We start from the raw sequence: 57,252 nt of genomic DNA, 5'->3' as shown, positions 1-57,252 counted from the left end.
CACCGCCTCGACAACGACCGAGAACGCACCAGCCTCAGCAACCGCTCTCGCATCGTCGACAAAGCGCTTCCAGCTTGCCTCCTCACGACCCAGAGCCTTGAAGCTGCCCAGCGTGTTGATGCTTTGCGGCGTCATGCCGATATGCGCCATGACCGGCACGCCGCGCCTGACCATAAACTCGATCGTCGCAGCCATATGCGCGCCGCCCTCGAGCTTGATTGCGCCGCAATGCGTCTCCTTCAAGATGCGGGCGGCGTTGCGGAACGCCTGCTCGTGGCTCTCTTCATAGGAGCCAAACGGCATATCGACGACCACCAGAGACCTTGCGGAGCCGCGCATCACCGCTTGCCCCTGCAAAATCATCATCTCCAGGGTCACCGGCACGGTCGTCTCAAATCCGTGCATCACCATGCCAAGGCTGTCGCCCACCAGGATGATTTCAGCCAGCCCGTCCACCAGGCGGGCGGTCTGCGTATGATAGGCGGTCAAGGCGACGATCGGCGTGCCGCCCTTCATGCTGGCGATATCGACTGATGTGAGGCGCTTTGTGGTAGGCTGGAGCGGCATGTGTTCCTCTCATTTTGCCAGCGACGATGCCCTGTGCAGGTTGAAGCGCCGAAAAAACTGCCAATGGCCAGGCCGAATTTCACTGGCTGGAATACAGCTTGACGCATCAAATGTCCAGTTCGACAACAAGATAACAGATCCAGCCGCCAAATCTGCGAGGCTGGCGGCGGCCATTTCAGGACACTGAGCCATGACGATCACACCCACCCGCACACTGCGCCTTCATGCCGACGATAATCTGCGCGTCGCGGTCGATATTGTCCCGGCAGGAACGATGGTCGAGACAGCGCTGGCGCGCGAGCGCATCGTGCGGGGTCACAAAATCGCCGTTACCGGGATCGCCGATGGACAACCTGTCATCAAATTCGGCCAGATCATCGGCTTTGCCAAACGGACGATTGCGCCGGGCGAATGGATCCACGAGCATAATTGCGCTTTTGACACCTTCGCGCGCGATCCCGAGATCGGGGTTGCGGCACAGCCGCGCGCCATCCTGCCGGACAGCGAGCGCGCGACATTCGAGGGGTTTCGTCGGGCCAATGGCAAGGTTGGCACGCGCAATTATGTGGCCGTGATGACGAGCGTCAATTGCTCGGCAACGGTCGCCAAATACATGGCCGAGGAAATCGCACGCTCCGGCATCCTCAAGGATTATCCCCATGTCGACGGGGTGATCGCGCTCGTCCACAGCACCGGCTGCGGGATTGCCGCCGAAGGCGACAGTTTTGAAGCGCTGAAGCGCACCACTTTCGGTTACGCCTCAAACCCCAACATCGCCGCCAGCCTGCTGGTAGGCCTTGGCTGTGAGGCTTTCCAGATCGGGCGCTACAAGGAGGCCTACGGGCTGAAGGAGGGCGAGACGTTCCGCACCTTCACCATTCAGGACAGCGGCGGCACGCGCAAGACCGTGGCGGCCGGCGTTGAGGCGATCACGGCGATGCTGCCCATCGCCAATCGGGCAAGGCGCGACACGGCACCGGCCAGCGAGCTGATGCTGGCACTGCAATGCGGCGGCTCGGACGGCTATTCCGGCATTACCGCCAATGTGGCGCTGGGATCGGCAGTTGACCAATTGGTGAGGCAGGGCGGGACGGCGATCCTGTCGGAAACACCGGAAATCTACGGCGCGGAACATCTGCTGACCCGGCGCGCCCGCAGCGAGGCGGTCGGGCGCAAACTCCTCGACATCATCGCCTGGTGGGAAGACTACACGGCGCGCGCGCGCATGAGCATGAACAACAACCCCTCGCCCGGCAACAAGGCGGGCGGGCTGACGACCATCCTTGAAAAATCCCTGGGGGCGGCCGCCAAGGGCGGTTCAACGACGCTTGAGGCCGTCTATCGCTATGCCGAGCCGGTGACGGAAAAGGGCCTCGTCTTCATGGACACGCCCGGCTATGACCCGGTTTCCGCCACGGGCCAGATCGCGGGCGGCGCCAATCTTCTGGCGTTTACCACCGGGCGGGGCTCCGCCTATGGCTGCAAGCCGACGCCCTCGCTGAAACTCTCCACCAACAGCGCCATCTACCAGCATATGAGCGAGGATATCGATATCGATTGCGGCGTCGTGCTCGACGGGGTGAGCATCGAGGATAAAGGGCGCGAAATCTTCGATCGCCTCCTCCAGGTGGCGTCCGGCGCGCATACCAAATCCGAGGATCTTGGTTATGGCGAAGCCGAGTTCGTGCCGTGGCAGATCGGCGCGACGATGTGAGGGTGACTACTCAGTTGAAATTACAACCGATAACGATCAAAATAAATCAACAGATGACATGTTGAAATATCTCTTTCCTGTTCAGTATCCATGTTAATATGATATAATAATTCACAATCAAATTATAAATAATCCAAACGATTAGTTATTATTATCGCATTTAAATCGCAACAAGAAAATCTGCTTACAAATTGCGCGAGGTGGATTGATGGCGCATGTCACAGGAACAAGCGAGCTAGCTCATATTGCTGGTTTCGAGAAATTAATCTATTTAAGAGACAGTGCTTATGCAACCGATATGCTTATCGCCGCTATTACCCATCTAAATTTTTTTACTTTGATAGGAAATCACTCATTTACATCTCAAGATGTTTGATCTCACTTTTGTCTTAAATATCGCGCTCTGGATGTAATGTTAACTTTATTTAAATCATGGGATTTATTTATAGAGGGAAATGGCCTATTTAAACTTACGCTCACGCTTCCTATATGGTATGATATTTATCTTTTTTCTCATGTACTTTAAAATTGGGACGCACCTCAAGTTGCATTACTGATAGATAAACGCTTTCAATCGCTTGCATCAGGCGGTCAGCTTGGTATATACGGAGCTCATATTAATTTATCTAAAGATGGACCAATACAAATTGCAGAATATTCCTCGTTAATGATATCATTATATGAAGGAAAATGCTACAGTTTTGATGAAATAAAATATATTATGCAAAAATCTGGATTTATCGATATCACTTATATTAATTCTATTGCGAATAGAAGTTTAATTATAGGCATAAAAAAGTAATAATACGTATTTTCTATATTATGAATATTCATTTAGGGACACGTGCGCTATGTCTGTGTACCACATCACACTCGCGTCCATGGCTTCTCTAATCTGGGGCGCAACGTTCCTGTTCACAGACGCTGCGCTCCAACATATGCCGCCACTTCTATTTGCTGCATTGCGGTTTTGTTTCGTGTTACCCGTTGCATTTGTAGTTCCGCGTCCAAATATTCCTTATTGGATTATCGCCCTGGCTGGCATTTTCCTGGGCGTGGGGCAATATGGATTTCAATTTTTAGGTATGGCCCAGGGTGTGACGCCAGGACTGGCGTCTTTGCTCGCGCATACCCAAGCGTTCTTCACCATAGCGATTGCCGCTTTGCTGTTTCGCGAACAGATTGGCGCTGGCCAATTGGCGGGGATAGCGCTTGGCATTATTGGTTTTGCCGTCCTCGTATTTGAAAAAGACAACAGCACGAACGTCTCCATCCTGTTTATATCGATCTTGGGCGCTGTTTCCGGAGCGGTAGGAAACAATATTCTTAAATCAATTGGCGGTTCCGTCGATATTCTGGGGGTCGTGGTATGGATGAGTATTTTTGTCCCAATCCCCTTGTTTTTGTGTTCCGTTGCCGTCGATGGGTGGCCAACTATTCAAGGCGCCTTGATCAATATCAACTTGATTACGATCCTGTCGCTCATTTATTCGGCTGTGTTTGCAACAATCATTGCGTTTGTGATCTGGGGTAAATTGCTAACGCTATATCCGGCGTCGGTAGTGGCTCCTTTTTTCTTATTGGTTCCCGTATTTGGAATATTCCTTTCGATCGCGCTTAAAAATGAACCGTTTGGTATGGCTCGAGTGGTTGGATGTGGCTTTATTTTTGCAGGTTTAATTGTTTCTATTGTACCACGGCATTCCAGATGATCTTTTTTTGGCTATTACTATCAATTATCGAATGATAATTATAATACAGAACAATCGATCACCATATTTACAAACGTCATTCGTCAACTACTATGTTGGCTCGTATGAATAGATCGTCGATGATCGCCCGTCAGCGCTGATCCGAGTGAGGTCATCGGCCGGATGGCGGTTGGCAGGCATGCCCGCAACGCTCTTGCGTCGAGTGTGTGCCGTTAGCGCTGAACGGTTGTCGCATCGCCAGTCCGGCTAGCGGCGCGACGATGTGAGGCAATCTTGCTCACACCCGCTCGATCAGCGCGGCGATCCCCTGCCCCACGCCGATGCACATGGTGGCGATCGCGCGGCGCAAACCGCGCACCTCAAGCGCACTGACCGCCGTCATCGCCAGCCTTGCGCCCGACATGCCCAATGGATGGCCAAGCGCGATAGCGCCGCCATGCGGGTTCACGTGGTCAGCGTCATCTGGCAGGCCGAGATCGCGCAGCACGGCGAGCGCCTGGGCGGCAAAGGCTTCATTGAGTTCGATGATGTCGATGTCACGCAAGGCAAGCCCGGTTCTGTGCAGAAGCTTTCGTGTCGCCGGCGCAGGCCCCATGCCCATGATGCGCGGCGGCACACCTGCCGACACCATCGCGACAAGACGGGCGCGCGGTGTGAGACCATATTTTCTTGCTGCTTCCTCCGAGGCGAGGATGAGCCCGGCCGCGCCATCATTGACGCCCGACGCATTGCCAGCCGTCACCGTGCCCCCCTCTTTGCGGAAGGGTGCCCTCAGTTCAGCCAGCTGTTCCAACGTCGTATCGCCGCGCGGATGCTCGTCGACCGCTACGGTGGTGCTGGCACCCTTCTTGCCGGCGATCATGACAGGCGTGATTTCGCGGGCAAAGAACCCAGCCTCACTTGCCTCCTTGGCGCGCTGTTGTGAGCGCAGCGCAAAGCGATCCTGATCACGGCGATTGACCTGACATTCCGCAGCGACGTTTTCGGCCGTCTCGGGCATTGCATCGATGCCGTACTGGGCCTTGAACAACGGATTGACGAAGCGCCAGCCGATCGTCGTGTCGTATATTTCCGCCTGCCGGGAGAAGGCTTCCGCCGCCTTGCCCTGAACAAAGGGGGCGCGCGTCATGCTTTCAACGCCGCCGGCGATCACAAGATCCGCGTCGCCGGTGCGGATGGCGCGGGCAGCCATGCCGACAGCGTCGAGCCCCGAGCCGCACAGCCGGTTGATGGTGGTTCCGGGAATGGTCGATGGCAGGCCGGCAAGCAGGAGCGCCATGCGGGCGACGTTGCGGTTGTCCTCACCTGCCTGGTTGGCGCAGCCCATGAAGCAGTCATCGACTGCTTCCCAGTCGACGCCCGTGTTGCGCTCACGCAGGGCGCGCAAGGGATGGGCCGCAAGATCGTCGGTGCGCACATCCTTCAGCGCTCCCGCATAGCGCCCTATGGGGGTGCGGGTGAAGTCACAGATGAAGGCGTCTCTCATGGGTTTTTCCTTCAATCAGCGTACCTTGGCGGCAACGCTTTCAATCACGATTCAAGCGATATGGGCGTTCATGGTCAGAAGTTCATAGGTCGCCGCCGGCTCGCCGGCGGAGCTGGTGATCTCGACCGCCCACCGCACTTCGCCGTAATCCCTGTGGCGGGAGGCTTTCGACTTGACGGTGAGGCGCACGCTGATCGCTTCACCCGGCGAGACCGGTTTCAGGAAGCGCAGATTGTCGAGCCCGTAATTGGCGAGCACCGGCCCCTTGTCGGCATCGACGAAGAGGCCGGCTGCAAACGCCAGCAGCAGATAGCCATGCGCGATACGGCCGGGAAAAAAGGGATGGCCCTTCACGGCCTCCGCGTCCATGTGCGCGTAAAAAATATCGCCGGTAAAGCTGGCGAAATGCTCAATATCGGCAAGCGTTACCACACGCTCCTTCGAGTGGAACGTCTGGCCAATGACGAGCGCGTCATAAGCGTAACGGAAGGGGTGCTGCTCGCGGGTGATTTCAGGCGCACCCTTGATCCATGATTTGAGCACTGCGCTCATCATGGCAGGCGAGCCCTGGAGGGCGATGCGGCGCAGATGATGCTTGACGGCCCTGACCCCGCCGAGTTCCTCGCCGCCCCCTGCCCGGCCTGGCCCGCCATGGGTGAGGTGCGGCATCGGCGCGCCATGCCCGGTCGATTCCCGGGCGCAGTCGCGATCAAGCACGAGCATGCGGCCGTGATAGGCGCCTGCCGCGAAAATCACGTGGCGGGCCGTATCCACGTCCCGGGTCACAAGTGAGCCGACAAGGCTTCCCTCGCCACGATTGGCAAGAGCGATGGCATCATCGATGGCGCGATAGGGCAGAAGGGTCGCGACCGGGCCGAAGGCCTCGACGTTATGCACTGTTTCAGCGCTTGCCGTGTCGCGGACCCTGAGCAGGATCGGTGACAGGAAGGCGCCTTTCATTGCATCAGCGCCGTCGACGCTGACCTGAGACGGATCGCCGAAGAGGATATCACTTTCGCCAGCAAGCCGCGCAATGCGCGCGCGCACGTCACGGCGCTGGCTGAGCGAGGCGAGCGCGCCCATGCGGGTTGTTTCAAGCCGTGGATCGCCGATCCTGAGCCTGGCCAGACGCTCGATCAGCGCGGCACTTACGGCTTCGGCGCGGTTCTCCGGCACGAGGATACGGCGGATGGCCGTGCATTTCTGCCCTGCCTTGACGGTCATCTCGCGGAAAACCTCACGGATGAAAATCTCGAATTCGGGATCTTCCACCGTGATGTCCGGCGCCAGGATCGAGCAGTTCAGTGAATCGCGCTCGGCGACGAAGGGGACCGCGTTCTTCAGGAGGCCGGGATGGCTCTGCAGCCGCGCCGATGTCTCCATCGATCCGGTGAAACCGATCATGTCCTGGCCGTTGAGATGGTCGAAGAGATCATGAGTGGCGCCGCAAATGAGCTGGAGCGCACCTGGCGGCAGGATGTTGCTGTCTATGATCAGGCGGGCTGCCGCTTCAGCCAGATAGGCGCCGGTTGTCGCCGGCTTGGTGATAACCGGCATACCGGCAAGGATGGCGGGAGCGAATTTCTCCAGCATGCCCCAGATGGGGAAATTGAAAGCGTTGATATGAACGGCCACCCCTTCTCGCGGCAGATAGGCGTGGCGGCCGATGAAGGCGCCGCTCTTGGAGGCATAGTCGACATCGCCATCGAGCAGGAAGGTTTCATCGGGTAATTCGCGCTTGCCCTTGGAGGCATAGACAAACAGCGTGCCAATACCGCCTTCGATATCGACCATGCCGTCACTGCGGGTGGCGCCGGTATGAAAGGACAATTCATAAAGGGCGTCCTTATGCGTGGTCAGAAGCCCGGCGATGGCTTTCAACGCATCGGCACGCTGGTGGAAGGTCAGCTTGCGCAAGGCGGCACCACCGATCGTGCGGGCATAACGGACCATGGCCGCCATATCGATGCCGTCCGAACTTGCGCTGGCGACCGGCTCACCGGTAACGGCACTGGCGATCATGACAGGCGCGCCCGTGCCAGCCACCCAGTGACCTTGCGCAAAGCTTTCAAGGACCAACGCGCTCATCTTCCACCTCGTTCAAGACGTCCATCAACCAAAGCCGGTCAAATCCCCAGATATGCCTTGCGAATATCGGCATTGGCGGCAAGATCGCGCGCCGGTCCCGACAACGTCACGCGGCCTGTTTCAAGCACATAGGCGCGGTCAGAAATCGCCAGCGCTGCATTGGCATTCTGCTCAACGAGCAAGATGGTCATGCCATCAGCCCGCAGGGTGCGTATGACATCGAATATCTGCTCAACCAGCAGCGGGGCCAGACCCATGCTGGGCTCATCCAGCAACAAAAGCCGTGGCGCCCCCATGAGCGCCCGGCCTATCGCCAGCATCTGCTGTTGACCACCCGACAGGCCGCCCGCCGCCAGATGGCGTTTTTCCTTGAGGAGCGGAAAGAGCCCGTAGACGCGCTCAAGATCGGCCTGCGGCTGCCCTTGCCGGCGATAGGCACCAAGCCGCAGATTATCCTCCACACTCATTGGCCGGAAGACCTGCCGACCTTCCGGCGACTGGATGATCCCTGCCGCCACGCGCGCATGCGGCGACAGGGTTGTAATGTCGTGCCCGTCGAGCATGATCCGCCCGCCGCTGGCCGGCTCAATTCCAGACAGTATGCGCAGGAACGTCGTCTTGCCAGCGCCGTTGGCGCCGATGAGCGTGACGATTTCACCCGCTGCGACCGACAACGCGATGGCATGGAGGACGCGGATGCGGCCATAGCCGCCCTCTAACCCCTCGACGCTGAGCAAGGAGCTCTCAGACATGATCACCACCGGCTGCGCCCTTGTCGTGCCCGAGATAGGCGTCGATGACGGAGGGGTTTCGGGCCACTTCATCCGGCGCACCCTCCGCCAGCACCCGCCCCTGATTGAGCACGAGAACGCGATCTGAAACGCCCATCACCAGTTTCATGTCATGCTCGACGAGCAAAATGGCAACGCCTGTACGCGCGATGCTGACGATGATCTCGTCGATTTCCGCCGTCTCGGTCGGATTGCAGCCAGCCGCCGGTTCATCAAGCAACAATATGTCGGGCCGCGAGGCCATGGCGCGGGCGATCTCAAGGCGCTTAAGCTCACCATAGGAAAGGCTGCCGGCTACCTCATCGGCTACCTGCCGGAGATGCAGCATATCAAGATAGCGTCTCGCCTCATCGCGGGTCCGGCGGTTTTCCGCCATCACCGACGGCAGCCCCAGCAGATGCGCCAGGACATTGCGCGTCTCGTGGCGATGCAGCCCCACCATGACGTTTTCCTCAACGCTCATGCGCGCGAAGATCTGCAAATTCTGAAAGGTGCGGGCAAGGCCGCGGCTGGCGAGCGCTTCGGGAGGCAGGCGCGATACATCATCGCCACGTAATGTCACCCGGCCCATGTCGCTGCGATAAACGCCGGAAATGAGATTGAACAGCGTTGTCTTGCCAGCACCATTCGGGCCGATGATCGAAAATATCTCGCCCGGAGAGATCGAAAACGACACGTCATCGACAGCTCTGACGCCACCGAACGAAATTCCAAGATGTTCGACCGACAGCAGGTTCATAAGCGTCCTCTCGCCCACCGCGCCGCAAGCGTTGGCACGATGCCGGCACGCATGAACACGAGGATGAGGATCATCAGGACACCGAGCAGCAGATGTTCGTATTCGTGAAAAAATGACAATGCCTGCGGCAGAACAACCAGGATGACCGCCCCGACAAGGCCGCCCGACAGCGAACCCATACCCCCCAGCACCACCATGGTGACGATTTCAATCGAGTTGAGGAAACTCGCGATATCCGGCGTCACATGGCCGTTGAACAGGGCGTAGAGTGAGCCTGAGAGCGAGGCAAAAACGGCGGAAATAACGAACACGATGCTCTTGATGCGCGCAACGTCGATGCCCGCTGACCGCGCTGCCACCTCACTGTCATGGAGCGCGCGCAATGCCCGCCCGGTCGAGGAATCGAGGAGATTGCGCGCAAGTACCACTGCCAACACCAGTACTGTGCCGCTGATCCAGTACCAGCTTTGGGCCGAGCGGATGCGGATGCCAAACAGCTCGATACGGGAAACAGCCATGCCATCCGGCCCGCCCGTCAGCCACTGCTCATTATTCAAAACCATGGCAATGAGGATACCGAAGGCCAGCGTCGCCACCGCCAGGAAATGGTCCTTGAGCCTGAGGATGGGCCTGCCAATGATCAATGCCACAACGCCGGAGACGAGCGTTCCGCAAAAGATCGCCAGGAGTGATGGAACGGCGAATTTCGCCGGCAGAACCGCAACCGCATAAGCGCCGATGCCGACAAAACCGGCATGTCCAAGGCTGATCTGTCCGGCATAGCCGAGGAGAAGATTAAGCCCCGTCGCGCTTAATCCGGCGATCAGCACCAGCGTGGCGATCCGGAAATAGTAGGTCGAGGGCAGGACGAGGCCAATGATGATGATGATGAGGGCAATGAGTGCTGGCTCAAACCAGCGATTTTGGCGAAAGCGCGCCATCATACCCGCTCCGCGCCGGCATGTCCGAGGATGCCACCCGGGCGCAGCAACAACACCGCGATCATCAGCAACAGGGCAACCGCGTCCTTGTAGGTGGACGACAGATAGCCAGCGGCAAAGGCTTCGCTCAGCCCCAGCAGAAGGCCGCCGATGACGGCGCCAAGCGGCGAACCGAGCCCGCCCAGAACGAGAGCAGCAAAGCCCTTGAGCGCCAGCAGCGTGCCTACTTCGGCGTAGGTGAAGGTAATGGGCGTGACCAGAATGCCGGCGGCAGCACCGATGACCGCCGAGAGCGCAAAGGCCAGCGCCAGAATAAACGAGATATTGATACCGACAAGCTTCGCAGCAAGGCGGTTGGCCGAGGTCGCGATCAACGCCTTGCCAAGCATGGTGAGGTTCAGAAACAGCCACACCAGCGTCACGATCAGCACTGTGCCGGCCAGCACCCACAATGCCTGCGGCAGAATAGATGCACCTAGAAAAGCAAGCGGTGTGTCACCGGAAAAATCGCTCAGCTTATGAAGCTGCTTGCCAAAGACGATCTGCGCCACGCCGCGGATGACGAGGGCAGCGCCAACGGTGATGATGATGAGGACAACCGGCGGCGCGTCTCGTACCGGCTCGATGGCGAGCCGTTGCAAAAGCACACCGACGCTCGCGGCAACGATCACGGCAATCAGTGCGGCCAATGGCAGCGGCACCCCGGCGCCAACTGCCGACACGGTGACCATGCCACCGATCATAACGAACTCACCTTGGGCGAAATTCATCACGCCAGACGCGTTGTAGATCAGCGTGAACCCGAGTGCGACGATGCCATAGACCGCACCAACGGTGAGGCCTGACATGGCAAATTGCAGGAACTGCGCAAGCATTAACGATCCCCTCGCCTTATTCGCTCACAAGCGCGGACCAGTCGGCAAACGACGACGCCCTGTGCGCGATCAGCGCACAGGGTTGACGAGTGACACCTATTCCGCGAGCGCCCAGTCGCCGTTCCTGATCTCGAGCATCTTGAAGGCGGACAGGTCGAGCCCCATGTGGTCGCTTGCCGACATGTTAAAGACGCCGGCGGTCCCGATGAGGCCTTTGGTCTTCTCGATCTCGTCGCGGATCACCTTGGGGTCAAAACCGCCTCGCTCCATGGCCCCCACCAGGATCATCAGCCCGTCGAAGGCGTGGCCGCCGAAAGTCGAGACAGGCTCTTTGGTGATAGTCTGGAACTTGGTGGCGTAGGCGCTGGCGACCGCCTTCTGCGGGTCGCTTGCCGCAAGCTTGTCAGCCACCAGAAGGGCGGCCGCTGGCAGGCGCACGCCATTGGCCGCATCTCCTGCCAGATCGATATACTGCTTCGAGGCCACGCCATGGCTCTGGTAGAGCGGCACGGCAAAACCGAGCTGACGGAAATTGCGTGTGACGATCGCCGGCCCCTGGCCAAAGCCCGGATTGATGACCGCCTGGACGCCCGCCTTCGCCTTGAGATTGGTGAGCTGCGGTGTCATGTCGGTATCGCGCGGGCCGTAGGTTTCCTCAGCCAGAATTTCGACGCCATATTTGGCGTTGACGGCCGCGCACTGGTCGCGCATCGATTTGCCGAAACCATCCGTTCCCGAAATCAGGGCGATCCTGGTCAGATTGCGCTGCTTGAGATCGGTGAAGATCTTCTCGCAGGCCATGCGATCGGTGTGCGGCGTCTTGAATACGAATTTCTTCACCGGCTCGATGATGACGACAGCACCACCAAGGGAAATGAAGGGGATTTGCGCCTCCTCGAAGATCGGTACCATCGCCATGGTTGTACCCGTGGACGAACCGCCGACCATGGCAACGATCTTGTCTTCCTCGACGAGGCGGGTGGCGAAGGTGCGCGCCTTGCCGGCGTCTCCGCCATCATCGTAGATGACGAGTTGCAGCTTGCGGCCCTTGACCCCGCCCTTGGCGTTGATCTCGTCAACATACATGCGCAACGTCTTGTCGGCCGGATCGCCAAGGAAGGCGCCGGGTCCGGTGACTGACAGGACGGCACCGACCTTGATGTCCTGTGCCTGCGCGCCTCCAAAAAGTGATGTGGCGCCCATCAGAAGTCCAGCGGCGATCGCCAGCGATTTATGCAAGGTCATGTCATCCTCCCTGTGGCGCCCGTTCCGGCGTCCATTTCAGTTGCTTTTTCTGCAGCCACTTTGAATACGGATCGTTGTCCGATCCTTCTCTCCATTAATTGACCGGTTGGACGGATAATGCAAGAGTGGCTGAAAGAAAAAGTGCCGGTGCACGACATGCCGGCGGGCGGGAGGCAGGCGATGAGCGAGACGATACTGGTCGAAAAGAGTGGCGGGGTGACGATGCTCACGCTCAATCGGCCGGAGCGGCTGAACAGCTTCACTCTGGAGATGCACCAGGCACTTGCTGATGCGCTGAATGAGATCGCGAGCGATGATCATTGCCGCGCTGTGGTGATCACAGGAGCGGGGCGCGGCTTTTGCGCGGGCCAAGATCTGTCGGATCGCGCGGTGGCGCCCAAGACAGGCACGCCGAATGACCTGGGAGAAAGCCTGGAGCTTCGCTATAACCCACTGGTGCGCCGTCTGCGGTCGCTGCCAAAGCCGATCATCGTCGCGGTCAACGGGGTCGCGGCGGGCGCTGGCGCCAATCTGGCGCTTCATGGCGATATTGTCATTGCCGCACAATCGGCGAAGTTCATTCAATCCTTCGCGAAGATTGGTCTTGCGCCGGATTCAGGCGGGACGTGGACGTTGACGCATCTGCTGGGTGAAGCGCGGGCGAAGGGGCTGGCAATGCTGGCCGAGCCGCTGTCAGCGGAGCAGGCATGCGCGTGGGGTTTGATCTGGAAGGTGGTGCAGGATGAGTATCTGCTGAGCGAAGCGAAAACCATGGCGGCCCACCTCGCGTTACAATCAACAACGGCGCTTGCCGCCATCAAGCAGTCAATCCACAACGCCGCAACAGCGACGCTCGACGCCCAGCTCGACCATGAGCGCGATACGCAGCGCCGGCTTGGCTTTGGCAAGGATTATGCCGAAGGTGTCGACGCGTTCATGCACAAGAGGGCACCTCATTTCACGGGGCGCGGCTGACATGACGACACACAGTGCCGATGATATCGCCAGGCTGTCCGCACAAGCCATGTGGAAGGATGACAACGCCACCCGCCATCTCGGCATGGAGATCGTAAATATCGGACCCGGCGCCGCGACCATGACCATGAGCGTCACGACATCGATGACCAATGGCCATGGCACGTGCCATGGCGGGTATATCTTTCTGCTGGCCGACAGTGCGTTCGCCTTTGCCTGCAACAGCCACGGGCAACGCCATGTGGCGCAGCACTGCAACGTCACCTTCCTGGCGCCAGGCAAGCTTGGCATGCGCCTCATCGCCGAGGCGCGCGAGCGCAACAGGGCCGAGCGCTCGGGCATCACGGATGTCACGGTACGCAGCGAAGACGGCACGGTGATTGCGGAATTCCGCGGTCATTCACGCGCGATACCCGGCTCCCTTCTGGCCTGAACGTGTGGACCGTCAGATGATCGACCTCACCCCTCCCCGCTCCTCACTCGACGCCATCGAAATCGCCTCCCGCGACGAGATCGCAGCCCTGCAGCTCACGCGCCTCAAAGCGACGCTACATCACGCCTATGCGCATGTGCCGCATTACCGGCGGGCCTTCGATGCGCAAGGCGTCCATCCCGACGATTGCCGCACCCTGGCCGACCTCGCCAATTTCCCGTTCACCGGCAAGGCCGATCTGCGCGACAATTATCCCTTCGGCCTGTTTGCGGTGCCGCGCGAGCAGGTTGCGCGCATCCACGCGTCATCCGGCACCACGGGCAAGCCCACTGTGGTTGGCTATACGAAGCAGGATGTCGACATGTGGGCGGACGTCATGGCGCGTTCCATTCGCGCCTCCGGCGGGCGGGCGGGCATGGTCTGTCATGTTGCCTATGGATACGGCCTGTTCACCGGCGGGCTTGGTGCCCATTACGGTGCCGAGCGCCTCGGCTGCACGGTTGTACCGATATCGGGCGGCATGACCGAGCGCCAGGTGACGCTCATCGCCGATTTCAAGCCCGACGTCATCATGGTGACGCCAAGTTACATGCTGGCTGTGCTCGATGAATTCAGGAAGCGCGGCATGGACCCACGCGCTACCTCGCTTAAAGTCGGTATCTTCGGCGCCGAGCCGTGGACGAACGCCATGCGGCTTGAGATCGAGCAGGCCTTCGACATGCATGCAGTGGATATTTACGGGCTCTCCGAGGTCATTGGGCCGGGGGTCGCCTGCGAATGCGTGGAGACGAAAGACGGGCTTCACATCTGGGAGGATCATTTCTATCCCGAGATCATAGACCCCGACACTGGCGCCGTTCTGGCCGATGGCGAACTGGGAGAACTGGTATTCACCTCGCTCACCAAGGAGGCGATGCCGGTCATCCGCTACCGCACACGCGATCTGACGCGGCTTCTGCCAGGTACGGCGCGCAGCATGCGCCGCATGGAAAAGGTCACGGGCCGCAGCGACGACATGATGATCGTGCGCGGCGTCAACGTCTTTCCTACACAGATCGAGGAGATGCTTCTCGAGATCGAAACGCTGTCAGCACATTACCAGATCGTCCTCACGCGCGAAGGGCGGATGGACGAGATGGAAGTGCGGGTCGAAGGCAGGCGTGAGGCGGACGACAGCGTCGGCGAGGCCGGCAGGCTGCTCTCGCTGCGCATCAAGGAGACCATCGGCATTTCAGCGCGCGTCAGCGTGTTGCCGCCTGATGGCATTGAGCGCTCACAGGGCAAGGCCAGGCGCATCGTCGATCTCAGGACGGCGAAGACCTGATCGTGGCCCGCCCGCGCGCCCAGGATTACGACGACAAACGCGCCGCCATCCTCGCTGGCGCGGCAAAGCTATTCGCCGCCGACGGCTTTGATCGTACCTCGATGAACGATATCGCCCAGGCGCTCGGCCTGTCGAAGGCACTCCTGTACCATTACTACCGCGCCAAGGATGAGCTGCTGTTTGACGTCATTCGCGCCCATCTCGGCGATCTTGTCGAGGCCGTCGAAGCAGCCGATGACCCGTATGCAGCGCCTGAAGCGCGCTTCGCGGTCATGATCTCCACCATCATCGATTGCTACCGCGACGCTGATTCCAACCACAAGGTGCAGATCAATCATCTCGCTCACCTGCCAGCCGATCAGCAGGCAGAATTGAAGGGATACGAGCGCCGGCTTGTCGAGATCATGAGCACCGTTGTGAGAAAGCTCCATCCGCGATTGCATCCAGCTAAAATCCGCCCGATGACGATGACGATCTTCGGCGCGCTCAACTGGAAATATATGTGGTTTCGCGAAAACGGACCGATGACCCATGCAGCCTATGCGGCACTCCTCACACGTCTCTTTCTTGCCGGCATCAGGGCTGAGCCGGAAGAGTGACGAGCGCTGCCGCTACAACTGGTCGAAATCCAGCGTGACGGACGGCGTTTTTGGCCGGGCCTGGCAGGCAAGGACAAATCCGGCGTTGAGCTCCCAGTCCTCAAGCGAATAATTGAGCGCCATCGTCACACTGCCTTCCGTCACCTTGCAGCGACAGGTGCAGCACATGCCGCCCTTGCATGAATAGGGCAGATCGAGACCGGCGCGCGCGGCTGCATCAACGATATTGCTGTCATCCTCTCCCATATCAAAAGCGCGGCTGGCGCCATCAAGGGTGACATTGATGCGAGACAACACGCCGGCTTCCGGCTGCGGAGCTGGTGCACGAAAGCCTGCACGTGGCGCTGCTGACTTGAACAATTCGCTGTGGATCCGCTCGCCTGCCAGACCCATTTCCTCCAGCGCCGATCTGACATCAGCAATCATTGCCTGCGGCCCGCACAAATAGGCCTCGTCAATGTCGCTCACATCGACAACGCCCCTGGCCAATGCCTTCAAGCGCTCACCGGTTATGCGCCCTGACAGCAGCGCCACATCCTGGGCTTCGCGGCTCATGACATGGACGATCGAGAGGCGCCCGATAGAGCGGTTTTTCAAATCCTCCCACTCCTCGGCGAACATGACGCTTTGCGCCGTCTGGTTGCCATAGATGAGAGTAAACCGGGCGGCAGGATCGCGTGACAACAGGGATTTGGCGATCGACAGGATCGGCGTGATGCCCGATCCGGCAGCGATGGCGAGGAGATGCTGGCCGCGCTTGCCAAGATCGAGTGTGAACCGTCCCTGCGGTGGCATGAGGGCAAGCGTATCGCCGATTTTAAGCTGCTCGTTCGCATAGGTTGAAAATGCGCCGCCAGCCACTTTCTTGATGCCAACGCGCAACTGAGCTTCGTCGAGTGCGGAACAGATCGAATAGGAGCGCCTGAGATCCTCGCCATCGATGGTGGCTCGCAAGGTGAGATACTGCCCGGGCACGAAAGCGAATTGTTCTTTCAACGCGTCAGGCAACACGAAGCCAAGCGACACACTACCGGCGGTTTCGCGGCGGATATCGGCAATCGTCACGGGGTGAAAGCGGGTCATCTTGCAAATGTCATTTCAGATACATTTGAATGCGTCGAAAGGTTCGCGGCAGGACAAGCAACGCCACAAGGCCTTGCAAGCAGTCGAGCCGAATTCGCTGATCTTCTCTGTTTTCTCTGCGTTGCATTGCGGACAGGCCGGTGGCGTTTCATCGCCAAAGAGGGCGCGACGCGACGCCTTCATTGCAGGGGGGGCGATGCCGTAGGCACGCAGCTTGGCGCGGCCGGCCGCGCTCATCCAGTCGCTGGTCCATGCCGGGTGCAGAACGGTGGTGATCGTCACGTCGTCGAACCCTGCTGTCGCCAGAGCGGCATGAAGATCAACGGTGATTGCGCTCATCGCCGGACAGCCGGAATAGGTCGGCGTGATGGCAATCTCGATCTTTCCATCAGCCCTTTGCTCAATGGTGCGAATGACACCAAGATCGGCAAGCGTCAGAACCGGAATTTCCGGATCGCACACGGCGTCGATGACGGCGCGCGCACGCGCCAGATCAACCAGCGCTGCGACATCGTTTTCCACCGGCCTCACCATGTGGCACCGGGATGGGCGCGATGGAGCACCTGCATCTCGCCCAGAAGCCGCGACAGATGCTCGCCATGGCGTCCGTTCTTGCCACCATATTGTCCCCCGGCAAAGGACGGCACTATGAGCGTGGCCTCTTTCAGGATCGGGGTGATGCTGTTCTCAAATGGGGCACGCAGCGCAAGCGGATCAGGCGCGATGCCCGCGTCAGCAAGGCGGCGCTCAACTGCACTCACGGTAAAAAACTCCGCTACATAGATCGCCATCTCATCAAGCGCACGCTGGGTGCGGGTATGGCTTTCTGCGGTGCCATCACCAAGCCTGATCACCCATTCGCCGGCATGGCGCAGATGATAGGCCATCTCTTTCTCGGCCTTTGCGGCAATCGCTGCGAGCGTGCTGTCGCGCGAGGCCATGAGGGAGGCAAAACAGGGCTGCATGAAGCCTGCATAGAAAAGCTGGCGCACCATGGTCACGGCAAAATCGCCGCGCGGCTGTTCGCAGATCAGCAGATTGCGGTAATCATTATCGTCACGCAGATAGGCGAGCGCATCCTCGTCACGCCCCCTGCCCTCGACCTTGCCGGCATAATCAAGGCAGAGCCGCGCCTGCCCGATCAGGTCAAGCGCCATGTTCGACAGGGCGATGTCCTCTTCGAGCGTCGGTCCAAAGCCGCTCCATTCCGACAGGCGATGGCTGAGGACAAGCGCGCTGTCGCCCAACATCAGCGCGTAGGCAAAAAGATCATCCTCTATCGCTGCCACCACGTCCATCACATATGCCCCACATCGTCGGGGACGTCGTAGAATGTCGGGTGGCGATAGATTTTTGATGCTGTCGGTTCAAAGAGCATGTCCTTGTCGACCGGGTCGGAGGCAGCGATGAGGTCCGAGCGTACCACCCAGATCGAGACGCCTTCGGCGCGGCGCGTGTAGACGTCACGCGCCATGTGAAGCGCCATATCATCATCGCATGCGTGCAGACTGCCGACATGCTTGTGACTGAGCCCGGCCTTGGGGCGGATGAAGACCTCGTACAGCGGTGTTGTCGCCTCGCTCATGACTGCCTCACTCCGCCGCAATCGCTGCTGCCTGCCGGCGCGCGGCGCGCTTGGCGGCGAAGGCTCGCGCCGCATCACGTACCCAGATGCCCTCGTCTTCCGCCTGCCGGCGCACGCGCATGCGCTGGCGATTGCACGGTCCATCGCCGGCCAGAACGCGCCTGAATTCGCTCCAGTCGATTGCGCCCGTCTGCCAGTGACCGCTCTCTTCATTGAAGCGCAATTCGGGATCAGGGATATCGAGGCCGAGGAACCGCGCCTGCGGCACCATGGCGTCGATGAATTTCTGCCGCAATTCGTCGTTGGAAAACCGTTTGATCTTCCAGCGCATCGAGGTGTCGGAATGTTGCGAGGCCTGATCGGGCGGGCCAAACATCATCAGACACGGCCACCACCAGCGATTGAGCGCGTCCTGCGCCATCGCCTTCTGCGCTACTGTTCCTTTGGCCAAGGTGTGCATGATCTCGAAGCCCTGGCGCTGATGGAAGCTCTCTTCCTTGCAGATGCGGATCATGGCGCGCGCATAGGGGCCGTAGGAACAGCGGCAGAGCGGGATCTGGTTCATGATCGCCGCGCCATCAACGAGCCAGCCGACCGCGCCCATATCAGCCCAGGTCAGTGTCGAATAATTGAAGATCGAGGAATATTTCGCCTTGCCAGACAGAAGCTGCTCGCTCAGTTCCTCGCGGCTGACACCGAGCGTTTCCGCGGCCGAGTAGAGATAGAGGCCATGCCCCGCCTCGTCCTGAATTTTCGACAGAAGGATCGACTTGCGACGTAGTGAGGGTGCACGCGTGACCCAGTTACCCTCGGGCTGCATGCCGATGATTTCGGAATGGGCATGCTGGGATATCTGACGGATAAGGGTGCGGCGATAAGCGTCCGGCATCCAGTCCTTGGGCTCGATCTTGTCCTCGGCCGTGCAACGCGCCTCGAAGCGCTCGAGCCGCACCGGATCTTCGGCGATGACGGGACTGCGATCTTTCTGGTCGAGCGCCTGCGCGTACATGAGCCCATCTCCTCTGCTTCAGATAATTATGTTACAATATTTCGTTTAGTCAATATTTTTTGTTACATATTTAAACGAGAACGCGTTTCATTTTGTCGTTCACGATGTCGGGGTATGAAAGCCATGCCGGGAAAACCAGACGTCCGATGATCGCGCCGTGCGCTTGATCTGACGCATGAAAACTGCGCGTGCCGCGTGCCCCTGCCAGTCAGCCGGCAGCATCGCGGCCGGCAGGAGCGGATCGCGCAGCACCAGACGGCGGAACATATGTGTCACGACGATGCGCAGGATGACCGCTTCCTCGGGCTCCAATGCGCCCGTTACCGGGTCGAAAGCCGTGACAAACCGGCTATAGGCATGGTTGAGATCATCAAGATGCCAGAGCTTGTTCACCGCTGATCGCAGCGCAGGTGTTGATGTTGCAACTGCAAAAATCACCTCGTTTGTCAGCGGCATATCGGGCACCCGTTCATGTCGCGACGCCATCGCCAGCGTTGACGACAGAAAGCGGAAGCCGTCAGCCTCGAGCGCTAGACGCGCGGCCTTGCGGTCAGCGCACAGATCAAGGGCTGCAAGGATCATATCGCCTGCGGGCTGGTGCGTGTCGGCACCGTAGATGACGGCAGCGGCGCGCGCGAAATCGGCGGCACTTGCCGTGCTCAATCGGTAATCGGTGCGGCGTCCATCCTTGCCACGCTGCAGGGTGCCGTTTGCCACCAGCCGCGACAGGTTGGTGCGCGCATGTCCGGCATCGATGCCCAGAAGGGCCAGCAGCGCCATTAGATCGCTGGTCCAGACGGGGGCGGGATGATGATCACGCCCGCGATCCATCACCACATCACCAAAGATCGTGACGATCAGCGACCACACGCGCAGCGGCGCCTGGGAATGAAGGATCGTCAGTGGGTTGGGTCCGGGCATCCCGCTTATGACCACAGGTTTTTGCAATTGGTCAATCGAAGCCGGGCTGGCGCGGCTTCGGCTGCGGACGTTTCTGGTCCGCAACATGCTCTGGCCTCGTCTCGCGATGAATGGCGGGGACTGGCGCAGGATGGCATTCTGCGGCAATCGCGTTTAGATGGCCAAGGTAACATCGAAACTTCGATTGCGCTCCACACTTTGGTGAGCGAGGTGTCCAATAGGTTGTGCCCTTCATGCCGATTTACGAGTTTGCACCGGATCGTATCCAGCCTCTGACCAAGACCACATTCGGCGCGATGCAATTGCACGAGCGGCGCGATTTGCAGCGGCTGTTGCGCGAGAACGTTGCCGTTATAGCCCCCAACACACTGGTGATCGCGGAGGAATACGGTGAATGGGACGACTCCCGTCGCCGCATCGATCTTCTCGGGATCGATCATGATGCCAATCTTGTCGTGATCGAATTGAAGCGAGAAGATGGTGGCCATATGGAACTGCAGGCCATCCGGTATGCGGCGATGGTCTCCACTATGACCTTCGATCAAGCGGTGGATGGGTTTGACCGCTACCTGCGCCAGATCGGCCGCGACGACACAGACGCTCGGACTGAGCTTCTGGCATTCCTCGGATGGGACGAGCCCGACCATGATCAGTTCGCTCAGGACGTCAAGATCGTCCTCGCCGCTGAGACGTTCCCGCCGGAACTGACCACCGCTGTCCTGTGGCTCAACAAGCGTGATCTGGATATCCGCTGCGTGCGGCTTCAGCCATACAACCTGTCAGGGCGTGTTCTGGTTGATGTGACCCAGATAATTCCACCGCCAGAGGCTGCCGAATACCAGGTCCGTGTTCGCGAGAAAGAGCGCAAGGAGCGGGCAGAGCGGACCAGTGGTGCGGACCATACAAAATATGATTTGGTCCTTGGCGACGCAAACTATCCGCGAGAATCCAAGGGCCGAGCGATCCTGCGGACATTCCGCCACCTGGTGGAAGGCGGCATCGACCCGCAGACTATAGCCCAGCATTGCGGACCGCGCGCCAAGCGTGCCCTTATCTCTGTTGAGGGCGAGGTTGACCATGATGACTTTGTTCGCTTGGCCACAGCGGCTCGCGAGGCAAATGGAAAACGGTTCGATCCAATACGCTTCTTCTGCCGAGACGATGAATTGCTGCGTGTTGGTGGGCGCACCTATGCCTTTTCCAGCCAGTGGGGCGGTACGGACTGGCTGGAGGCGATGAACAATCTGCGTGATGCGTTCCAAGATCGAAGGATCACTTTCACGCCTGCGAACTGACTGCGAACAACGACGACGCCACCGTTAATGCCGCATCCAGCCGCACGCACAATGTCACAACACCGTTGCCCGCCGCCTCGATCGCGGTTCCGACCGGGAAGCGGCCGACGGCCGGCACATTGATCCGCCTGGCTTTGAACAGGCGCGCCAATGAGCAAGATGGTAGAGCCCGTTTGCGCTGCCCGGCAAACGTGATCATGGTGTTGTCATTCGCGCAGTTCCAAGCCTTTCTGCGGTAATGAACGACGGGTAGGGTCGGCAGGCTGGAGGAATTCGATTGGCATATCGCGCGCGCATTGGCAGCGAAACCTATGTCTTCGCTGATCTGAAATCGCTGATGGCCCGGGCAACGCCGCTGCGCTCAGGCGATGCGCTGGCCGGCATCGCCGCCGGCAGCCTGGAAGAGATGATGGCAGCGCGCCTGGCGCTTGCTGATCTGCCTTTGTCGACGTTTCTGAGCGAGGCCGTCATTCCCTATGAGCATGACGATGTCACAAGGCTCATCATCGACGCGCATGACAAGGATGCGTTCGCGCCAGTGGCAAGCCTGACGGTTGGCGGCTTTCGCGACTTTCTGTGTTCGAACCGGGCAACAACCGAGAGCCTTGCCCGGCTCTCCCCCGGCATCACGCCCGAGATGGCGGCCGCCGTCTCCAAACTGATGCGCAACCAGGACCTCATTCTGGTCGCCAGCAAATGCCGGAGCGTGACCCGTTTTCGCACGACGATCGGCCAGCCGGGCACGCTCGCGGTACGCCTTCAGCCAAACCATCCGACCGACGATCCGGCCGGTATCATGGCCTCCATCATCGACGGGCTCGGCTATGGCTGCGGCGATGCGGTCATCGGTATCAATCCGGCCTCCGACAGCCTGACGACGATCAGCGATCTGCTGCATCTTCTGGATGGTGTGATCACACGTTTTTCCATTCCAACCCAGGGCTGTGTCCTGACGCATGTGACGAGCACGATCCGGCTCATCGAACAGGGCGCCCCCGTCGACCTTGTCTTCCAGTCAATCGCCGGCACGCAGGCCGCCAACGCCTCGTTCGGCGTTACGCTTGGCCTGTTGCGCGAAGGGCTTGACGCGGGACGATCCCTCAAGCGGGGTACGGTCGGCGATCACGTCATGTATTTCGAGACCGGACAGGGATCGGCTCTCTCGGCCAATGCCCATCACGGCGTTGACCAGCAAACACTTGAAGCGCGCGCCTATGCCGTTGCCAGAGCCTATCAGCCGTTTCTCGTCAATACCGTCGTCGGCTTCATCGGGCCGGAATATCTCTATGACGGCAAGCAGATCATCCGCGCCGGGCTGGAGGACCATTTCTGCGGCAAGCTGATGGGCCTGCCGATGGGATGCGACATCTGCTACACCAATCACGCTGAGGCGGATTCAGATGATATGGATACGCTGCTGACGTTGCTTGGCGCAGCCGGCGTCAATTTTATCATGGGCGTACCGGGCGCTGATGACATCATGCTGAATTACCAGTCGACGTCGTTTCACGACCAGCTCTATATCCGGGCGCTGCTGGGCTTGAGGCGGGCGCCGGAGTTCGAGGCCTGGCTACAACGGCTCGATATCGTCGATGCGACGGGCGCCCTGCGCGCGGGCGGCACGTCGCCCCCCTTGTTGCAGGCAATGGGCGATTACCTGCCATGAATGACAACCCCGAGGATCGCACGCCGCTCACCAATTGGTCGCGTTTGCGCGCGTTGACGCCAGCGCGCATCGGACTGGGTCATCGCGGCGCATCAATGCCTGTTGACGAGGTGCTGCGGTTTGGACTTGCCCACGCAAAGGCACGTGATGCGGTGCATGAGCCGTTTCGTGCAGGCGAGATCGCCGCGGCGCTGGCGGCTCCGGGGCGTCAGGTGATCGAGGTCGCGAGCGCGGCGGGTGATCGTGCCACCTATCTGCGCCGGCCCGATCTCGGGCGGATGTTGTCGCAGAAAAGCCGCGCAATGCTTGCCTCCCACAGCCGCAGAAGCGACCTTGCGCTCGTGGTGGCCGACGGGCTGTCAGCAACCGCCATCCACAACAATGCCCTGCCGCTCGTCACCGCTGTGCTGGCGCACATCGAGGGTCGCGCCATCAGCTGCGCGCCGATTGTGGTCGCCTCGCAAGCCCGCGTGGCTCTTGGTGACGAGATAGGCCACCTGCTTGGCGCGCGCATGGTGCTGATGCTGATCGGCGAGCGGCCAGGCCTGTCATCGCCTGATTCGCTTGGTGCGTATCTGACCTTTGCCCCGCGCCCCGGCGTGAGCGATGCTGCCCGCAACTGCCTGTCCAATATTCGTCCCGCTGGCCTCAGCTTCGAGGTCGCAGCTGCGAAGCTTGACTGGCTGATTGATGAGGCGTTCCGCCGTTCACTGACAGGCATAGACCTCAAAGACGACAGCGACGCTTTGCTCCTGACAAAAGGCGCGGCCAGATTGCCTAATCCGTAGGCACTCAGACAAATGTTGGGCAGAGGTGACGACGACTGATCATAAATCAGAGCCGTTTACCCGTCGCGGCCGCTGTTAAGCGTCCCGACTATTCGCCGATTCATCGCAAAGCCTGCCTGCGAGGTCTTGGCACAAGCCTTGCTCAGCTCCTTTCAGTACGACGCAGAATTCTCACCGTCATGAGATGCCGTGGTCGGATTGACCGCCGGCGTTGCGGTTCCACCTGTCGCGAATGACCAAGGAAGGACATATTGTCGATGATCACCCGCCGCACTGCGCTTGCCGCTGGCCTCGCCGCTCCGTTCATTGCCCGATCGACGGCAAATGCCCAGTCCGTGGGCCGCAATGAGACGCTCCTGCTGGTGCAGGAATATGGACCCAACAGCCTCGACATGCAGGGCATCGGCTCATCCCAGCCGGTCAATGGCGTCGCGCTTAATTGCTATGATCGCCTGCTGCGCTTCAAGCCCGTGCCCATCCCGAGCGGTGGCGGCAACACGATCGCGATGACGGAAATCGAGGGTGAGCTGGCGGAAAGCTGGCAGGTTGCCTCCGATGGCATGAGCTGCACGTTCAAACTGCGCAACGCCACTTTCCATTCCGGCAGGCCGGTGACTGCCAGGGACGTCAAATGGTCGCTCGATCGCGCCGTGTCGATTGGCGGGTTTGCAACGACACAGATGAACGCCGGGTCGCTGGAGAAGGCCGAACAATTTGTTGCCCTTGACGACAAGACGTTCCGCGTGGATTTCATCCGCAAGGACAAGCTGACGATGCCAAATTTGGCGGTCACCATTCCGTTCGTTTTTGATTCAGAGCTTGCCATTGCCAACAGCGGTGGCGATCCCTGGGCCAAGGAATGGCTGAAGAACAACGTCGCCGGCTCCGGCGCATTCAAGGTCGAGAGCTGGAAGCCCGGCGTCGAGACGATCTACACGCGCCATGACGCCTGGACGTCTGGCAAGCTGCCAACGCTGCGTCGCGTCATAGCCCGCGACATCGCCTCACCCTCGACACGTCGGGCGCTCATCGAGCGGGGCGATGCGGATATTTCGTACGGGTTGCCACCGAAGGATTTCAAGGACCTGCTGGATGCCGGCAAGATCAATGTCGTGGGTGTGCCGATCCCCAATGGCGTGTGGGGTCTTTATCTGAATACCGCCACCGGCCCCTTCACCGACGTCCGGCTGCGGCAGGCGGCAGCCTGGGCCATGCCTTATGAGAAAATGCTGCAGGCGTCGCTGTTCGGGCGCGGCATCGACATGTCCGGCGGACCGGCAACCCCCAAGGTGGCGTGGCCGCAACCCTACCCTTACAAGACCGATGTGGCGAAAGCCAAGGCACTCGTCGACGCGGCAGCGCCCGGCGGGCTTTCAACCACACTTCTCTTCGATGCCGGCAACGCAACCGTCGCCGAGCCGATGGCCGTCCTCATCAAAGAGGCCATGGCGGGCATCGGTATCAACATCGAAATCTCGAAAGTGCCGGGCGCCAATTTCCGCGGCGAAATCAGCAAGAAAACCAACCCGATGGTGCTGAACCGCTTTGCCGGCTGGCTTGATTACCCCGATTATTACCTGTTCTGGACGATGCACGGCAACAATTCCATTTTCAACATTGCATCCTATCAGAACCCGGCGCTCGACAAGCTCGTTGATGAAGCGCGCTTCACCAGCGACAAGGCAGTTTATGAGCGAAGCGTTGTCGACTTCGTGTCGCTGGTGTCGCGTGAAGTACCGATGATTCCGCTCGCCCAGCCGACGCATGATGTGGCGATGCAAAAGAACATTGGCGGCTATCAGTTCCAACCCTGCCGCGAGCCGGATTTCCGCTATCTGACGAAAGCATAGTTGCTCTCATGCTTCGTTTGATCGGCGCCAGGCTTCTGACGACCATCCCGTCCATTATCGGCGTGATCATCGTCACCTTTTTGCTGACGCGCGTTCTGCCCGGTGACACCGCCGCCTATTTTGCCGGGCCGACGGCCTCGCCGAAAGCTATCGCCGAAATTCGCAGCAAGCTTGGCCTCGACCAGCCCCTGCCACAGCAGTTCGCCAGCTATGTGGCGGCGCTGGTCAAGGGCGATCTTGGCCAGTCCCTCACCACCGGCCAGCCTGTTACCAGAGACATTGCAGCAAGATTGCCGGCTTCCGCAGAACTGACCCTGTGCGGCCTTCTGCTGGCGATGTCGGTCGCCCTGCCTCTGGGCGTTCTGGCCGCCGTGCGCCAGGGGTCATGGATCGATCATCTGTGCCGCATCATCGCCACCGCTGGCGTCTCGCTTCCCGTATTTTTTACCGGGCTGCTCCTTGTTTTTGTCTTCTACTTCATCCTGGGCTGGTCGCCCGCGCCACTTGGCCGTCTGGATGTTTTTCTATCCGAACCTCCACGGGTGACCGGCTTCCTGTTGATTGATACGCTGCTGGCGGGAGATTTTCCCGCCTTCCGGGCGGCGATTGCGCAGCTGATCCTGCCGGCCGTGACGCTGGGCATCTTCTCGCTGGCGCCCATCACCCGCATGACACGGGCGTCGATGCTGGCGGTGCTGGGGGCTGATTTCGTGCGCACCGCTCGCGCCAGCGGCTTGAGCAGCGGCAAGGTGATCGGCGTTTACGCCTTCCGCAATGCCATGCTGCCGGTGGTGACCACGCTTGGCATGGTGTTCTCGTTCCTGCTCGGCGCCAATGTCCTGGTTGAGAAAGTATTCGCCTGGCCGGGTATCGGCTCCTATGCGGTTGAAGCGTTGATTGCGTCCGATTATGCGCCGATCCAGGGCTTCGTGCTGACCATGGCGGTGATGTATGTGATGCTCAATCTGCTGATCGACCTGCTCTATGGTTTCATCGACCCGCGCGTCCGGCTGGAGGGGTGAGGTCGTGAGCGAGAGCAGCGGAGTTCAGCCGGCATTGAAGGTGCGCCAGCAAGCGCCGTCTTCGCCGGGACTCTGGACCCATGGTGTCCATATCATCGCGGAAAATCCGGTCACCGGGCTTGCCTTCGGGCTGTTTACACTCATCGTCTTTGCAGCATTGTTTGGCCCGATGATCGCGCCGTTTGATCCGCTGGCGAGCAACACCGCCGAAGCGCTGAAGGGCCCCACCCGCGTTCACTGGTTTGGTACCGACCAGCTGGGGCGCGATATCTTCAGCCGCGTACTCGTTGCCACGCGGCTCGATTTCACCATCGCTATCGCGTCAGTTGCGCTCGTTTTTTTCCTGGGCGGTCTGGCGGGAGTGACAGCCGGATATTTCGGCGGCTGGGTCGACAAGCTGGTGGGGCGGATCGCCGATACCATCATGGCCTTCCCGCTATTCGTGCTTGCCATGGGCATCGTTGCCGCCCTCGGCAACAGCGTCACCAACATCATCATCGCCACCGCCATCATCAACTTTCCGCTGTACGCCCGCGTGGCGCGAGCGGAAGCGAATGTGCGGCGCGAGGCGGGGTTCGTGCAGGCCGCGCGCCTTGCGGGAAATTCGGAATGGCGGCTCCTGCTGACCCAGATCGTTCCCAACATCATGCCGATCATGGCGGTGCAGATGTCGCTGACCATGGGCTACGCCATTCTCAATGCCGCCGGCCTCTCGTTCATCGGTCTTGGCGTGCGCCCGCCAACGCCTGAATGGGGTATCATGGTGGCGGAGGGCGCAAGCTTCATCGTGTCAGGCGAATGGTGGATCGCCTTCTTTCCCGGGTTGGCGCTGATGATCGCCGTGTTCTGTTTCAATCTGCTGGGAGATGGCGTGCGCGACCTCATCGATCCCCAGCGCCGGACGTGAGCGGCGCCATGATACCCTCCCCGCTTCTGGCCATCCGCAACCTCACCGTCGAGTTTGCAACGCGGCGCGGCACGGTGACAGCGGTCAAGGCGATCGATATCGACGTTGGCAAGGGCGAGACTGTCGCGATCGTCGGGGAATCGGGATCAGGAAAATCGGTCACCTCCTACGCGCTCATGCGCATCCTTGATCGTGCCGGGCGGATAGCGTCGGGTTCGATGATCTTTTCGGGGCTTGAGCTGGCACGCATGCCGGAAACGGAGATGCGCAATCTGCGCGGCCGCGAATTGTCGATGATCTTCCAGAACCCGCGCGCCGCCCTCAATCCGATCCGCAAGATCGGCCACCAGATCGAAGATGTCTTGCGCCAGCATGCGCTCGTGGGCGCCACCCAGGCGCAGCAAAAGGCCATTGAGGCGCTTGCCAATGTACGGATCGCCCGGCCAGAGGAGCGTTATCACGCCTACCCGTTCGAGCTTTCAGGGGGCATGTGCCAGCGGGTCGTCATCGCGCTGGCGCTGGCGTGCCGCCCGCAGTTGCTGATTGCCGATGAGCCGACGACCGGCCTTGACGTCACCACGCAGAAAGCGGTGATGGATCTTGTGAGCGAGCTGACGCGCGAGCGCGCCATGTCGTCCATCCTTATCACGCATGATCTTGGCCTTGCTGCGGCTTACGCTGATCGCGTTGTGGTGATGGAGAAAGGTGATGTGGTGGAGACGGCTGATGCCAACACCATCTTCAGGACGCCGCTTCATGCCTATACGCGCAAGCTCATGCGGGCGACACCGCGTCCGGGTTGCCAACTCCGTGACCTGCTGCCGGAAGAGACAATATCGCCTGTACCCTCGCCCGTCGCCAATCAGCCATCGAAGCAGCAGCACGCGCCAATATTGCGGGTGGAAAACCTCATCAAGGAGTACCCGAAGGCAAAGTCAGCCGGCGGCCTGTTGAGCCTGCTGGGCGGCAAGAGCGAGGAACCTTTTCGAGCTGTCAACGCCATCTCGTTTTGCGTTGGCCGCGGCGAAAGCGTCGGCCTGGTGGGTGAATCGGGGTGCGGAAAATCAACAACCTCGCTGATGGTCACTCGCCTCATCGATGCCACAAGCGGGCGCATTGAATTCGACGGTACCGATCTGACGCAAATTCCGGCACGCCAGTTTGCTGCATCGCCGTTTCGCGCCCGCATCCAGATGGTGTTTCAGGATCCAACCGACAGCCTCAATCCGCGCTTCACGGCGGCGCGCGCTATCGCCGATCCGCTGCTGCGCTTCCCGCGCCTGAAGCCTGGCGAGAGTATACGCCAGCGCTGCGAGAAGCTGGCAGGTCAGGTGGGGCTGCCGCTTGATCTGCTCGATCGCTTCCCCCATCAATTGTCCGGCGGGCAGAAAGCGCGCGTCGGCATTGCGCGCGCCATTGCGCTGGAGCCGGACCTGATCATTCTCGACGAGCCGACCGCAGCCCTTGATGTCTCCGTTCAGGCCATCGTTCTCAATCTCCTGCAGGACCTGAAGCAGAAGCTCGGCATGAGCTATCTTTTCGTTTCACATGATCTGCATGTGGTCGGCCTGATGTGTGATCGCCTGATCGTCATGCGTGGTGGCGAGATTGTCGAACAGGGCAACAGCGCCGACATTCTCGCCAATCCCCGGCATGAGTATACGCAAGCACTGATTGCCGCCATTCCCGCCCCACCGGCGTCAAGATAAGGATGTCCAATCATGGCAACCGACCGCGAGACAATCGAGGCTTATGTGGCGGCCACCGCCGCATGCCTGCGTCTTGATATCAAAGCTGAATGGAAAGACGGGGTCGCACAGAACATGTCAACGCTGATGGATGCGATCGAGTACTTCAGCGGCGTCCCGCTCAATGATGAGAGCGAGCCGGCCGTGGTCTTCCGCGCATGAGCGCCCTCGCCTCGGGCACAGCCAGTGCAGCGGCCATCGCCGCATCGGTCAACCGGCGCGAGACATCGGCGCTCGCCGTCGTCGAAGCTGCGCTCGCCCGCATCGCCCGCCACAACCCGGCGCTTAATTGCTTCACGTCGGTGACACGTGAGCGTGCTCTGGCGAGCGCCCGGCGCGTTGATGCCGACATTGCAGCGGGCAAGAATGCGGGGCCGCTCGCCGGTGTCCCTTTCGCCGTGAAGAACCTCTTCGACGTCGCCGGACTGACGACGATTGCCGGATCAAAAATCAATCGCGACCTGGCACCTGCACCGCACGATGCGCCCTTGATTACGCGTCTTGAAGGCCAAGGAGCAATCCTTCTGGGTGCGCTCAACATGGGCGAATACGCCTATGATTTCACCGGCGAAAACATCCATGATGGCCCCTCACGCAACCCCCACGATGTCACGCGCATGACTGGCGGGTCGTCGGGCGGATCAGGAGGCGCGGTCGCCGCCGGCCTGGTGCCGCTCACCCTCGGCTCGGACACCAATGGTTCCATCCGTGTGCCCGCCTCGTTCTGTGGCATTTTCGGCCTCAAGCCGACCTATGGCCGACTGAGCCGTGCCGGCACGTTTCCCTTCGTCTCGAGTTTCGATCACCTCGGGCCGCTTGCCAGAACGACCGAAGATCTGGCGCTTGCCTACGATGCCATGCAGGGCGCCGACCCTGCGGACCCGGTGCAGGCGTCGCGCCCGGATGAGCCGAGTTGTGGATCGCTTCACAACGGCATCGCCGGCCTGCGCCTGGCGATTGCGGGCGGCTATTTCGAGCAAGGCCGAAGCGCTGCGGCCAGCGCGGCGATGTCACAGGTAGCGCGCGCCCTTGGCGCCACGCGGACCATTCATCTGCCCGAGGTCGCGCGTGCGCGTGCGGCTGCCTATATCATCACAGCGGCTGAGGGCTCGGCCCTCCATCTCGACAGGTTGCGCGAGCGCGCAGGCGAGTTTGACCCGGCGGTGCGCGACCGTCTGCTCGCAGGCGCGATGATCCCGGCGGGTGCGGTGATCCGGGCTCAGAAATTGCGCCGCTGGTATCAAAGACAAGTGCTCGCTCTGTTTCAGGAGTGCGACATCATTCTGGCACCAGCAACACCTTGCACAGCGCCGAAGCTCGGTGACACCACCCTTGACCTGGGGGCACAAAAAGTACCGCTGCGGCCCAATATAGGTCTCTTCACCCAGCCCTTCTCGTTTATCGGTTTGCCGGTCGTCACTGTTCCCGTCCAGCTGTCGCCGCTGCCCATCGGCGTCCAGATCGTTGCCGCGCCATGGCGCGAGGATCTGGCGTTGCGGGTCGCTCATCATCTGGAGCGCGCGGGGGTTGTTCATGCCAAAGCACTTGCGGCGTTTTCGTGATGGAGATCGATCTTCCCGATGTTCTCTCGGAAGTGCGCGCAGCCTTCGCGCGCTATGAAGCGGCGTTGATCGCCAATGACGTCGAAACGCTCGACGCGTTGTTTCGCAATGACCCACGAACGCTGCGCTATGGGGTGGCAGAAAATCTTTACGGCTATGGCGAAATATCCGCTTTCCGCGCTGCCCGTTCTCCCGTTGGTCTCGCGCGCTCGACGTCGCGAACGGTCATCACAAGCTATGGGCGCGATTTCGCAGTCGCCTCGACCTTGTTCCATCGCCCGTCACTGGCTGGAAAAGTCGGTCGCCAGATGCAAAGCTGGGTACGCTTCAAGGATGGCTGGTTCATTGTCGCAGCTCATGTCAGCATCATCGCCGAGGGAATTTAAGTTTTAGCCGCCATATAAGCGCGCCAGCCGCCAAAGGACGTGATGTCGATGGCCGCGCCGAGCCCCTCGGGCTCGACGAGGAATCCTTTGGGCGTCGTACCATCGGCCAGATGCAGGGTGCCGATACAGAGCGGGGATGGAATGGTGGCCACGAAACTGCCGAACGCGGCCGGTGACAGCTTCCACACCTCAACAATGATGGCGGCGCCCGCTCCGGCTGCAACGCGCAGAAGTCCGGGGCGAAAGGGCGGACCCCCGGCCAGCGCAAACAGGCGGTAGAGGTTTGCCGTGGAGGCGGCGCGCGCAAATACACCACCGCGACCCGTCAGCTCGCCGTTGAGCGGCATGCCGGAAAGATGAGCGCCAACGACGGCGAGTTCGATTGTCGGAGAATTGTCGTCTGTGTTCATAACTATCCTTGAGCCAGCTGATAAGCGGGGCGGCGGCCGCCGAAACCTGGAAAAAGTCGTTGACCCAGTTCAGCCAGCAAAACGTCCTGATCGCGCGGAGCGATCAAGGTGATGCCGGCAGGGAACCCGTCGGCGCGCATGGGACCGGGAATAGCCAGGGCCGCAAGGTCGAGGAGGTTGACGAAATTCGTGTAGGTACCAAGCAGCGAATTGGGACCAATGGGATCAGCCTCCAGATCTTTCAGAGCGGGCGCGATCGGCGCCGTTGGCACGACGAGCACGTCAATGTCATCCCACATTGCATCCGATGCCCGCTTCAACTCGGCCAAGCGGTAAAGGCCGTTGAATGTATCGACGGCGGACATGCCGTCAGCCTTTTCCACAATTGACCGTGTTACCGGATGAATCGCCTGCGGCGCGTCATCCATAAAGCTGCCGATCGCCGCCCGCCGCTCGGCGACCCAGGGCCCGTCATAGAGAAGGCGGGCGGTTGCAAAAAACGATGTCAGATCGACCTCCTGCAAAGGCCCGGCAACCGCCTCAACATGCGACAGGGCCGCGCCAAACGCATTTTCCTGAAGCTTGTCGCCAAAAAAAAGCCTGTCCTGCGATCGTGGCACGCCGATGCGGCGCAGCGTGTCGATGGCTGGCTTGCCGGCTTTGCGGGCAAAGGGGTCGGCGGGATCATAGGCTGCAACCATTTCAAATACCCGACGGGCATCGCCAACGCTTGCGGCAAAAATAGAGACACAATCAAGGGTGCGGCAGGCCGGCACGACGCCTCTTGCCGACAACAAACCGAGGGATGGTTTCAACCCGACGATGTGATTGAGCCCAGCAGGAACGCGCCCCGATCCGGCCGTGTCGGTGCCCAGCGAAAAACTGACAATCCCCTGGGCGACGGCAACCGCAGAACCCGAACTCGAACCACCGGGAACACGCACAGCATCAAAGGCATTTCGCGGCACAGGATAGGGCGTGCGTGTGCCTACCAATCCGGTGGCGAACTGATCAAGATTGGTTTTACCAATGAAGAGCGCTCCGGCGGCAACAAGACGCGCCACGACGGCGGCATGTCCGGCTGCCTGATAGGCGAATTGCGGGCAGGCTGCCGTTGTCATGCGGCCGGCAACATCAATGTTGTCCTTGACGGCAAAGGGAACGCCCCACAACGGAAAGGCCAGCGGGTCGAAAGGCGGCAGGGCAGCCGCGGCAGCAAGCACGAACTCCTTGTCGTCAAGCGCGATGAAGATACCGGGATCGTTGATCTCGGCGATGCGCCCATAGACAGCGTCGATCATGGCTGCGGGCGTCGCTCCTTGTGCGTAGGCGGCATGGAGACTGGTGATATCAAGGTCTGTCACGGACATAGGCGGCATCAGGCTCCCAGCGATCGTTCATCAGCAGGTGAGAGATCACCCTTCGATGGATGATTTCCTGATATGTCGTGTGCCAGAGTTTCATGCCTGGCGGCAATCGCTTTCGCACGCAGTCCGGTATCTCAACGCTCACTGCGCCCGAGAGGCGCACCAGATCTCGAGATCAACATTTCGTCATCGGCTTCCTTGCCGAGAGAGAGATGATCCAGCAGAAAAGCAGGACGAATGACGTTGCGATAGGGCAGCCGCCTCAGATCGGGCGTGCACAGAGCGCCGCTATCGCAAACGATCACCTTTGCGGCGAGCGGCTCGAAAGCGGCTCAACACTGGTGCATGGATTTCAGGGCAATGACGGATTTCATGACTGAACTCGGCCGTGAGGACGGTGAAGCTCAAGGTCTCACGCCGGATGGTGACAGGCGACAAGATGCCCCGTCGCGTGCTCAGACAATAAAGGGCGCTCGCGCCGGCAAAGCGGCGAGGCGGCAGGGCAGCGCTCGGCGAAGGCACAGCCGGGCGGCAGATTGAACGGACTTGGTATTTCGCCAACCAGCGGCGTCACCGCCTTGCGGTGTCTGGGATCGGGGACGAAATGGCTGTCCATAAGGGTTCGGGCATAGTGGTGGCACGCCTCAGCCCGTGCGCCGGGCAGTATCTCGACTACGCGACCAAGATACATCACCACGATCCGGTCGCAGAAATAGCGCACAAGGCTCAGGTCATGGGAGATGAAGAGATAGGTCAGCCCAAGTTCCTGTTTCAGGGCTTCGAGCAGTCCGATGATCTGTGCCTGGATCGAGACATCGAGCGAGGCGGTCGGCTCATCGAGCACGAGGAAGGACGGCGAGAGCGCCAGTGCGCGCGCAATGCCGACGCGCTGTTTTTGCCCGCCTGAAAGCTGGTGGGGATAGCTTTCAGTCATGCGCGGACTGAGGCCAACCTTGCTGATGAGTGCGAGGAGCCGGTCTTCCTGTTCACCCTTGCCGAGCGCCACGCCCTGCACCTCGAACGGCTCCAGCAGGGCGCGACGGATGGTGTAGCGCGGATCGATGGCGGAATAGGGATCCTGGAACACCATCTGCATGCTGCGGCGCAGCTTGCGCAGCTGTGCGGGGGCAAGACTCGCAAGATCGGTATCGTTAAACATGACCCGGCCTGCGGTTGGCGCTATCAGACGCAGGACAAGACGGGCCAGCGTGGACTTGCCGCAGCCGGATTCGCCCACCACGCCGGTTACCTTGCCGCGCGGCACATCGAGCGAGACTTCGTTGACCGCCCGCATGCTGCGCACCGTGCTGAAGAGCCCGCCACTGGATTTGTACTCGCGTGTCAGGTCACGGACCGCAACCAGATTGTCGCTTGGCAATTGCGCCTGCGCCTCATCAGCCATGGGCGCTCACTTTGCCAGCGGCGTTGATTGCGGCATGGCAGGCTGCAAAGCCGGCGGCCTTTTGTTCGAGAGCCGGAATTGCGCCGGCGCAGATATCCAGAGCGTCAGCACAACGCGGGTGAAAGCGGCAACCCGAGGGATAATCCATCACGGATGGTACCGCGCCGGGAATGCCCGTGAGGCTGCCTCGCAGTTGATCATGGCGCGGAATGCAGCGGATCAGCTCGCGCGTGTAGGGGTGTTGCGGTTCACCGAAGATGGCATCAATGCCATTTGTTTCAGCCACGCGGCCCGCATAGAGCACCACGACCTTGTCGCATGCCTGCGCCACCACCCCCATGTCATGAGTGATGAGCAGCAGCGACAGCCCGCGCTCGCGGACCAGATCAACCACGATCTGGATAATCTGCGCCTGGATGGTGACGTCCAGCGCTGTCGTCGGCTCATCAGCGATCATCAACTCGGGGTCAGCCGCCAGCGCCATGGCGATGACTACGCGCTGCTTCATGCCGCCGGACAGCTGGTGCGGGTAATTGCCATGGACGGTCGCTGCTTCGGGAATGCGCAATTGCTGCATGATGTCGATACTGCGCGCCCTGGCGGCGGCATCACTCAGACCCAGATGAAGAATGCTCACCTGATCGATCTGGGCACCGATGCGGATGATGGGATCGAGCGATGTCATCGGATTCTGGCTGATGAGCGCGATACGTCTGCCACGCAGGGCGCGATAATGCGGCTCGGGCAAGGTTGCGAGATCAATACCGTCGAAGCGAATCGAGCCGGACGTCATCTTGCCGCCGATCAACGGCAAAAGACCCATGACGCTCATGGCGGTCAACGATTTGCCGGAACCGGATTCGCCGACCATGCCGACAATTTCACCCTTGCCGATGTCGAATGAAATACCATCGAGCGGCTTCAGCCGGCCGATGGACACGGACAGGTCGGTGACCGACAAAAGCGCCATCTCACGAATCCCTCAGCTGTCGGCGGATATCGAGCACGTCGATCACCGCATCGCCGAAGAGATTGATGGCAATCACGGTGATGGCGATGGCGAGGCCCGGGAAGATGATGATCCATGGCGCGATGAATATCTGCGCCGTACCGCTTGACATCATGGCGCCCCAGCTTGGCGTGGGCGGCTGCGCGCCAAGCCCGAAGAAGCCAAGCGTTGCTTCGAGGATGATGGCATCGCCGGTCGCCAGCATGCCGGCCACGATCACGGGCGTCAGCGCATTCGGCAGAAGGTGCCGGAGGATGATGTGCGCATGGCCGGCGCCAAGGCTGCGGGTGGCTTCCACGTAGGTCTCGTTCTTCAGCGCCATGATCTGCACCCGCGTCAGCCGCGTGAACTGTGCAAGATAGGCAATCGAGATGGCGATCATCGTTGAGTTGAGCCCCGGACCGATAATCGCGATGAGGATGAGCGCGATCAGGATTTCCGGGAAAGACCAGGTCAGATCAACGACCGCAGTCACAAGCCTGTCGAAGGCGCCGCCGAAATAAGCGGCAGTGGCGCCAAGGCTCATGCCGATTGCGACCGAGATGCTGATCGCGGTCAGGGCAACGCTCAGCGAGGTGCGCGCGCCGTAGATCATGCGCGACAGCAGGTCACGCCCGAACTCGTCAGTGCCCATCCAGTTCTTCCAGGACGGGTTGAGATTGGCATCGCGCAGGCTCTGTATGTCATAGGCGTAGGGCGCGATCAGCGGCGCAAAAACCGCGCAGATCATCACGGCCAGCAGCACGATGGCCGATATGCCGCCGCGCGGGGACAGGAGGATCGTGCGCAGGCTTGAGGATTTGATCATCAACCTGTCCTCTCGCGAACACGCGGATCAATGAGGGCCTGCACCACATCCCCCAGCAAGGTACCCAGCATGACGGCGATGGCGAGCATCAGCAGGCAGCCCTGCACCACGGGATAGTCACGCTGGTTCAGCGAGGTGATGAGCAGGGAGCCGAGACCGGGCCTGGCGAACACATATTCAATCGTCACCGCGCCACCCAGAATCCAGCCGATGCGCAAGCTCAGGATGGTGACCACCGGCAGGAGCGCGTGGCGCAGGATGTGCTGCAGGTTGATCCGCCATGGTGGCACGCCCTTGGCATGCAGCATCATGACAAAATCGCGACGCGATATGTCCATCATGGCAACGCGTGTCACGCGCGCGACAAGCGCCACACCACCAAGGCCGATGGTGAGCACGGGCAGCACCAGCGCACTCCAGCTGCGCGCGCCCGAAACCGGAAACCAGCCAAGGTGGACGGCAAAGACAAGGATCATCAAAAGACCAAGCCAGAAGCTCGGCACGGTCGAGCCAAGGAGGATCACAGCCATCACCCAGCGGTCGACCCAGCTGTCCCGGCAGATTGCCGCAAGCGCTCCGGTTGCAATCCCCACGACGGTGGAGAACACCAGCGCGAGTGACCCGAGGATCAGGCTATGCGGCAGGTTCTGCGCAATGAGGGAGGAGACGGGCTGGCGCAGGATGATCGCTTCGCCAAGATCACCCGTCATCAGCTTGCCGAGCCAGATCGCGTACTGAACGATCAACGGCTTGTCGAGGCCGTATTTGGCGGTGAGTGCCGCCTTCTGCTGCGGGGTCGATCCGATCTGAACAATGTTGTCGATCGGATCGCCCGGCACCAAGTGGATGATCATGAAGATGATCGCCGAAACAACCAGAAATACCGGAATGAGCAATACCAATCGCTTGATCAGGAAATTGACCATTCCGGCTGCTTGCTGTCGGGCTCACATGAGCCTTACTTCTTTTCGATATCGACGATCGTCTGGCTCTGCAGCCGTGTACCGCGCACGGTGGCAGGCATGGTGATGCGCGCTTGTGAATAGGCGAAATTCTGCACGGGCTGGTAGATCGGCGCGAACACGAATTGCGAGAGCAGGTTCTCGTGATAGGCGCGGAAATTGGCAACGCGTTCATCCCACGTCCGCGAACCTTTCATGGCCTTCTCGTTAAGCGCTTCAGACGTGGCATTGACCCACATGGAATGATTGGGATGGCCCGCACGCTTGCCGGCAAAGAACCAGTCGAGAATGTCGGCATTGGCCCAGGAATAAACCCTGACGGCGAGCTGGTGTTCGGTCTTCTTGCGATACTGCGCGGTGATCGTCGCCGCATCGAAGGCGGTGATATCAGTGCCGATGCCAACCGCCTTTAACTGTGCCTGCACGACTTCGGTGATGCGCTTGAATTCCGTGCCACTCTGGGTCCACAGCTTGACCTGAAGTCTGGTGCCGGCCTTGGCGCGAACCCCATCGGAACCCATCACCCAGCCAGCCTCATCAAGTGCCTTGCGTGAGCGGGCGGGATCATAGGCGATCAGCAGTTTGGGATCGACCTTGGCTTCAGCCAGGCCGCTGATCAGGAAGGTATGGGCCTCCTCGCCAACGCCGCCAAAGAGGCTTGCGAGAATTTCCTTCTGATTGATGGCGAAGCCTGTCGCCTCCCGCACTTTGATATCGGTGAAGGGCTCGACCGAGGTGTTGATGACGACGTAGTAAACCTCCGTGCCCCGAAGCGTGACGACCTTGGTTCCTTTTTCAGTCGAAAGGCGCGGCAGGAAATCCGTTGGTACGCTGAGCAGCATGTCGACGCCACCCGTCTTCAACTCCAGGAATGCCGTTGAATCCTCGGCGATTTCACGCAAGGTGATTTTCTTCAGTTTGGCTGGCCCCTGGTTCACCGAAAGATCCGACGCGGAGTTATAGGCGTCGTTGCGCACCAGCACGGTCTGCTGGCCCACTACAAAGCTCTCCAGCTTGAAGGGGCCGGTGCCAACCGCGCCTGTGACGCCGAATTTGTCGCCGAGCTGGTCGAATGATTTGGGTGAGGGAATGCCCATGAAACTCGACGCCATGTTGAACAGCATGTTCGGGTCGGGATTTTTCATCGTGAATTTGACCGTCAGATTGTCGATGACATCCACCTTGTCGATCGCATCGGTCATGAAGGCGTTTTCAGTGCCGAGGAACTTGGGCAGCCACCAGACGATTGTCGCCGCATTGAACGGTTCGCCATCATGAAACTTGACGTTGGGCCGCAACTTGAAGGTCCAGCTCAGACCGTCCGCTGACGTTTCCCACGATGTCGCAAGCTGGCCATGGAAGCTCTGGTCTGCGTCCTGGATAACCATGCGGTCGAAGATCAGCGTCGTGGCGGCGTTGAGCCGCGTGCCCAGGATCGGATTATAGCTTGGCGCGCCGACATCACGTACCGGCATCACGAAGATTGCCTCCTGCGCCATCGCGGTAGAACCGGGCGCGAGAGAAAGCAGGCCGGCCGACAGAAGCGCCGATCCGGACAAGAGCATCGCCTTGGCAGTGTAGCGCATTGTGGTTTTCCTTTGCTGGACGTCGGTTGATGGACAGGTCAGATTTAATCCCCCGTGACAGGCCCGCTCGGGTCACCCACATGGCCCGTGAAGCGGTTGAAGAGGCGGGCAATCGCGTCCATCCGCTGCTCGACCTGCGGGCCGAGTTCGATGAAAACACTGTTGACAAGAAGGTTCGCGAGGCTCGCCATCTGGGCGGTTGAATCCCAGAACAGATTGAACTCGGTCGGCACGACGAGCAGTTCGTCAACCACGTCCCGGCCCCAGTCGCAGAAGGCATCGGTGATCAGCGTCGTGGGGATGCCTGCCGCTTTCGCTTCAACAGCCAGAAGTTTGGCCATGCGCGAATAGCGCCGCGCCTCAAAGATCACCAGCGTCGGCTTGTCTGCGGTCGATGCCGCGTCTGACAGCAGCAATTCACTGAAGTTTCCGCCAGCCAGATCAAGCAGATGCACACGGTCACGCAGATACTGCAGCTGATTGACAAAAATCTGAGCCATGCCGCGCTCGGTCTGAAACCCGGCCGCGAAAACGGCGGGGCGTCGCGCCAACCGCTCGACCACGCGGCGCCATTCGGGTGTGCGTGCCAGCTCATAGACCGCCACCAGAGCGGCAATTTCCATCTGCAGGCCAGCACCCAGCTGGTCCTCGCCCGCCTGCGCGCTGCGCTGAAAATCACGCAGCCGATCGCTGATCAGCCATGGCCGGTCGCCGATATCCTGCTTGAGATGGTCCTTCAGATCCTTGAAGCTGGCATAGCCCAGGGCGCGGCAAAAGCGCCCGACCGTTGGTTCGCTGACCTGGACTTTTTCTGCAAGGCTGGCAGCGGTCTCAAAGGGGATGCTGTTCAATTGGGACAGCATATAGCTCGCAATCGCCTTATCCGCCTTGGAGGCGGTGGACAGGCACTCTGACAGACGATTGCGGACAGAGCCTATCATGTGAGCTCCAGAGCTTCGGCTACCTATGAAGTAATATATCTTTCAAATAGTCAAATTATTTTTGTTTTCTTGCAATTTATATCGAAGCACGTTGTGATGATCGCCGGCCACGGGAGGGCTTCGGTTCATCAATGTATGATTATGTGGTCATCGGCGCAGGAATCTCGGGCACGTCAGCAGCCTATGAACTCGCAGCGCATGGCAGCGTGCTGATGATCGAAGCGGAAACGGCGCCCGGTTATCACAGCACCGGGCGATCGGCAGCTTTGTTCACACGCAACTATGGCAACCCGGTCGTCCGGCGGATCAATCAGGCAAGCCATGCCTTCTTTCTCAATCCACCTGACGGTTTTTGCGAGCACGCGCTCCTGACGCCGCGGGGCTCATTGACGGTCGCATCACCAACGCAATTGGCCGGGCTTGACGCCATATTGGCGCTTTCATCACCGGGACATGAGATCGAGGCAATCAGCGTTGTCCAGGCGCGCGCACTGGCGCCGCTGCTTCGACCGGAGATGATCGCCTGCGCGGCCTTTGAGCGAGGGGTCACGGATATCGATGTGGCCGGTCTGCATCAGGGGTATCTGCGAGGCTTCAAACAGCGCGGCGGCACGTTGGTGTGCAACAAGCGTGTTGACCGCCTGGAACGGGCCAATGGAGGCTGGAGGATCATGGCCGGCGATGTCGATGTTCTGGCGCGGATCATCATCAATGCTGCAGGCGCCTGGGCTGGCCGGATTGGTGCCATGGCCGGCGCGGCGCCGATTGGCATTGTCCCGCGCAAGCGCACCGCCATCATCGTTGACGCGCCCGAAGACATGACGACCCATGACATGCCGGCCATCGATTTTGTCGGCCATGATGCCTATCTCAAACCGGATGGCGGGCGGATCATGGCCTCGCCAGGCGACCAGACACCGAGCGAACCCCAGGATTCCCAACCCGATGAATACGACATCGCGGTGGCTGTCGACTGGCTTGAAACCGAAACGTTCCTGAAGGTCAGGCGCATTTGCAGCAGCTGGGCCGGTCTGCGCTCCTTCGTGAGCGACGAGCGACCGGTCGTTGGCTTCGACACCCAGGCAGACGGTTTTTTCTGGCTGGCCGGCCAAGGTGGCTACGGCATCATGATGGCTCCAGCGTTAGCGAGGGCGGCGGCGGGGTTGGTTGTTGCCAATGCGCTGCCAGAGCGACTTCTGGAGGAGGGGCTCACGGCAGCCGATATCGGTCCAGGACGATTGGCGCAGCCGGCTTAACGGTATGATCAGATATGCCCTTGCGCCAGTCTGATCGGCAAACGCGGATAGAGCACATTGCGCTCACACGGAATCGCAATTCTCTCTCAACCTTATCGTTTTCGCATGCTGTGATCGAAAAAGTCGATGTTCCCTTTTTGCACAGCAGGCGCCAGCCGAAGATGATCTGCCCTGGCGTCGCCGGCGCGATGGCATCGCGTTTGCGCATCTCCGACAGCGCCAGGCCCCGCCCGCCCGGCGATCGTTCAGATCAGGCGACGGCGAATGACATTCGAGGCCTGCTCGACGGCGATGACCAGTGCAAAAATCGTAAGGATAATCGTTGCGGCGGTGTCATAATTGAACAGGTCGAACGCGACCTTCAGCTCTACGCCGATGCCGCCCGCACCAACGAGCCCGAGGATGACGGAACCGCGGACCGCCTTCTCGAGGCTGAACAGCGATGTCGCCACAAAGGATGGCAGGGCAAGCGGCACGACCGCCGAAAAAATCAATCCGGTTCGCGTTGCGCCGATTGTGGCCAGCGCCTCCTGCGGTCCCTTGTCGGCTTCTTCCATGGCTTCTGCGAAGAAGCGACCGGCAAAACCGATCTTGTCTACCATGATCGCCATCACACCGGCAGCGGGCCCCAGACCCACTGCGATCACGAACAACAGCGCCCATACGAGATCCGGCACGGTTCTGAACAAGGCGATCAGTGCTCGCGCGGCGTGCTTCAGCACGGGATGCGGAGACAGGCCCTCCGCAGCGAGTACGGAAATGGGAAAGGCGAGGACAAGGCCCAGGATGCACCCAACGAGCGCCATCTGGAACGTGATGAGCAACTGCTCAAGGATACGCGGAAGGCGTTCAATATCAGGCGGGAACATGCGCTCAAGCATCGAACCGAGCGCCGGAATGCCGCGGACGATGCGCTCCAAGGAGAGGCCAACGCTCGAAAACGACCAGATCACGAAGGCAAACACGACCACACCGATCGTGAAGGACAACGCATTGGGGCGCTCCCAGCGCATCGGTGCGGTGAGATCAGCCATAGGGCGACTCATCTTCGGCATGGGAGAACCCTGCGGGCCGGTCGAAGAAGGCCTTGAGCTGATCGGCATGGGCGTGACGGGTTTCGAGAGCAAGGGCGACAATTCCGCCCGCCAAGCCAATGATCCGGTCTGAAAATCGCAGCGTGTGCTCCATCCGGTGCGAGATCATGACCAGCCCTTTGTCATGGGCAAGTCTATAGAGCAATTCCATCAATTCTCGGCCTGCACGAGGATCGAGGCTGGCATCCGGCTCATCAGCCAGCACGAATTCAGGGCGCTGCATCAACATCCGCGCGATGGCAACGCGCTGTGATTGTCCGCCGGAGAGGGAATCCGCCCGCTGCAGGGCGCGGTCTGCGAGGCCGACAGCGGCAAGGCACGCCATAGCCTCCTCGCGGATGGCGGCGGGGGCGAGCGCATGATGCCAGCTGCGCGGACCGCTCATGCGAGCCTGGACGCCGTGCACGACATTGGTGAGAACCGAGAGGCGCCCGACCAGGTTATGCTTCTGGAAGACAAAGCCAACGCGCGATCGGAACGCCTTCAGGGCAGCGCGATCAAGCGTTCGAACATCCTGCCCGAGCATCATCACGCGGCCAGAATCCGGCTCGACCAGGCGGACGAGTGCACGCAGCAGCGTCGATTTTCCGGTGCCATTGGCGCCGATCAGTGCGGTAACCTCGCCGCGATACGCGACGAGCGAGACATCGCGCAGGACTGCCCGCTCGCCGAAGGTCTTGGCGAGGCTGGACACGGCAAGAACCGGAGGCGCGGGCGGCGCCTCCGGTTCCGGTGGAAGGATTCGGGCTAAAGTCGAGCTGACCACCGTCAGTTGCCAATAAATTGCGTAAACTCGCGCACCCCAACATTCACGAACATCTTGCGCACGCCGTCATAATCCCGGTCGGAGACTGTGTATTGGAAACTGCCGCCGATGAATTTGGCATTTTCCTTGGTGGTGGTAACGGCCGCAAGCAGGGCCAGGCCATGATCGCGGAAGGTTTTGCGAACCGTCTCGACGACGTCCGGATTTACCTTCGAAGAGGCGACGATCAGGTCGTTTGGCAGGTTCGCCCCCTCGCCAAGCGTACGGAATTTGCGGTTCGGAAAGGCCTTGGTGATGCGCTCAAGATGGGTCTGGTTCATCCCGATCGCCGCAATGTCGTTGCGGAGCAGCGCTTCGGCTGCAACATTCAGTTTCAGGAAAACGGGCTCGTAATCCTTGCCATAATTGAGGCCACCATCAGACAGGATCGTGGCGGGCGCGAGATGCTGCGAGGTCGAGCCGATCTCCCCGAACGAGATTTTCTTGCCCTTAAGCTCGGTCAGCGAACGGATCGGGCTTTCGTCCAGCACAACGATCGACGAGCGGTAGTTCGGACGCTCCCATACCACGACCGGCACCGCCTTGAGGCGGGCATTGAAAACCACATATTCCGCCGGGCCGGTGAGAACGAAATCCACCTGGCCGGCATTCATGGCCTCCACCGCAGCCGTGCGACCGGAGACCGGAAAGAAGTCAACGCGCAGCTTCGAGGCTTTCTCGAAGGCTTCCTTGAACGGCCCAAACTCGCGCTGGAGGGATTCGAGGCCATCGATATCTGTCACGGCAAAGCGGATCTTTTCCTGCGCGTGGGCGGGCATGGCTGACAGGCAAGCGAAGCCGATCATGACGGAGGCGACAAGTTTGCGGCGATTCAACATTTTTGGCTCCTGTTGATAGTCTGATTTCATGCAGCCCGACGCGCTGGCACATCGTGCGATGCGGCGGACGAGATGAGGCGGGCATCGGTGAGGTAGACAAGTTCGCCCTTGGCGATGGTGGCGAGGACTTCGATCCCGAGACCGCTCATCCGCGCGAGAACGAGATCAGCGCGTTTGCCGGGGGCGATCGCCCCGCGATCCTGAAGTCCAAGCGCATCTGCCGGATGCGCGGAAATGAGGTTCCAGGCCTCGGCCAAGGTCAGCGCATGGTTACGAACAAGCGTGAACACCGCCTGAGGCATGGCCGGGTAGAAGTAATCGGAGGCGAGGATCGTGCACAGACGGCTCGCTACCATCGCGCCGGCATCCGGGCAACCCATGTTCTGGCTGCCGCCCCGCACAACGTTGGGCGCGCCGAAGATGACATGCTCGCCCGCTGCTTCCGCAATGCGCGCAAGGCTCGCGGGACACTCGCGGCGGCGCGCTGTCACACGCTCGAGGCGCGCCGCGTCATCCGCCGGCGTGAGCCCCGTCCGTTTGATCATGCGGCCAAGCTTTGCCGACCGGCGGCTGATGTTGTGCGTGAGGTCGTCCATGTCATCGTTGAAGGCGAGCGCGTTTAGACGGCCGCTCGCGACCCGATCGAGGCTCAGCGACGGGGCATCGAGATTGAAGATCTCGTGTCGCAGATGAAATCGATGCTCTGCCGACAGGGTCTGAGCGTGATGACAGAGGGCCTCGAGAAGGCGTTGAGCGTTCTCGAGGCTTCGCGGACCCGGCTCCCAGGAACAGGTCACCGCATGGCAGGCCGTGGTGATGCCATTAGCGACCAGCTGCCGGTCGGTTTCGGCGAGTGCAAGCGCGAATTGCACACCCGACCGCGGCTCGATCTGCCTTTCGAAAGCGTCGCCGTAAATGTCGACGATACCAGGAAGCACCATCAGCCCTGCCGCATCGAGCGTCAGATCGGCTTGACATGTGTCGGACGTCTCAATCAGACCGTCCCGGATGATGACCGGCTGGAGATCAAAATCTGAACCCGCGAGAACCCGCCCTTTATGAATTTGGATCGACACAGATGCGCTCTCCCACTCAGGCGGGATAGGCAAACGCCATGACGATCAGATGACGTATAAATGTCAGAGCGGTGACATCGCCCGCGCTCCGACGGGCACTGGCAGGCGCATGAAAGCAGTCGACGACGCCATATGGCTCGTCTCCTTCATGGACGACGATCTGGGATATACCGACCTCGAGCAGACAACCCTACACCCCCGAAAACCGTTTGGCCGGCGGGTGTAGCCCATGTGACCGGAACAATCCGTCACCCTGTCTTCGGTATGTACCAACAAGGGGTTGGCGGAGGATAGGAACCCGGATACGAACATACTGCTCCGGCTCCCACGAACTTTATCGCAGTCATACGGAGTACTGGTAGGCCGCCCGGATATTGACCCGCCACGGTGCCGCTACGATTCAAAGGTCAGTACGCGCAGCGATCAGCACGCGCTTCCGGCGTCCCTTTTCCCCAGCGGCACTGAATCGGCCCTTTGCTCCTTAGCGAGGGCCTCGATCACTGCGCAGTCGCGCACCGGCGCGCCACCGAGGCAGGACTGGGCGATGCGATCGAGTTCCGCCTCCAGCGCTCGGAGGTGAGCGATTTTGCGGCGCACGTCGGCCAGCTGCCGCGCGGCGATCCGGTGCGCCTCGTCGCAGGGCATGTCCGGCCGGTCGGCCAGCGCGAGCAATCCCCGCAAGGTTTCGACCGGGAATCCCAAGTCGCGCGCGTGCCTAATGAAAGCGAGACGCTCCAGATGCCGGCGGCCGTAGCGGCGCTGGTTGCCTTCGCTACGCTCGGGCGCGGGTAAAAGCCCGACCTGCTCGTAATAGCGAATCGTCTCTACCTTGACCCCAGTGCGCGCAGCCAGCGCGCCGATCGCGATCACGCGCTCGTGCGCAGCGGCATCGGACGTAATCGCTCTTTTCATCGAACAGCCCCTTGAACCTCTAGTCACTAGAGGTCGTATCCGGTGTGACGAGTCGCATCAAGGGAGCGTGAGTCATGTCGACTATTGCCGCCGACGCCAACGACAAATTCGGCGCCTTTGTTTGGAAAGTGTCCGGCATGGACTGCGGCAGCTGCGCGGCAAAGATACGTGGGGCCGTGGAGCGCATGCCCGGCGTGGAGCACGTCAAGGTCGCGATCGCGACAGAGACGCTGTCGTTGAGGCTCGACGCCGATCGGGCCGACCCGACCGCGATCGAAGCAACGGTGCGCGCGCTCGGCTACGGCATCGAGCCGATCGCGCCGAGGACGGCGCCGGCGAGTTCTGCCGCCGCGTCGGCCGATGCGATCTCCCAGAACGACGTGGCGCCGCCTGTCTCGGCGAACCTAGGTCCGTCCGCTTGGTGGCGTACCGCCAAGGGCCGGCTCGTGATGCTGACTGGTGCGCTACTGGCGGGTGCCTGGGCGATCAAGCTCGCCGTCGGGAACCCGCAAGTCGCGGCTTGGGGCTTCGTCGCCGCCTGCCTGATCGGGGTCGCGCCCATCGCCCGGCGCGCGGTCGCGGCGGCGCGCGCTGGGATGCCTTTCACCATCGAGATGCTGATGACGATCGCGGCGGCGGGCGCGCTCGTCATCGGCGCGGCCGAGGAGGCAGCGCTGGTCGTGTTTCTCTTCGCGGTCGGCGAGGTCTTGGAGGGCGTCGCCGCCGAGCGTGCCCGCGCCGGTATCCGCGCGCTCGCCGACCTCGTGCCTAAGACCGCGACGATCGAGGAAGGTGGGGCGACGCGTCAGGTTCCGGCGGCTTCGCTCCGCATCGGGCAGATCGTTCTGGCCCGGCCCGGCGACCGCATCCCCGCCGACGGAGAGATCGTCGAAGGCGTCTCCTCAGTCAACGAGGCGCCCGTTACGGGCGAGTCGATGCCGAAGGCCAAAGGTCCGGGCGATCCGGTGTTCGCCGGCTCGATCAACTCCGATGCCGCGCTGCGGGTGGAGGTGACGAAGGGCGCGGAGGACAACACCATCGCGCGCATCATCCGGCTGGTGGAGGAGGCGCAGGAGGCGCGCGCGCCGACCGAGCGTTTCATCGACCGCTTCAGCCGCATCTACATGCCGGCCGTCGTCGCCCTCGCTGTCCTAGTAACGATCGTGCCGCCGCTGTTCCTGGGCGGGGACTGGGGCACGTGGGTCTATCGCGGGCTGACGATCCTGCTGATCGGCTGCCCCTGCGCGCTGGTCATCTCGGTGCCCGCCTCGATCGCCTCGGCGCTGTCCGCCGGTGCGAGGCGGGGCCTGCTGCTCAAAGGCGGCGCCGTCATAGAGGCCGCCGCCCGCACGCGCATCGTCGCCTTCGACAAGACCGGAACACTCACGCGCGGCGAGCCGAAGGTCACCGACATCGTCGGTTCGGGCGTGGCCGAAGCCGAGGTGCTGCGGCTCGCGGCGGCCGTCGAGACGGGCTCGAACCATCCCCTCGCGCAGGCGATCCTGGCGCGGGCCGAGGCGGACGGCCTCACTTTGCCCGCCGCGACCGGAGCGAGGGCCATTCCCGGCCGGGGCATGGAGGCGCGCATCGACAATGAGAGCGTCTTCGTTGGCTCACCGCGCTTCGCCTCGGAAGCGGGTGCCCTGCCAGCCGACCTTCGCGACGCCATCGACCGGCTGGAGGGCGAGGGCAAGACGGTGGCGGCCGTGTTCAGGTCGGCGCGCCCGGTCGGCCTGATCGCGCTGCGGGACGAGGCGCGCGAGGACGCGCGCGCCGCCGTCGCCCAGCTCAAGGCGCTCGGCGTGTCGTCGGTGATGCTCACCGGCGACAACGCCCGCACCGGCGCGGCCATCGCGGGCGCGCTCGGCATGGACCATCGCGCGCAGCTCCTGCCCGACGATAAGGTGGCCGAGGTCAAGCGGCTGGCGGCCGGCGCGCCCGTCATGATGGTCGGCGACGGCATCAACGACGCGCCGGCGCTGGCGGCGGCCTCGGTCGGCGTGGCGATGGGCTCGGGTACGGACGTGGCGCTGGAGACGGCGGACGCGGCGCTCCTGCGCAGCCGCGTCACGGACGTGCCGCGCCTGATCAGGCTCTCGCGCGCGGCCATGGGCAACATCCGCCAGAACATCGCCGTCGCGCTGGGCCTCAAGGCGGTGTTCCTTGTGACCTCGGTGTTCGGCTACACCGGGCTTTGGGTCGCGATCCTCGCCGACACCGGCGCCACCGTCCTCGTCACGCTGAATGCGCTCAGGCTGCTCGGCTTCGAGCGCGAGACGCGGACGTGAGCCGCTCCACGCGGCGTCAAGCCGCGAGCCACGTCCTGGCGAGTCGCCTCGTCGATTTGCTGTCGATCGCCGGCGCGGCCTTCGCGCTGGACGCCGCCAGCAAGTGGCTGATCCTCAACGTCGTGATGCAGCCGCCCCGCGCGATCCCCTTACTGCCGGTGCTGGATCTCACCCTCGGCTTCAACACGGGCGTCAGCTTCGGCCTGTTCCGCGACACGCTCGACGACTGGGCCTCGGCCTTTAGCGCCTTCAAGCTGCTGGTCGCGGCGAGCCTGATCGCCTGGGCGCTGCGGACACCGCAGCCCCTGGAGCGCGCGGGCCTCGCGCTGATCGCGGGCGGCGCCATCGGCAACGCCGTCGACCGCTGGCGCGACGGGATGGTCACCGATTTCATCGACCTGCACTGGGCCGGCCATCACTTCCCGACGTTCAACCTCGCCGACGTCGCCATCACATTAGGTGTCGGCTGCGTGCTGCTGGGCGCATCTGCCAGGCCGCCGTCTCGCGATCATGCGCCTATCTGAGCAGCGCGCACAATCTGTTGAAGACACCAGAGCGCATAGACGCGGGCGACCGGCGCGGCGATTAGTGGGAAGCGAGCGTTCGGCGTGTAGTCGATGAATGCTGAAATTCGCGAGCCATCCTGATCAGGGGCGAGGACGAAGCCCATGCGATACCAGTCAATCACGACCAACCGCACGCTTCCGATCGTTTCCCATGTCTTGCGCCATGGCGGATCACGCTCGGTCACGCGTTCTTCAAGGCTGAGCTTCATCCCTGCCACGTAGCCTTCCATGCGAATGATCGAGCCGACGGCTCGCCCCTTCGCCTCGTCCAGAAGATAGCTCATCGAACCGCCGAGCATCATCAGGGACGGCTTCGCCATGTGTCGGCCGAACCGCGCCGGATCGTCGAGATGGTCGAAGAGAACCTCCGGCGCCACGGCGATCGACGATTGCCTTTCCTCATGGCAGGTCATCGCGTCGCTCACGTCCGCCTCCGTTGGCAGGATGATGCCCGTGGCCGCCATGCCCATGAAACAAATGCAGCAGCGGACAAGCGAGCAGCAGAAGGTAGGGCAGCGCGCCGAGCGCGTGCCCCCAATGCTCGCGCAAGACATAGAATGCGCCCACGATGGCGAGCGAGGCGGCGGCGATGACGATGGGACGATTCAGGGACGTCTGGTTCATGGCTTGAAGCTCCGCAGCCGCAGCGCGTTGCCCACCACGCTCACCGACGACAAGGCCATCGCCGCAGCGGCGATGATGGGCGAGAGCAGCAGGCCGAAGGCGGGATAGAGAACGCCCGCCGCCACCGGCACGCCGGCGGCGTTGTAGGCGAAGGCGAAGAACAGGTTCTGCCGGATGTTGCGCATCGTCGCGTGCGAAAGCCTGCGCGCCTTGACGATGCCCATGAGGTCGCCCCTGAGCAGCGTGACGCCCGCGCTCTCCATGGCGACGTCCGTGCCGGTTCCCATCGCGATCCCGACATCGGCCGCAGCGAGCGCCGGCGCATCGTTGACCCCGTCGCCTGCCATCGCCACGATGCGGCCTTCACGACGAAGTCGCTCCACGATGGCGCTTTTCTGGTCCGGGAGAACTTCGGCCTCCACCTCGTTGATGCCCAGACGCGCCGCGACCGCCCGCGCCGTGGTGCGATTGTCGCCCGTCAGCATGACGATCCGCACGCCTTCACGCTTCAGCGCCGCGATCGCGTCCGGCGTGGTCGCCTTGACAGGGTCGGCGATCGCGAACGCGGCCGAGAGGCTGCCGTCGACGCCCGCAAAGATCACCGTCGCCCCGTCCTCCCTCAAGCGTTCCGCCTGGGCTGCGAGAGCAGCGGCATCGACCCCATGCTCGGCCAGGAACGCGGCCGAGCCGAGCGCGACGCGCTTGCCCTCAACCGTGCCCAAGGCGCCCTTTCCGGTCGGCGAGTCGAAGTCGATGACGGGAGCTGGCTTGATCCTGCGCGCCTCGGCGGCTTGGACGATAGCGAGCGCCAGCGGATGCTCACTTGCGCGCTCGACGGCGGCCGCGAGGCGCAGCGCCTCGGCGTCCGTGAAGCCGTTCGCGACGAGGATTGCCGTCACCGCCGGCTTGCCTTCGGTCAGCGTGCCGGTCTTGTCGACCACGAGCGTATCGACCTTCTCCATCCGCTCCAGCGCCTCGGCGTTTTTGATCAGCACGCCGCTCTCGGCGCCGCGGCCGACGCCGACCATGATCGACATCGGCGTGGCGAGGCCGAGCGCGCAGGGGCAGGCGATGATGAGCACGGCGACGGCGGCGACGAGCGCATAGGCGAAGCGCGGTTCGGGCCCGAATAGCATCCAGGCCGCAAACGTAAGGACCGCGACTCCCATCACAGCAGGCACGAACCAACCGGAGACCTGGTCAGCGAGCCGCTGAATCGGGGCGCGGCTTCTCTGCGCCTGCGCAACAAGATTGACGATCTGCGAGAGCATGGTGTCGCGCCCCACGCGCTTCGCCTCGATCATCAGCGCGCCGGACTGGTTGACGGTGCCGCCGATGACGGCTGCGCCCGCCTCTTTGGTGACTGGCATGGACTCGCCCGTCACCATTGACTCGTCGACCGCGCTGCGACCGTCCAGCACCGCGCCGTCCACCGGGACCTTCTCGCCTGGGCGGACACGGAGGCGGTCGCCCACGCCGACCTGATCGAGCCCGATCTCCTCTTCCGTGCCGTCGGAGCGGATACGACGCGCAGTTTTTGGTGCAAGGTCGAGAAGGGCGCGGATCGCGCCGCCCGTGCTCTCGCGCGCCCGAAGCTCCAACACCTGGCCGAGCAGTACGAGCACGGTGATGACGGCGGCCGCCTCGAAGTAGACTGCGACCGCGCGGTCCATGATGCGAAAGGTGGGCGGGAACAGCGCCGGCGCGAAGGTGGCGACAAGGCTGTAGAGGTAGGCGACGCCGACGCCGAGTGCGATCAACGTAAACATGTTGAGGCTGCGGTTGCGCACGGACGCCCAGCCGCGCTCCAGAAGCGGCCAGCCGGCCCACAAGACGACAGGCGTTGCAAACAGGAATTGCAGCCAGTTGCTCGTCTGCTGGCCGATGGCGTGGGTAAGGCCGGTCAGATGCCCGCCCATTTCCAGCGCGAACACGGGAATGGTTAGCGCAGCGCCAATCCAGAAGCGGCGCGTGAAATCGGCCAGCTCAGGATTCGGGCCAGCATCAGCACTTGCAATCTCAGGTTCCAGCGCCATGCCACAGATCGGACAATTACCGGGTCCGACCTGCCGCACTTGCGGGTGCATGGGGCAGGTGTAGATCGTTCCTACAGGCGTCGGGGCGGTCGGCTTCGTCTGCGCAGGATTGAGGTAGCGTTGGGGCTCCGCTTCAAACTTCGTCTTGCAGCCAGCGGAGCAGAAGTATTGCGTGCGGCCGGCATGCGTCGCGCGATGAAGCGAAGTGTGAGGATCGACGCTCATTCCGCAAACGGGGTCGCGGACTTGGTGCGGTTCGGGAGCTTCGCCGCCCGCCTGCACGTACTCATCATGATCGTGTCCATGAGCGGCATGGTCGCCGCAGCAGCCTGAGGATGGCGCGTGGCGCGCAGCTTGATCTTTGGAGGGCATGACAGACGCCTTTTCCCGGGTTGACCGAAAGCCTGCACCTTCCCATCATGGGAAGGTCAAGCGGGAGATGCTACGGTGCAGATCGGCGAACTGGCGGCGGCGAGCGGCGTCTCAGCCAAGATGATCCGCCACTATGAGAGCATCGGGCTTTTGCCACGACCGGCGCGGCGCGACAGTGGCTACCGCGACTACGGCCCCGCTGACCTGCACCGGGTGAAATTCGTCCGGAGGGCGAAGGATCTCGGCTTCTCCGTCGAGCAGATGCGTGAGCTGCTTCGCCTCTGGGCCGACCGCAGCCGCACCAGCGCCGAAGTGAAATCGCTCGCGCTCGCCCATGTGGCCGACCTGGAGCACCGCGCGGAGGCGCTCGCAGAGGTCGCCGGCGCGTTGCGGACGCTCGCCGAAGCCTGCCACGGCGACGATAGGCCGGACTGCCCGATCATCCACGAACTCGAACGGCGCTGAAGGGGCGGGTCGAACGTCGGCGCTCGCAGTGCGTTGTTCGCCAGCCACTCCCGCATCTTGCGATTTCGCGCTCCTGCGCGGCGCGAGCCTGGCAGGACATGGCGAACGGTATGATGACGCCCAAGGCGATCAACGCACGCCATCGTGGCTTTGACGCTCCGGGTTAGCAGGACGCGTTGGTCGTCCGTGCCGAGATGCAGTGGCATTGTGCACTGCGCGCTCAGCTTGGCTGCTCGCCGCGAACAGCGCGAGGGACGGCACGATCAACCATTGCAAGACCGGCGTTAGCCCGGTGCCCCATGGCAGCAGCCGTGGCATCTCTGGAGTGTAGCTCCAGGTCCCGCGTATTTCGACGTTCCACCACTCACTGGCGACTGTGTAGGCGAGGCCCAAGGTGAGAGTTGCCACGACAACCGGCAAAATTCTCCGAGCAGGGAACGGCCAAATTATGCCCCCCGGTAAGGTCAGTAGTGGAACAAGAAGCACGGACATGGCGATCAGCACATCGCCGACAGAACAATGAAGCACCGCGCCTGTAATCTCGATCGAGGTGCCCGTGTTCCAAATCGTGTAGAGGTGGACGTGTGCTGCCTCCCACAGAAGATGTCCAATCGCCGACACACCGAGATAGCCGCGCAGGCCGGTCCGCCAACCGTCATTAGACAGCTCTAGCGGGTCGACCACGCTCGTCATCGGTTGACCTCCCGCAGTCCTCCTTCGGCTGGCGGCTCACTGCGGCGCATTCGTGCGCAGCCACTCCCGCATCTCGGCGATCTCGCGCTCCTGAGCGGCGATGATCTCGTTGGCCCACTTTTTGGTCTGCTCGTTCGTTCCGAATTGCAGAACAACCCGTGCCATGTCGATGGCGCCCTGATGATGTGGGATCATGCCGCGAACGAAATCTACGTCCGCGTTGCCGCTGAAGGCGATCGCCATGTCGCGATGCATTTTCGCATTTGCCTCCTCGAAAGCGCGCGTCGACGGCGAGGTGGCTGCCTGCGTCTGAGGCGTCTGCCCCATCATCCCCATCCCGTGGCCGCCCATCATGCCCTTCATCATCGGCATCATGCCCTGCATCATCGGCCGCATCTCGCCCATCATGCGCTCCCGCTCCGCAGGCGACGCGGTCCGCATGCGCTCCATCATGGCGGTCATCTGGCGCATCATGCTCATCATGTTGTCCATGTCGCCCATGGGCGTCTGCTGCCCCGCCCCAGCCCCGTGCGCGCCGTGTCCCGCATGCGGGTTCTGCGCAAGGGATGCCGTGGCCGACAAAAGCGAAACGGCGACAGAGGTCATCAGCGCGACGGCCAGTTTCATGATGTGCTCCTCAAGCAGCTGAAAGCGTTGAGTCCAGATGGCCCTAGTCGGGTTTCAACGGCATTGCCGTCATGTAACGGATTGTGTCCGGTGCGGCCTAGGGCACCGAAACCTAAATGTCGGAGGCCGCTTGGGCTTCATTGCGACTCGCGGGCGAGGATGCTAATGAGCGGGGGTGGCGCTGCCGTCGGCGCTGGAAGGGCTGGCAGCCGCCCCGGTCCTGCTCCCAGTGCCCGGTACAAGGTCACCAAAGCCACGGCACGCGTTTCGCTCGCCGCGGCGAAATCCAGTTCCGCCTGCCTCAAGTCGGCTTCAGCTTGAAGCCTCTCCGTCAGGTTGATTTCCCCGGCTTGATACAAACGCTGTGCGGTTACGAACGCTCGTCGCGCCGCATCGACGGCTGTGCGCAGTCGATCGACTCGAAGCGCCTGCTGGCGTACTTGCGACAATGCAATCTCGACTTCGCCGACAGCCTCAAGAACAACCCGTCGGTAGGAAGCGATCCCCTCCTTCAGTTCCGCCTCGCGCGCATTCAGGAGCGCACGCCGCTGTCCCCAATCAAACAGCGGGATGGAGATGCCCGGTCCGCCCGCCACGGTAACGGGCGTGCCGGCGATCGGCGTCGCCAGCACGTTGGCGCGAACCTCGATCGACCCGCCCAAAGTCAGCCTCGGAAACAGTTCGGCATACGCGACCTCCGCCAACGCCGCGCGTTGCAGCACCGTCAATTCCGAACGGCGAATGTCGGGACGCATTCGGAGCAAGTCCGCCGGCAGCGTCGGACCCGGCGTGGCGGTCATGGGGATGCCACCCATTGACCGACGAAGAGCAGCTGTCGCCGCCGGTTGACCGGTCAGCGTCGCGAGCCTTTGAGTCGCGAGGGCGACTTCGGCCTCGACAAGGGGTAGCCGCGCGCGCGCTGCTTCGAAGGTCGCCGCGGCACGCTGCACGTCGAACTCTCCGGCGAGGCCCGCAGCCTGCTGCGACCTCACCAATTGCGCGAGTTGCCGCCTCGCTTCAATTTCATTGACGACGACCGCGCGACGACGTTGGGCGCCCCGGAGTTCGATGTAGGTCCTGACGACATCGGCGGCGAGCGTCGTTCGAGCCGCCTCCAAGTCTTCAACCCGCGCTTCGGCATTGCGCTCCGAGGCCCCGGCCTGTGCTCCGAGACGGCCGAACAGGTCGATCTCCCAGCTCGCATCCACTCCGGCTTGGCCGACGCCGACGGTCCGTCGCTCTCCTTGACCGGCGGCTTCACCAGCTTCATTGAGGCCTGCCGCTGGGCCCGCCAACCGAGAGGTAATCTCGATCCCAGCGCGCGGTGTTCCCTGTGGAAAGCGCAACGCATTGTCTGCCCGCGCGAGGGCACGTGCCGCTTGCACCCTGTAAAGCGCTTCCGCAACCGAGGGATTGCCGGCAAGCGCCTGGTTGACCAGAAGGCTTACTTGGGGATCCCTGTACTGCTTCCACCAGTCGACAAGGCTCAAGTTCACCGTGCCCGGGCGCGCGGTTGGCCCATAGGTCCAAGCATGGGGAACGGGCGCCAGCCCGATCTCAGGTTGCTCGCGCAGAGTGCACCCGGCCACCAGAAGAAGCGCCAGTGGCGCCAACATGAACTTCGACCGACGAACGAAAGCGGACATAGATCCCCACTGGCGGAGCAAGCTGCGCCGCTATTCACGAGAGATGGATGTTTGTAGTGGTGGTTCAGACGCTGACGATCAGAACCGCGCCTGAGCGGTCGCGCCATCGGGGGCCGTGATCTGCACAGCGCCTCTGGTTCCGGCTGGCACTGAAACCGGTGCGGTGCCAGTCAGGCGGTTTCCTTCGCCCGGCTGCAAGGCGAAGCGCTGCGTCGCGCCGGCCACGACGAGGATGGCATTGGCGCGGTAGCCTTGGGCCGAGACCGGCTGGTCGTTCGCGTCATAGAGAAACACCACGACCTGCGGCGTTCCGTTCACCACGAGTTCGGCGTGATGGCGTGCGCCTGCATCGACCTTGAGCCCGCCATTCGGCCCGGGACGAGGATCATGCGCGAAGGCAGGAACAGCAAGCGAAAGGCCGAGCAGCACGGCAAGGATAAGGCGGGTCACGAGAGGGCTCCATGTCGGGGGTCTAGAAGGATTCAAGCGGTTTCGCGACAATCGTTCCGCCAACGGGCGCTTGTTGGGCGTCGCGCACCTGCGCGACCAGCCGCTCGAGTGGCTTGCGGCCGTAGCGAAGGAACAGGGTGGGCGTCAGAAACGTGTCGAGCACGGTGGCGGTCACGAGCCCTCCGAAGATGGTGATCGCGACAGGATGCAGGATCTCCTTGCCAGGCGCGTACGCGTCGATCATCAGCGGGACAAGCGCCACGCCGGCGGAGAGCGCGGTCATGAGCACGGGCGTCAGCCGTTCGAGCGACCCGCGCATCACGAGGTCCGGTCCGAAGGACATCCCTTCGTGGATCGCCAAGTTGACGTAGTGACTGATCTTGAGGATACCGTTCCGTGTCGCGATGCCGGTCAGCGTAATGAAACCGACCATCGAGGCGACGGATAGCGGCTGCCCCGCAAGCCATAGCGCCGTGACCGAGCCGATCAGCGCTAGCGGCACGCTCGACATGATGATCGCGACGAAAAGCACCGAGCGGTAGCGAGAGTAGAGGACGGCGAAGATCATCGCGAGTGAGACGAGGCTCAACAGCCCGATCGTCCGCATCGACTCTTCCTGCGCCTGGAATGTCCCTTCCAGGCTGATGAAAAAGCCGGGCGGCAATTGATGTTTGGCGATCACCTGCCGAATCTGGCCGATCACAGTCGCCATGTCGGCTGCGCCGTCCGTGTTCGCCATGACAACCACGCGCCGCTTGCCGTTCTCACGCAGGATCTGGTTCGGCCCATCCGTTTCGACGATATCGGCGATCTGGCGCACCGGTATCCATCCTACGGGCGATTCGATCAGCAGATCCGCGAGCCCTTGCGTGGTTCGGCGCTCGTCCTGGAGGCGGACGACGACGTCGAAGCGGCGATTGCCGTCGACGAGTCGGGACACGATGCGGCCGTTCGACAGGCGCTCCAATTGCTCCGTGATCGCGGCCGGCTGAAGTCCGTAGAGTGCGGCGCGGCGATAATCGACGATGACTTCGAGTTGAGGAATACGAACCTGTTTCTCGACTTGCAGGTCAACGATGCCTGGCACGCCAGCAAGCTTCTGGCGCAGTTCTTCTGAGAGCGTGCGGATGGTGTCGAGGTCCTCGCCAAACACCTTCAGCGCGATCTGTGCGCGAACGCCTGACAGAATGTGATCGAGCCGGTGCGAGATCGGCTGGCCGATGTTGGTGGTGACAGGCAGCACCGACAAGCGAGCGCGGATGTCGTTGACGATTTCGTTTTTCGAGCGACCGTTCGGATGTAGATCGACGTCGATCTCCGAGGAGTGGACGCCTTCGGCATGTTCGTCGAGTTCCGCGCGTCCCGTGCGCCGGCCAACCAGCTTGACCTCAGGGACCTCCATGATGATCCGCTCGGCGATCAGCCCGACCCGGTGGCTCTCCGCAAGCGAGATGCCCGGGTTGAACAACATCGAGATTGTCAATGTGCCCTCGTTGAAGGGCGGCAGGAACGAGCGCGGCAGCTGCGTGGCGAACGCTCCGGCGGCGATCACGCCGGCGAGCGCGCCGGTCATGAGTGTTTTCGGATGACGAAAGGACCAATCGAGAAGCCGGCGATTGCCGCGCTTCAGCACGCGGACGATCACACCTTCATGCTCGTCGAGCCGCTTCAGTCCCGGCAGCATGTAATAGGCCATGACCGGGGTGA

General features: G+C 61.6%; 55 protein-coding genes and 1 pseudogene (1 of these 56 only partly in view). 21 read left to right on the top strand and 35 right to left on the bottom strand.

Features of this window, described 5'->3' with window-relative positions; translation table 11 throughout:
* Positions 1–567 carry the 5' portion of a 3-methyl-2-oxobutanoate hydroxymethyltransferase gene (gene panB, locus ACINK1_RS12535; protein WP_376800715.1) on the bottom strand. 252 nt of this gene lie to the left of the window's left edge, so the window shows 567 of its 819 coding nt (coding positions 1–567); it begins with the start codon at positions 565–567; its stop codon lies beyond the left edge, outside the window.
* Positions 568–757: 190 nt separating this feature from the next.
* Here panB and ACINK1_RS12530 point away from each other — a divergent pair, with 190 nt between their 5' ends.
* From ACINK1_RS12530 to ACINK1_RS12520, 3 genes are all read left to right on the top strand, one after another.
* Positions 758–2,281 carry a UxaA family hydrolase gene (locus tag ACINK1_RS12530; RefSeq protein WP_376800714.1) on the top strand — a complete coding sequence of 508 codons (1,524 nt, stop codon included), beginning with the start codon at positions 758–760 and terminating at the stop codon, positions 2,279–2,281.
* Between the two features lie 208 nt (positions 2,282–2,489).
* Entirely contained in the window at positions 2,490–2,657 is a 168-nt protein-coding gene (locus tag ACINK1_RS12525) for a hypothetical protein (protein ID WP_376800712.1), read from the top strand.
* Between the two features lie 475 nt (positions 2,658–3,132).
* Positions 3,133–3,993, top strand: coding sequence for an EamA family transporter (locus ACINK1_RS12520; protein ID WP_376800711.1), 861 nt, complete (start codon positions 3,133–3,135; stop codon positions 3,991–3,993).
* A gap of 277 nt (positions 3,994–4,270) precedes the next feature.
* Here ACINK1_RS12520 and pcaF read toward each other — a convergent pair whose 3' ends face one another.
* The 7 genes from pcaF to ACINK1_RS12485 form a co-directional block, all read right to left on the bottom strand.
* Positions 4,271–5,479, bottom strand: coding sequence for a 3-oxoadipyl-CoA thiolase (pcaF, locus tag ACINK1_RS12515; RefSeq protein ID WP_376800710.1), 1,209 nt, complete (start codon positions 5,477–5,479; stop codon positions 4,271–4,273).
* Between the two features lie 51 nt (positions 5,480–5,530).
* Positions 5,531–7,567, bottom strand: a complete 2,037-nt coding sequence (gene paaZ, locus ACINK1_RS12510; RefSeq protein WP_376800709.1) for a phenylacetic acid degradation bifunctional protein PaaZ — start codon at positions 7,565–7,567, stop codon at positions 5,531–5,533.
* A gap of 38 nt (positions 7,568–7,605) precedes the next feature.
* Positions 7,606–8,304 (bottom strand): ABC transporter ATP-binding protein, encoded by a 699-nt coding sequence (locus ACINK1_RS12505; protein WP_376800725.1) that lies wholly within the window; start codon positions 8,302–8,304, stop codon positions 7,606–7,608.
* A 7-nt stretch (positions 8,305–8,311) separates the two neighbouring features.
* On the bottom strand, positions 8,312–9,097 hold the full coding sequence (locus ACINK1_RS12500) for an ABC transporter ATP-binding protein (protein ID WP_376800708.1): 786 nt from the start codon (positions 9,095–9,097) through the stop codon (positions 8,312–8,314).
* Entirely contained in the window at positions 9,094–10,038 is a 945-nt protein-coding gene (locus ACINK1_RS12495; protein ID WP_376800707.1) for a branched-chain amino acid ABC transporter permease, read from the bottom strand. The genes ACINK1_RS12500 and ACINK1_RS12495 overlap by 4 nt, the downstream gene beginning before the upstream one ends.
* Positions 10,038–10,913, bottom strand: a complete 876-nt coding sequence (locus ACINK1_RS12490) for a branched-chain amino acid ABC transporter permease (RefSeq protein WP_376800706.1) — start codon at positions 10,911–10,913, stop codon at positions 10,038–10,040. Before ACINK1_RS12490 ends, ACINK1_RS12495 begins: the two co-directional genes overlap by 1 nt.
* A 96-nt stretch (positions 10,914–11,009) precedes the next feature.
* Positions 11,010–12,158 (bottom strand): ABC transporter substrate-binding protein, encoded by a 1,149-nt coding sequence (locus tag ACINK1_RS12485; RefSeq protein ID WP_376800705.1) that lies wholly within the window; start codon positions 12,156–12,158, stop codon positions 11,010–11,012.
* Between the two features lie 180 nt (positions 12,159–12,338).
* On the opposite strand from ACINK1_RS12485, the gene paaG reads away from it, so the two are divergent.
* The 4 genes from paaG to ACINK1_RS12465 are packed head-to-tail and all read left to right on the top strand — an operon-like array spanning position 12,339 to position 15,489.
* Complete coding sequence (gene paaG, locus ACINK1_RS12480; RefSeq protein WP_376800724.1) at positions 12,339–13,133, top strand: 2-(1,2-epoxy-1,2-dihydrophenyl)acetyl-CoA isomerase PaaG; 795 nt, start codon at positions 12,339–12,341, stop codon at positions 13,131–13,133.
* Between the two features lies 1 nt (position 13,134).
* Positions 13,135–13,566 (top strand): hydroxyphenylacetyl-CoA thioesterase PaaI, encoded by a 432-nt coding sequence (gene paaI / locus ACINK1_RS12475; RefSeq protein WP_376800703.1) that lies wholly within the window; start codon positions 13,135–13,137, stop codon positions 13,564–13,566.
* 16 nt (positions 13,567–13,582) lie between these two features.
* Positions 13,583–14,890 carry a phenylacetate--CoA ligase PaaK gene (gene paaK, locus ACINK1_RS12470; protein ID WP_376800702.1) on the top strand — a complete coding sequence of 436 codons (1,308 nt, stop codon included), beginning with the start codon at positions 13,583–13,585 and terminating at the stop codon, positions 14,888–14,890.
* Between the two features lie 2 nt (positions 14,891–14,892).
* Complete coding sequence (locus ACINK1_RS12465; RefSeq protein WP_376800700.1) at positions 14,893–15,489, top strand: TetR/AcrR family transcriptional regulator; 597 nt, start codon at positions 14,893–14,895, stop codon at positions 15,487–15,489.
* 12 nt (positions 15,490–15,501) lie between these two features.
* Here ACINK1_RS12465 and paaE read toward each other — a convergent pair whose 3' ends face one another.
* The 6 genes from paaE to ACINK1_RS12435 all read right to left on the bottom strand — a co-directional run bounded on the left by paaE (position 15,502) and on the right by ACINK1_RS12435 (position 20,087).
* Positions 15,502–16,572 (bottom strand): 1,2-phenylacetyl-CoA epoxidase subunit PaaE, encoded by a 1,071-nt coding sequence (gene paaE, locus ACINK1_RS12460; RefSeq protein ID WP_376800699.1) that lies wholly within the window; start codon positions 16,570–16,572, stop codon positions 15,502–15,504.
* Between the two features lie 15 nt (positions 16,573–16,587).
* Positions 16,588–17,094 carry a 1,2-phenylacetyl-CoA epoxidase subunit PaaD gene (gene paaD, locus ACINK1_RS12455; protein ID WP_376800697.1) on the bottom strand — a complete coding sequence of 169 codons (507 nt, stop codon included), beginning with the start codon at positions 17,092–17,094 and terminating at the stop codon, positions 16,588–16,590.
* Between the two features lie 5 nt (positions 17,095–17,099).
* Positions 17,100–17,870 (bottom strand): 1,2-phenylacetyl-CoA epoxidase subunit PaaC, encoded by a 771-nt coding sequence (gene paaC / locus ACINK1_RS12450; RefSeq protein WP_376800696.1) that lies wholly within the window; start codon positions 17,868–17,870, stop codon positions 17,100–17,102.
* Positions 17,870–18,157: a 1,2-phenylacetyl-CoA epoxidase subunit PaaB gene (gene paaB, locus ACINK1_RS12445; protein WP_376800694.1), complete on the bottom strand. Its 288-nt coding sequence runs from the start codon at positions 18,155–18,157 to the stop codon at positions 17,870–17,872. The genes paaC and paaB overlap by 1 nt, the downstream gene beginning before the upstream one ends.
* A 7-nt stretch (positions 18,158–18,164) precedes the next feature.
* Positions 18,165–19,166: a 1,2-phenylacetyl-CoA epoxidase subunit PaaA gene (paaA, locus tag ACINK1_RS12440; protein WP_376800692.1), complete on the bottom strand. Its 1,002-nt coding sequence runs from the start codon at positions 19,164–19,166 to the stop codon at positions 18,165–18,167.
* Positions 19,167–19,265: 99 nt separating this feature from the next.
* Positions 19,266–20,087, bottom strand: a complete 822-nt coding sequence (locus tag ACINK1_RS12435; protein ID WP_376800690.1) for a PaaX family transcriptional regulator C-terminal domain-containing protein — start codon at positions 20,085–20,087, stop codon at positions 19,266–19,268.
* Positions 20,088–20,320: 233 nt separating this feature from the next.
* On the opposite strand from ACINK1_RS12435, the gene ACINK1_RS12430 reads away from it, so the two are divergent.
* Positions 20,321–21,382: a hypothetical protein gene (locus ACINK1_RS12430; protein WP_376800688.1), complete on the top strand. Its 1,062-nt coding sequence runs from the start codon at positions 20,321–20,323 to the stop codon at positions 21,380–21,382.
* Here ACINK1_RS12430 and ACINK1_RS12425 read toward each other — a convergent pair.
* Positions 21,366–21,581 (bottom strand): hypothetical protein, encoded by a 216-nt coding sequence (locus ACINK1_RS12425; RefSeq protein WP_376800686.1) that lies wholly within the window; start codon positions 21,579–21,581, stop codon positions 21,366–21,368. The genes ACINK1_RS12430 and ACINK1_RS12425 overlap by 17 nt on opposite strands.
* Positions 21,582–21,659: 78 nt before the next feature.
* Here ACINK1_RS12425 and ACINK1_RS12420 point away from each other — a divergent pair, with 78 nt between their 5' ends.
* The 9 genes from ACINK1_RS12420 to hpxZ all read left to right on the top strand — a co-directional run bounded on the left by ACINK1_RS12420 (position 21,660) and on the right by hpxZ (position 31,311).
* Positions 21,660–23,048: an ethanolamine ammonia-lyase subunit EutB gene (locus ACINK1_RS12420; RefSeq protein ID WP_376800684.1), complete on the top strand. Its 1,389-nt coding sequence runs from the start codon at positions 21,660–21,662 to the stop codon at positions 23,046–23,048.
* A complete protein-coding gene (gene eutC / locus ACINK1_RS12415) occupies positions 23,045–23,836 on the top strand; it encodes an ethanolamine ammonia-lyase subunit EutC (protein WP_376800683.1) in 792 nt (263 codons plus the stop codon). Before ACINK1_RS12420 ends, eutC begins: the two co-directional genes overlap by 4 nt.
* Before the next feature lie 257 nt (positions 23,837–24,093).
* Positions 24,094–25,686 (top strand): ABC transporter substrate-binding protein, encoded by a 1,593-nt coding sequence (locus ACINK1_RS12410; RefSeq protein WP_376800722.1) that lies wholly within the window; start codon positions 24,094–24,096, stop codon positions 25,684–25,686.
* A gap of 8 nt (positions 25,687–25,694) precedes the next feature.
* Positions 25,695–26,708 (top strand): ABC transporter permease, encoded by a 1,014-nt coding sequence (locus ACINK1_RS12405; protein WP_376800681.1) that lies wholly within the window; start codon positions 25,695–25,697, stop codon positions 26,706–26,708.
* 40 nt (positions 26,709–26,748) lie between these two features.
* Positions 26,749–27,615 (top strand): ABC transporter permease, encoded by an 867-nt coding sequence (locus ACINK1_RS12400; RefSeq protein WP_376800720.1) that lies wholly within the window; start codon positions 26,749–26,751, stop codon positions 27,613–27,615.
* 8 nt (positions 27,616–27,623) lie between these two features.
* Positions 27,624–29,324 (top strand): ABC transporter ATP-binding protein, encoded by a 1,701-nt coding sequence (locus ACINK1_RS12395; protein WP_376800679.1) that lies wholly within the window; start codon positions 27,624–27,626, stop codon positions 29,322–29,324.
* 12 nt (positions 29,325–29,336) lie between these two features.
* Positions 29,337–29,525, top strand: a complete 189-nt coding sequence (locus tag ACINK1_RS12390; protein WP_376800678.1) for a DUF4089 domain-containing protein — start codon at positions 29,337–29,339, stop codon at positions 29,523–29,525.
* Positions 29,522–30,925 carry an AtzE family amidohydrolase gene (locus tag ACINK1_RS12385; RefSeq protein WP_376800676.1) on the top strand — a complete coding sequence of 468 codons (1,404 nt, stop codon included), beginning with the start codon at positions 29,522–29,524 and terminating at the stop codon, positions 30,923–30,925. Before ACINK1_RS12390 ends, ACINK1_RS12385 begins: the two co-directional genes overlap by 4 nt.
* Positions 30,925–31,311, top strand: a complete 387-nt coding sequence (gene hpxZ / locus ACINK1_RS12380) for an oxalurate catabolism protein HpxZ (protein ID WP_376800674.1) — start codon at positions 30,925–30,927, stop codon at positions 31,309–31,311. The genes ACINK1_RS12385 and hpxZ overlap by 1 nt, the downstream gene beginning before the upstream one ends.
* Here the strand turns inward: hpxZ and atzF are convergent.
* The 7 genes and pseudogenes from atzF to ACINK1_RS12345 form a co-directional block, all read right to left on the bottom strand.
* Positions 31,308–33,100 (bottom strand): annotated as a pseudogene (atzF, locus tag ACINK1_RS12375) (allophanate hydrolase). The gene hpxZ and the pseudogene atzF sit on opposite strands and share 4 nt — an antisense overlap.
* A 400-nt stretch (positions 33,101–33,500) precedes the next feature.
* Complete coding sequence (locus ACINK1_RS12370; RefSeq protein ID WP_376800672.1) at positions 33,501–34,490, bottom strand: ABC transporter ATP-binding protein; 990 nt, start codon at positions 34,488–34,490, stop codon at positions 33,501–33,503.
* Complete coding sequence (locus tag ACINK1_RS12365; protein ID WP_395760146.1) at positions 34,483–35,460, bottom strand: ABC transporter ATP-binding protein; 978 nt, start codon at positions 35,458–35,460, stop codon at positions 34,483–34,485. Before ACINK1_RS12365 ends, ACINK1_RS12370 begins: the two co-directional genes overlap by 8 nt.
* Position 35,461: 1 nt before the next feature.
* A complete protein-coding gene (locus ACINK1_RS12360; RefSeq protein ID WP_376800669.1) occupies positions 35,462–36,307 on the bottom strand; it encodes an ABC transporter permease in 846 nt (281 codons plus the stop codon).
* On the bottom strand, positions 36,307–37,233 hold the full coding sequence (locus ACINK1_RS12355; RefSeq protein ID WP_376800667.1) for an ABC transporter permease: 927 nt from the start codon (positions 37,231–37,233) through the stop codon (positions 36,307–36,309). The genes ACINK1_RS12360 and ACINK1_RS12355 overlap by 1 nt, the downstream gene beginning before the upstream one ends.
* A gap of 32 nt (positions 37,234–37,265) precedes the next feature.
* Complete coding sequence (locus ACINK1_RS12350; protein ID WP_376800665.1) at positions 37,266–38,855, bottom strand: ABC transporter substrate-binding protein; 1,590 nt, start codon at positions 38,853–38,855, stop codon at positions 37,266–37,268.
* A gap of 44 nt (positions 38,856–38,899) precedes the next feature.
* Positions 38,900–39,796, bottom strand: a complete 897-nt coding sequence (locus ACINK1_RS12345) for a MurR/RpiR family transcriptional regulator (RefSeq protein ID WP_376800663.1) — start codon at positions 39,794–39,796, stop codon at positions 38,900–38,902.
* 131 nt (positions 39,797–39,927) lie between these two features.
* Between ACINK1_RS12345 and ACINK1_RS12340 the strand changes: the two genes are divergently transcribed.
* Positions 39,928–41,052 (top strand): FAD-binding oxidoreductase, encoded by a 1,125-nt coding sequence (locus ACINK1_RS12340; protein ID WP_376800662.1) that lies wholly within the window; start codon positions 39,928–39,930, stop codon positions 41,050–41,052.
* Between the two features lie 245 nt (positions 41,053–41,297).
* On the opposite strand, the gene phnE is transcribed toward ACINK1_RS12340, so the two are convergent.
* The 5 genes from phnE to ACINK1_RS12315 all read right to left on the bottom strand — a co-directional run bounded on the left by phnE (position 41,298) and on the right by ACINK1_RS12315 (position 45,736).
* Positions 41,298–42,086: a phosphonate ABC transporter, permease protein PhnE gene (gene phnE, locus ACINK1_RS12335; protein ID WP_376800660.1), complete on the bottom strand. Its 789-nt coding sequence runs from the start codon at positions 42,084–42,086 to the stop codon at positions 41,298–41,300.
* Positions 42,079–42,840: a phosphonate ABC transporter ATP-binding protein gene (locus ACINK1_RS12330; RefSeq protein ID WP_376800659.1), complete on the bottom strand. Its 762-nt coding sequence runs from the start codon at positions 42,838–42,840 to the stop codon at positions 42,079–42,081. The genes phnE and ACINK1_RS12330 overlap by 8 nt, the downstream gene beginning before the upstream one ends.
* Before the next feature lie 74 nt (positions 42,841–42,914).
* Positions 42,915–43,790, bottom strand: a complete 876-nt coding sequence (locus ACINK1_RS12325) for a PhnD/SsuA/transferrin family substrate-binding protein (protein ID WP_376800657.1) — start codon at positions 43,788–43,790, stop codon at positions 42,915–42,917.
* Positions 43,791–43,816: 26 nt separating this feature from the next.
* Positions 43,817–44,866, bottom strand: coding sequence for an amidohydrolase family protein (locus tag ACINK1_RS12320; RefSeq protein ID WP_376800655.1), 1,050 nt, complete (start codon positions 44,864–44,866; stop codon positions 43,817–43,819).
* Positions 44,867–45,289: 423 nt separating this feature from the next.
* Positions 45,290–45,736, bottom strand: a complete 447-nt coding sequence (locus ACINK1_RS12315; protein ID WP_296577573.1) for a helix-turn-helix domain-containing protein — start codon at positions 45,734–45,736, stop codon at positions 45,290–45,292.
* Between the two features lie 116 nt (positions 45,737–45,852).
* Here ACINK1_RS12315 and ACINK1_RS12310 point away from each other — a divergent pair, with 116 nt between their 5' ends.
* A complete protein-coding gene (locus ACINK1_RS12310; RefSeq protein WP_376800653.1) occupies positions 45,853–48,066 on the top strand; it encodes a heavy metal translocating P-type ATPase in 2,214 nt (737 codons plus the stop codon).
* A complete protein-coding gene (gene lspA / locus ACINK1_RS12305) occupies positions 48,063–48,590 on the top strand; it encodes a signal peptidase II (RefSeq protein WP_296577565.1) in 528 nt (175 codons plus the stop codon). Before ACINK1_RS12310 ends, lspA begins: the two co-directional genes overlap by 4 nt.
* Here the strand turns inward: lspA and ACINK1_RS12300 are convergent.
* The 3 genes from ACINK1_RS12300 to ACINK1_RS12290 are packed head-to-tail and all read right to left on the bottom strand — an operon-like array spanning position 48,575 to position 51,664.
* The gene (locus tag ACINK1_RS12300; protein ID WP_395760145.1) at positions 48,575–49,102 is read right to left on the bottom strand and encodes an SRPBCC family protein; all 528 of its coding nucleotides are present in this window, start codon (positions 49,100–49,102) and stop codon (positions 48,575–48,577) included. The two genes, lspA and ACINK1_RS12300, sit on opposite strands and share 16 nt — an antisense overlap.
* Complete coding sequence (locus ACINK1_RS12295) at positions 49,032–49,256, bottom strand: DUF2933 domain-containing protein (protein WP_296577561.1); 225 nt, start codon at positions 49,254–49,256, stop codon at positions 49,032–49,034. Before ACINK1_RS12295 ends, ACINK1_RS12300 begins: the two co-directional genes overlap by 71 nt.
* Positions 49,253–51,664 (bottom strand): heavy metal translocating P-type ATPase, encoded by a 2,412-nt coding sequence (locus ACINK1_RS12290; RefSeq protein WP_376800650.1) that lies wholly within the window; start codon positions 51,662–51,664, stop codon positions 49,253–49,255. Before ACINK1_RS12290 ends, ACINK1_RS12295 begins: the two co-directional genes overlap by 4 nt.
* Positions 51,665–51,739: 75 nt before the next feature.
* Between ACINK1_RS12290 and cueR the strand changes: the two genes are divergently transcribed.
* Entirely contained in the window at positions 51,740–52,129 is a 390-nt protein-coding gene (gene cueR / locus ACINK1_RS12285; RefSeq protein WP_296577557.1) for a Cu(I)-responsive transcriptional regulator, read from the top strand.
* Between the two features lie 129 nt (positions 52,130–52,258).
* Here the strand turns inward: cueR and ACINK1_RS12280 are convergent, their stop codons facing one another.
* The 5 genes from ACINK1_RS12280 to ACINK1_RS12260 form a co-directional block, all read right to left on the bottom strand.
* The gene (locus tag ACINK1_RS12280) at positions 52,259–52,822 is read right to left on the bottom strand and encodes a hypothetical protein (RefSeq protein WP_376800647.1); all 564 of its coding nucleotides are present in this window, start codon (positions 52,820–52,822) and stop codon (positions 52,259–52,261) included.
* A gap of 36 nt (positions 52,823–52,858) precedes the next feature.
* Positions 52,859–53,449, bottom strand: coding sequence for a DUF305 domain-containing protein (locus ACINK1_RS12275; RefSeq protein WP_296577553.1), 591 nt, complete (start codon positions 53,447–53,449; stop codon positions 52,859–52,861).
* Positions 53,450–53,586: 137 nt separating this feature from the next.
* Positions 53,587–55,065, bottom strand: coding sequence for an efflux transporter outer membrane subunit (locus tag ACINK1_RS12270; protein WP_395760144.1), 1,479 nt, complete (start codon positions 55,063–55,065; stop codon positions 53,587–53,589).
* A gap of 108 nt (positions 55,066–55,173) precedes the next feature.
* Positions 55,174–55,545: a hypothetical protein gene (locus tag ACINK1_RS12265; protein WP_296577549.1), complete on the bottom strand. Its 372-nt coding sequence runs from the start codon at positions 55,543–55,545 to the stop codon at positions 55,174–55,176.
* 22 nt (positions 55,546–55,567) lie between these two features.
* Positions 55,568–57,252, bottom strand: a 1,685-nt coding sequence (locus tag ACINK1_RS12260; protein WP_395760143.1) for an efflux RND transporter permease subunit, incomplete at its 5' end; no start/stop codon positions are given.

Source organism: Raskinella chloraquaticus (SeqCode) (genome assembly GCF_021731865.1).
GTDB lineage: Bacteria > Pseudomonadota > Alphaproteobacteria > Rhizobiales > UBA4765 > Raskinella > Raskinella chloraquaticus.
The sequence above is the reverse complement of the archived record's forward strand: the minus strand, read 5'-3'. Positions and strand labels throughout refer to the sequence as shown.

Bases quoted from the DNA above. Each gene is read 5' to 3' on its own strand.
- ACINK1_RS12530 (WP_376800714.1), top strand. From the start codon at position 758: ATGACGATCACACCCACCCGCACACTGCGCCTTCATGCCGACGATAAT.
- ACINK1_RS12525 (WP_376800712.1), top strand. From the start codon at position 2,490: ATGGCGCATGTCACAGGAACAAGCGAGCTAGCTCATATTGCTGGTTTC.
- ACINK1_RS12520 (WP_376800711.1), top strand. From the start codon at position 3,133: ATGTCTGTGTACCACATCACACTCGCGTCCATGGCTTCTCTAATCTGG.
- pcaF (WP_376800710.1), bottom strand. From the start codon at position 5,479: ATGAGAGACGCCTTCATCTGTGACTTCACCCGCACCCCCATAGGGCGC.
- paaZ (WP_376800709.1), bottom strand. From the start codon at position 7,567: ATGAGCGCGTTGGTCCTTGAAAGCTTTGCGCAAGGTCACTGGGTGGCT.
- ACINK1_RS12500 (WP_376800708.1), bottom strand. From the start codon at position 9,097: ATGAACCTGCTGTCGGTCGAACATCTTGGAATTTCGTTCGGTGGCGTC.
- ACINK1_RS12495 (WP_376800707.1), bottom strand. From the start codon at position 10,038: ATGGCGCGCTTTCGCCAAAATCGCTGGTTTGAGCCAGCACTCATTGCC.
- ACINK1_RS12490 (WP_376800706.1), bottom strand. From the start codon at position 10,913: ATGCTTGCGCAGTTCCTGCAATTTGCCATGTCAGGCCTCACCGTTGGT.
- ACINK1_RS12485 (WP_376800705.1), bottom strand. From the start codon at position 12,158: ATGACCTTGCATAAATCGCTGGCGATCGCCGCTGGACTTCTGATGGGC.
- paaG (WP_376800724.1), top strand. From the start codon at position 12,339: ATGAGCGAGACGATACTGGTCGAAAAGAGTGGCGGGGTGACGATGCTC.
- paaI (WP_376800703.1), top strand. From the start codon at position 13,135: ATGACGACACACAGTGCCGATGATATCGCCAGGCTGTCCGCACAAGCC.
- paaK (WP_376800702.1), top strand. From the start codon at position 13,583: ATGATCGACCTCACCCCTCCCCGCTCCTCACTCGACGCCATCGAAATC.
- paaE (WP_376800699.1), bottom strand. From the start codon at position 16,572: ATGACCCGCTTTCACCCCGTGACGATTGCCGATATCCGCCGCGAAACC.
- paaC (WP_376800696.1), bottom strand. From the start codon at position 17,870: ATGGACGTGGTGGCAGCGATAGAGGATGATCTTTTTGCCTACGCGCTG.
- paaB (WP_376800694.1), bottom strand. From the start codon at position 18,157: ATGAGCGAGGCGACAACACCGCTGTACGAGGTCTTCATCCGCCCCAAG.
- paaA (WP_376800692.1), bottom strand. From the start codon at position 19,166: ATGTACGCGCAGGCGCTCGACCAGAAAGATCGCAGTCCCGTCATCGCC.
- ACINK1_RS12435 (WP_376800690.1), bottom strand. From the start codon at position 20,087: ATGCCCGGACCCAACCCACTGACGATCCTTCATTCCCAGGCGCCGCTG.
- ACINK1_RS12430 (WP_376800688.1), top strand. From the start codon at position 20,321: ATGCCGATTTACGAGTTTGCACCGGATCGTATCCAGCCTCTGACCAAG.
- ACINK1_RS12425 (WP_376800686.1), bottom strand. From the start codon at position 21,581: ATGATCACGTTTGCCGGGCAGCGCAAACGGGCTCTACCATCTTGCTCA.
- eutC (WP_376800683.1), top strand. From the start codon at position 23,045: ATGAATGACAACCCCGAGGATCGCACGCCGCTCACCAATTGGTCGCGT.
- ACINK1_RS12410 (WP_376800722.1), top strand. From the start codon at position 24,094: ATGATCACCCGCCGCACTGCGCTTGCCGCTGGCCTCGCCGCTCCGTTC.
- ACINK1_RS12405 (WP_376800681.1), top strand. From the start codon at position 25,695: ATGCTTCGTTTGATCGGCGCCAGGCTTCTGACGACCATCCCGTCCATT.
- ACINK1_RS12395 (WP_376800679.1), top strand. From the start codon at position 27,624: ATGATACCCTCCCCGCTTCTGGCCATCCGCAACCTCACCGTCGAGTTT.
- ACINK1_RS12390 (WP_376800678.1), top strand. From the start codon at position 29,337: ATGGCAACCGACCGCGAGACAATCGAGGCTTATGTGGCGGCCACCGCC.
- ACINK1_RS12385 (WP_376800676.1), top strand. From the start codon at position 29,522: ATGAGCGCCCTCGCCTCGGGCACAGCCAGTGCAGCGGCCATCGCCGCA.
- hpxZ (WP_376800674.1), top strand. From the start codon at position 30,925: ATGGAGATCGATCTTCCCGATGTTCTCTCGGAAGTGCGCGCAGCCTTC.
- ACINK1_RS12370 (WP_376800672.1), bottom strand. From the start codon at position 34,490: ATGGCTGATGAGGCGCAGGCGCAATTGCCAAGCGACAATCTGGTTGCG.
- ACINK1_RS12365 (WP_395760146.1), bottom strand. From the start codon at position 35,460: ATGGCGCTTTTGTCGGTCACCGACCTGTCCGTGTCCATCGGCCGGCTG.
- ACINK1_RS12360 (WP_376800669.1), bottom strand. From the start codon at position 36,307: ATGATCAAATCCTCAAGCCTGCGCACGATCCTCCTGTCCCCGCGCGGC.
- ACINK1_RS12355 (WP_376800667.1), bottom strand. From the start codon at position 37,233: ATGGTCAATTTCCTGATCAAGCGATTGGTATTGCTCATTCCGGTATTT.
- ACINK1_RS12350 (WP_376800665.1), bottom strand. From the start codon at position 38,855: ATGCGCTACACTGCCAAGGCGATGCTCTTGTCCGGATCGGCGCTTCTG.
- ACINK1_RS12345 (WP_376800663.1), bottom strand. From the start codon at position 39,796: ATGATAGGCTCTGTCCGCAATCGTCTGTCAGAGTGCCTGTCCACCGCC.
- ACINK1_RS12340 (WP_376800662.1), top strand. From the start codon at position 39,928: ATGTATGATTATGTGGTCATCGGCGCAGGAATCTCGGGCACGTCAGCA.
- phnE (WP_376800660.1), bottom strand. From the start codon at position 42,086: ATGGCTGATCTCACCGCACCGATGCGCTGGGAGCGCCCCAATGCGTTG.
- ACINK1_RS12325 (WP_376800657.1), bottom strand. From the start codon at position 43,790: ATGTTGAATCGCCGCAAACTTGTCGCCTCCGTCATGATCGGCTTCGCT.
- ACINK1_RS12310 (WP_376800653.1), top strand. From the start codon at position 45,853: ATGTCGACTATTGCCGCCGACGCCAACGACAAATTCGGCGCCTTTGTT.
- ACINK1_RS12300 (WP_395760145.1), bottom strand. From the start codon at position 49,102: ATGGGCATGGCGGCCACGGGCATCATCCTGCCAACGGAGGCGGACGTG.
- ACINK1_RS12295 (WP_296577561.1), bottom strand. From the start codon at position 49,256: ATGAACCAGACGTCCCTGAATCGTCCCATCGTCATCGCCGCCGCCTCG.
- ACINK1_RS12290 (WP_376800650.1), bottom strand. From the start codon at position 51,664: ATGCCCTCCAAAGATCAAGCTGCGCGCCACGCGCCATCCTCAGGCTGC.
- ACINK1_RS12280 (WP_376800647.1), bottom strand. From the start codon at position 52,822: ATGACGAGCGTGGTCGACCCGCTAGAGCTGTCTAATGACGGTTGGCGG.
- ACINK1_RS12275 (WP_296577553.1), bottom strand. From the start codon at position 53,449: ATGAAACTGGCCGTCGCGCTGATGACCTCTGTCGCCGTTTCGCTTTTG.
- ACINK1_RS12270 (WP_395760144.1), bottom strand. From the start codon at position 55,065: ATGTTGGCGCCACTGGCGCTTCTTCTGGTGGCCGGGTGCACTCTGCGC.